The 57671-nt window shown below is 66.4% G+C and carries 41 protein-coding genes and 7 pseudogenes; 24 read left to right on the forward strand and 24 right to left on the reverse strand.

Features of this window, described 5'->3' with window-relative positions:
* The 3 genes and pseudogenes from AB0I42_RS24450 to AB0I42_RS24460 all read left to right on the forward strand — a co-directional run.
* Positions 1-1328 (forward strand): tetratricopeptide repeat protein (locus AB0I42_RS24450; RefSeq protein WP_357540397.1); only part of this gene is annotated, 1328 nt, incomplete at its 5' end.
* Positions 1325-2704: a hypothetical protein gene (locus tag AB0I42_RS24455; RefSeq protein ID WP_357540399.1), complete on the forward strand. Its 1380-nt coding sequence runs from the start codon at positions 1325-1327 to the stop codon at positions 2702-2704. The genes AB0I42_RS24450 and AB0I42_RS24455, both read left to right, overlap by 4 nt.
* 318 nt (positions 2705-3022) lie before the next feature.
* Positions 3023-3826: pseudogene (locus tag AB0I42_RS24460) on the forward strand (IS5 family transposase); the annotation flags it as partial.
* 446 nt (positions 3827-4272) lie between these two features.
* Here AB0I42_RS24460 and AB0I42_RS24465 read toward each other — a convergent pair.
* From AB0I42_RS24465 to AB0I42_RS24475, 3 genes and pseudogenes are all read right to left on the reverse strand, one after another.
* Positions 4273-4929: a hypothetical protein gene (locus tag AB0I42_RS24465; protein ID WP_357540401.1), complete on the reverse strand. Its 657-nt coding sequence runs from the start codon at positions 4927-4929 to the stop codon at positions 4273-4275.
* 58 nt (positions 4930-4987) lie between these two features.
* Positions 4988-6535: a hypothetical protein gene (locus AB0I42_RS24470; protein WP_357540403.1), complete on the reverse strand. Its 1548-nt coding sequence runs from the start codon at positions 6533-6535 to the stop codon at positions 4988-4990.
* 1626 nt (positions 6536-8161) lie between these two features.
* Positions 8162-8338: pseudogene (locus tag AB0I42_RS24475) on the reverse strand (transposase family protein); the annotation flags it as partial.
* 1 nt (position 8339) lies between these two features.
* Between AB0I42_RS24475 and AB0I42_RS24480 the strand changes: the two are divergent.
* Positions 8340-8785, forward strand: a pseudogene (locus tag AB0I42_RS24480) (transposase); the annotation flags it as partial.
* A gap of 3 nt (positions 8786-8788) precedes the next feature.
* Here AB0I42_RS24480 and AB0I42_RS24485 read toward each other — a convergent pair.
* From AB0I42_RS24485 to AB0I42_RS24495, 3 genes and pseudogenes are all read right to left on the reverse strand, one after another.
* Positions 8789-9172: pseudogene (locus AB0I42_RS24485) on the reverse strand (transposase); the annotation flags it as partial.
* Between the two features lie 988 nt (positions 9173-10160).
* Entirely contained in the window at positions 10161-11036 is an 876-nt protein-coding gene (locus AB0I42_RS24490; protein ID WP_357540405.1) for a hypothetical protein, read from the reverse strand.
* A gap of 248 nt (positions 11037-11284) precedes the next feature.
* The gene (locus AB0I42_RS24495) at positions 11285-11641 is read right to left on the reverse strand and encodes an integrase core domain-containing protein (RefSeq protein ID WP_357540407.1); all 357 of its coding nucleotides are present in this window, start codon (positions 11639-11641) and stop codon (positions 11285-11287) included.
* Between the two features lie 270 nt (positions 11642-11911).
* Here AB0I42_RS24495 and AB0I42_RS24500 point away from each other — a divergent pair, with 270 nt between their 5' ends.
* The 3 genes and pseudogenes from AB0I42_RS24500 to AB0I42_RS24510 all read left to right on the forward strand — a co-directional run.
* A complete protein-coding gene (locus AB0I42_RS24500) occupies positions 11912-12259 on the forward strand; it encodes an HAD hydrolase-like protein (protein WP_357540526.1) in 348 nt (115 codons plus the stop codon).
* Positions 12256-13036 (forward strand): annotated as a pseudogene (locus AB0I42_RS24505) (class I SAM-dependent methyltransferase). The gene AB0I42_RS24500 and the pseudogene AB0I42_RS24505 overlap by 4 nt, the downstream one beginning before the upstream one ends.
* 29 nt (positions 13037-13065) lie before the next feature.
* Positions 13066-13440 (forward strand): annotated as a pseudogene (locus tag AB0I42_RS24510) (creatininase family protein); the annotation flags it as partial.
* On the opposite strand, the gene AB0I42_RS24515 reads toward AB0I42_RS24510, so the two are convergent.
* The 3 genes and pseudogenes from AB0I42_RS24515 to AB0I42_RS24525 form a co-directional block, all read right to left on the reverse strand.
* On the reverse strand, positions 13373-13858 hold the full coding sequence (locus tag AB0I42_RS24515) for an ATP-binding protein (RefSeq protein WP_357540528.1): 486 nt from the start codon (positions 13856-13858) through the stop codon (positions 13373-13375). The pseudogene AB0I42_RS24510 and the gene AB0I42_RS24515 overlap by 68 nt on opposite strands.
* A 650-nt stretch (positions 13859-14508) precedes the next feature.
* Positions 14509-14610 (reverse strand): annotated as a pseudogene (locus tag AB0I42_RS24520) (rRNA methyltransferase); the annotation flags it as partial.
* A gap of 97 nt (positions 14611-14707) precedes the next feature.
* A complete protein-coding gene (locus AB0I42_RS24525; RefSeq protein ID WP_357540409.1) occupies positions 14708-15541 on the reverse strand; it encodes a phytanoyl-CoA dioxygenase family protein in 834 nt (277 codons plus the stop codon).
* Between the two features lie 152 nt (positions 15542-15693).
* On the opposite strand from AB0I42_RS24525, the gene AB0I42_RS24530 reads away from it, so the two are divergent.
* Positions 15694-16188 carry a GyrI-like domain-containing protein gene (locus tag AB0I42_RS24530; protein ID WP_357540411.1) on the forward strand — a complete coding sequence of 165 codons (495 nt, stop codon included), beginning with the start codon at positions 15694-15696 and terminating at the stop codon, positions 16186-16188.
* Positions 16189-16333: 145 nt separating this feature from the next.
* Here AB0I42_RS24530 and AB0I42_RS24535 read toward each other — a convergent pair whose 3' ends face one another.
* Entirely contained in the window at positions 16334-16921 is a 588-nt protein-coding gene (locus AB0I42_RS24535) for a hypothetical protein (RefSeq protein ID WP_357540530.1), read from the reverse strand.
* Between the two features lie 424 nt (positions 16922-17345).
* Here AB0I42_RS24535 and AB0I42_RS24540 point away from each other — a divergent pair, with 424 nt between their 5' ends.
* From AB0I42_RS24540 to dbpB (AB0I42_RS24585), 10 genes are all read left to right on the forward strand, one after another.
* Entirely contained in the window at positions 17346-18032 is a 687-nt protein-coding gene (locus AB0I42_RS24540; protein WP_357540413.1) for a hypothetical protein, read from the forward strand.
* A gap of 178 nt (positions 18033-18210) precedes the next feature.
* Complete coding sequence (locus AB0I42_RS24545) at positions 18211-19272, forward strand: IS110 family transposase (RefSeq protein ID WP_357540415.1); 1062 nt, start codon at positions 18211-18213, stop codon at positions 19270-19272.
* Positions 19273-19796: 524 nt separating this feature from the next.
* Positions 19797-20501, forward strand: a complete 705-nt coding sequence (gene queC / locus AB0I42_RS24550; RefSeq protein WP_357540417.1) for a 7-cyano-7-deazaguanine synthase QueC — start codon at positions 19797-19799, stop codon at positions 20499-20501.
* A gap of 6 nt (positions 20502-20507) precedes the next feature.
* Positions 20508-21146, forward strand: coding sequence for a 7-carboxy-7-deazaguanine synthase (gene queE, locus AB0I42_RS24555; protein ID WP_357540419.1), 639 nt, complete (start codon positions 20508-20510; stop codon positions 21144-21146).
* Positions 21146-21502 carry a 6-carboxytetrahydropterin synthase QueD gene (queD, locus tag AB0I42_RS24560; protein ID WP_357540422.1) on the forward strand — a complete coding sequence of 119 codons (357 nt, stop codon included), beginning with the start codon at positions 21146-21148 and terminating at the stop codon, positions 21500-21502. Before queE ends, queD begins: the two co-directional genes overlap by 1 nt.
* Positions 21502-22302 (forward strand): GTP cyclohydrolase FolE2, encoded by an 801-nt coding sequence (gene folE2, locus AB0I42_RS24565; RefSeq protein ID WP_357540424.1) that lies wholly within the window; start codon positions 21502-21504, stop codon positions 22300-22302. The genes queD and folE2 overlap by 1 nt, the downstream gene beginning before the upstream one ends.
* Positions 22302-23252 (forward strand): hypothetical protein, encoded by a 951-nt coding sequence (locus AB0I42_RS24570; protein ID WP_357540426.1) that lies wholly within the window; start codon positions 22302-22304, stop codon positions 23250-23252. The genes folE2 and AB0I42_RS24570 overlap by 1 nt, the downstream gene beginning before the upstream one ends.
* Entirely contained in the window at positions 23249-24394 is a 1146-nt protein-coding gene (gene dbpB / locus AB0I42_RS24575; RefSeq protein WP_357540428.1) for a DGQHR domain-containing protein DpdB, read from the forward strand. Before AB0I42_RS24570 ends, dbpB (AB0I42_RS24575) begins: the two co-directional genes overlap by 4 nt.
* Positions 24391-25650, forward strand: coding sequence for a tRNA-guanine transglycosylase DpdA (dpdA, locus tag AB0I42_RS24580; RefSeq protein WP_357540430.1), 1260 nt, complete (start codon positions 24391-24393; stop codon positions 25648-25650). Before dbpB (AB0I42_RS24575) ends, dpdA begins: the two co-directional genes overlap by 4 nt.
* Positions 25628-26776, forward strand: coding sequence for a DGQHR domain-containing protein DpdB (dbpB, locus tag AB0I42_RS24585; protein ID WP_357540432.1), 1149 nt, complete (start codon positions 25628-25630; stop codon positions 26774-26776). Before dpdA ends, dbpB (AB0I42_RS24585) begins: the two co-directional genes overlap by 23 nt.
* A 50-nt stretch (positions 26777-26826) precedes the next feature.
* On the opposite strand, the gene dpdD is transcribed toward dbpB (AB0I42_RS24585), so the two are convergent.
* The 8 genes from dpdD to dpdE are packed head-to-tail and all read right to left on the reverse strand — an operon-like array spanning position 26827 to position 44135.
* On the reverse strand, positions 26827-28773 hold the full coding sequence (gene dpdD / locus AB0I42_RS24590) for a protein DpdD (protein WP_357540434.1): 1947 nt from the start codon (positions 28771-28773) through the stop codon (positions 26827-26829).
* Positions 28770-29300 (reverse strand): phospholipase D-like domain-containing protein DpdK, encoded by a 531-nt coding sequence (dpdK, locus tag AB0I42_RS24595; RefSeq protein WP_357540436.1) that lies wholly within the window; start codon positions 29298-29300, stop codon positions 28770-28772. Before dpdK ends, dpdD begins: the two co-directional genes overlap by 4 nt.
* Positions 29297-33718 carry a protein DpdJ gene (gene dpdJ, locus AB0I42_RS24600; protein WP_357540438.1) on the reverse strand — a complete coding sequence of 1474 codons (4422 nt, stop codon included), beginning with the start codon at positions 33716-33718 and terminating at the stop codon, positions 29297-29299. The genes dpdK and dpdJ overlap by 4 nt, the downstream gene beginning before the upstream one ends.
* Entirely contained in the window at positions 33715-34386 is a 672-nt protein-coding gene (locus AB0I42_RS24605; RefSeq protein ID WP_357540440.1) for a hypothetical protein, read from the reverse strand. The genes dpdJ and AB0I42_RS24605 overlap by 4 nt, the downstream gene beginning before the upstream one ends.
* Positions 34379-37447, reverse strand: a complete 3069-nt coding sequence (gene dpdH / locus AB0I42_RS24610; protein ID WP_357540442.1) for a protein DpdH — start codon at positions 37445-37447, stop codon at positions 34379-34381. The genes AB0I42_RS24605 and dpdH overlap by 8 nt, the downstream gene beginning before the upstream one ends.
* Entirely contained in the window at positions 37440-38336 is an 897-nt protein-coding gene (gene dpdG / locus AB0I42_RS24615; RefSeq protein WP_357540444.1) for a protein DpdG, read from the reverse strand. Before dpdG ends, dpdH begins: the two co-directional genes overlap by 8 nt.
* Entirely contained in the window at positions 38330-40882 is a 2553-nt protein-coding gene (gene dpdF, locus AB0I42_RS24620; RefSeq protein WP_357540446.1) for a protein DpdF, read from the reverse strand. The genes dpdG and dpdF overlap by 7 nt, the downstream gene beginning before the upstream one ends.
* Entirely contained in the window at positions 40872-44135 is a 3264-nt protein-coding gene (gene dpdE, locus AB0I42_RS24625) for a protein DpdE (protein ID WP_357540448.1), read from the reverse strand. Before dpdE ends, dpdF begins: the two co-directional genes overlap by 11 nt.
* Before the next feature lie 765 nt (positions 44136-44900).
* On the opposite strand from dpdE, the gene AB0I42_RS24630 reads away from it, so the two are divergent.
* Positions 44901-46622, forward strand: coding sequence for an N-6 DNA methylase (locus tag AB0I42_RS24630; RefSeq protein WP_357540451.1), 1722 nt, complete (start codon positions 44901-44903; stop codon positions 46620-46622).
* Between the two features lie 97 nt (positions 46623-46719).
* Positions 46720-48276 (forward strand): serine/threonine-protein kinase, encoded by a 1557-nt coding sequence (locus AB0I42_RS24635; protein WP_357540453.1) that lies wholly within the window; start codon positions 46720-46722, stop codon positions 48274-48276.
* Between the two features lie 149 nt (positions 48277-48425).
* Here AB0I42_RS24635 and AB0I42_RS24640 read toward each other — a convergent pair whose 3' ends face one another.
* The 3 genes from AB0I42_RS24640 to AB0I42_RS24650 all read right to left on the reverse strand — a co-directional run bounded on the left by AB0I42_RS24640 (position 48426) and on the right by AB0I42_RS24650 (position 52322).
* Positions 48426-48986, reverse strand: a complete 561-nt coding sequence (locus tag AB0I42_RS24640) for an HAD family phosphatase (protein ID WP_357540455.1) — start codon at positions 48984-48986, stop codon at positions 48426-48428.
* 260 nt (positions 48987-49246) lie between these two features.
* The gene (abc-f, locus tag AB0I42_RS24645) at positions 49247-50950 is read right to left on the reverse strand and encodes a ribosomal protection-like ABC-F family protein (protein WP_357540456.1); all 1704 of its coding nucleotides are present in this window, start codon (positions 50948-50950) and stop codon (positions 49247-49249) included.
* Between the two features lie 463 nt (positions 50951-51413).
* Positions 51414-52322 (reverse strand): aminoglycoside phosphotransferase family protein, encoded by a 909-nt coding sequence (locus AB0I42_RS24650; RefSeq protein WP_357540532.1) that lies wholly within the window; start codon positions 52320-52322, stop codon positions 51414-51416.
* Between the two features lie 85 nt (positions 52323-52407).
* On the opposite strand from AB0I42_RS24650, the gene AB0I42_RS24655 reads away from it, so the two are divergent.
* The 3 genes from AB0I42_RS24655 to AB0I42_RS24665 all read left to right on the forward strand — a co-directional run bounded on the left by AB0I42_RS24655 (position 52408) and on the right by AB0I42_RS24665 (position 54523).
* Positions 52408-52812 carry a hypothetical protein gene (locus tag AB0I42_RS24655; protein WP_357540458.1) on the forward strand — a complete coding sequence of 135 codons (405 nt, stop codon included), beginning with the start codon at positions 52408-52410 and terminating at the stop codon, positions 52810-52812.
* Positions 52813-52976: 164 nt separating this feature from the next.
* A complete protein-coding gene (locus AB0I42_RS24660; protein WP_357540460.1) occupies positions 52977-53474 on the forward strand; it encodes a YcxB family protein in 498 nt (165 codons plus the stop codon).
* Between the two features lie 359 nt (positions 53475-53833).
* A complete protein-coding gene (locus AB0I42_RS24665; RefSeq protein ID WP_357540462.1) occupies positions 53834-54523 on the forward strand; it encodes an alpha/beta hydrolase in 690 nt (229 codons plus the stop codon).
* A 48-nt stretch (positions 54524-54571) separates the two neighbouring features.
* Here the strand turns inward: AB0I42_RS24665 and AB0I42_RS24670 are convergent, their stop codons facing one another.
* The 3 genes from AB0I42_RS24670 to AB0I42_RS24680 form a co-directional block, all read right to left on the reverse strand.
* Positions 54572-55816: a DUF6596 domain-containing protein gene (locus tag AB0I42_RS24670; protein WP_357540464.1), complete on the reverse strand. Its 1245-nt coding sequence runs from the start codon at positions 55814-55816 to the stop codon at positions 54572-54574.
* Positions 55813-56124 carry a YciI family protein gene (locus tag AB0I42_RS24675; RefSeq protein WP_357540534.1) on the reverse strand — a complete coding sequence of 104 codons (312 nt, stop codon included), beginning with the start codon at positions 56122-56124 and terminating at the stop codon, positions 55813-55815. Before AB0I42_RS24675 ends, AB0I42_RS24670 begins: the two co-directional genes overlap by 4 nt.
* A gap of 80 nt (positions 56125-56204) precedes the next feature.
* Positions 56205-56585: a YciI family protein gene (locus tag AB0I42_RS24680; protein WP_357540466.1), complete on the reverse strand. Its 381-nt coding sequence runs from the start codon at positions 56583-56585 to the stop codon at positions 56205-56207.
* A gap of 240 nt (positions 56586-56825) precedes the next feature.
* Here AB0I42_RS24680 and AB0I42_RS24685 point away from each other — a divergent pair, with 240 nt between their 5' ends.
* Positions 56826-57563 carry a phosphotransferase gene (locus AB0I42_RS24685; protein WP_357540468.1) on the forward strand — a complete coding sequence of 246 codons (738 nt, stop codon included), beginning with the start codon at positions 56826-56828 and terminating at the stop codon, positions 57561-57563.
* The last annotated feature ends 108 nt before the right edge of the window (positions 57564-57671 follow it).

Here is a 57671-nt window from a genome sequence, read left to right on the forward strand (position 1 = left end):
TCGGTATCCGGTATGCCGGTGTAGGGCGATGGCAGGACGCGGTGGCGCCGGCTGAAGAGGCTGTCCACACCTTTCGAATGTTGGCCGGTACCAACGCAGCTTTCCTACCCGACCTCGCTGAGGCCTTGAACAGCCTCGGTATCCGGTATGCCGGTGTAGGGCGATGGCAGGACGCGGTGGCGCCGGCTGAAGAGGCTGTCCACACCTTTCGAATGTTGGCCGGTACCAACGCGGCTTTTCTGCGCAACCTCGCTATGGCCTTGAACAACCTGAGCGACTGGTATGCCGAGGTAGGGCGGCCGGAAGCGGCCGAGCGCGTGTGGAATCTTACGCTTGCCGACATCTCGTTACCGGATGCTGCCTTCCTGCTGCTCGCCCGTAGCGCCTCAGCGAAGGTGGGTGACCGGCGTGTAGTCGATTGGCTGAGGACCGCGTTGCGCCTGTCAGATGGCAATCGGCAGTTGACCGCTGGCCTACGTGAGCAGGCACGTAGACACCGTGCCCCAGACCCGAAAGCCTTCGATGCCGCCTGGACCGGTCCACCATCCGACTGGCTGCTAATCGATGCTGGCCTTCTGACCGTCGCCCGTTCATGGCTCGAGACCTCGACGTACCTGGCGGAGCGCGACTACCTGGCTGCGCATTCGGAGCTGCTAGCGCCGGCGGCTGATGCTGCCGTCAGCGAGGTGCTCCTCAACCTCGACGAGGACAAGGCTCAACGGTATGTCGCACTGCGGGACGCCGCTCGGATCGAGGGCGCGGCGGCGGCCTACAAGCCGTTGTTGCTGCGAGTCCTTGCCCACGAGTTCGTCGCCGCCGACGTGCCGCGGCAGGCGGCGCTGCTTGCCAACCGCCGGGATGACCTGCTCACCGAGACTGTCCGCACCATCATCCACGAAATGTCCGAGGATGGCGGCGCTGCCAGTGCCGTCTGCGCGGATGCCTTGCTTGCCTTGGCGGCGGACGGCGATGTCGAGCCCGTGTTGCGGGCAATGGCCCGGCCTGACCTGTTCCCCGCGCTGCTGGACCACTTCGCCGCCCAAGACGACGCCGCTGCCCTCGGCCCAGCCGCCGTGCTCGCCCACATCGTGGCAGCTACGGCCGTTGACGCAGCCGACGCCGCCTTCTGGATCGCCGTGGCCATCGCGATCGGAGGCGACATCGATGAAGCATCCGTAGCCCTCGCTCAGGCCCGGGAGCTTGACCCCAACCAGGCTTCTGACTGGATCACCAAGTTGGCGCGGGTCGGTCAACGCCATCCGGCGGTGCTGCCCCTGATCCCTCCGCTTACCCGCCCTCTCGACGACACCGCTGGAGCAGCGCAATGACCACTCCAACCGACCTCGTCGTCGTGTTGCCCGGCATCCTCGGCAGCACCCTGAAACTCGACGACCGCCTAGTCTGGGCACCATCCGCAGGATCCGCACTGCGGGCGATCAAGACCTTCGGCGGGTCCATCAAACGCCTACAGTTGCCCGACGGTATCGGCGACGAGCATCCCGACGACGACGTGCAACCGGTCGGGCTGATGCCCGACCTGCACGTGCTGCCCGGTGTCTGGACCCCGGTCAAGGGCTACGACAAGCTCCTGGCCCGGCTACGCTCACTGGGCTACCACGAGTCAGCCGGCACCGACGCTCCGCCTGGCAACCTGTTGCCGGTCGCGTACGACTGGCGACTGTCGAACCGGTACAACAGCCGTCGACTGGCCGGGATCGTCGGACCGGCCCTGGAACGCTGGCGGGCACAGGGCGGCCGGTACGCCGACGCCCGGGTCACGTTCGTGTGCCACTCGATGGGTGGCCTGGTAGCCCGCTGGTACATCGAACACTGCGACGGCCACGAGATCACCAACAAGCTGATCACCCTCGGCACCCCGTACCGAGGCGCGGCAAAGGCTCTCGACCAGCTTGTCAACGGCGCCCACAAAGGCGTCGGGCCACTGGGCGTGGACCTGACCGACCTGATCCGTAGCCTGCCGTCGATGTACCAGCTCCTACCCGAGTACGCCTGCATCGAGCGCGACGGTGACTTGGTCGAGACCGTCGAAACGGGCCTTCCCGAGCTCGACGACCGCCGAGTCGCGGACGGCGCGCACCTGCACCGGCAACTCGCCGACGCCGAACTGGCCCGACCGGACAGCCTGGCCCGGACGCACGCGATCGTCGGCATCCGGCAGCCGACCTCGACCACCGCCCGGCTCAACGGCGGCAAGATCGAACTGGTCGATGACTATCGTGGCGACGACCTGTTCGGCGACGCGACGGTACCACTGGTCGCCGCTTGCCGCGCTGATGTGCCGATGGACAGCCCACTCCTGCGCCGGATCCCCGACCGGCACGGCAGCCTGCAGCGCAATCGGGCCGCCCTCGACGAGGTCGAGGGCATCCTCACCGCTCGTCCGATCGTGGTTCGCGCGCCCACCGCTGTCGACCTTCGGGTCGACCTCCGGGATCTGATCATCGCGGGCGAGGATCTTGAGGTGCGGGTGGCCACGGCCGACGGAAGCCGGCACGCGGTGCGGATCACGGTCACCGACGAGTCCGGTCGGATGGTCGACGCCCGTATGCCGAGACCGGCCACCGCCGGGACCGTCACGACGATCCCTGGCCTGGCTCCGGGCGCGTACACCGTTGATGTGGCCGGAGTCGGGCCGGGATCGCCGGTCTCACCTGTCGGTGGTGACGTCCTGGTCTGGGGATGACTGCTGGCGGTTCGGCAGCATCTGCGTGACTGTGGCGCCAAGCATGTGCTTGAGCGATCGCCCCGTAGTGGCCGGATGACCAAGACCAGCCCAGAATCCGCAAAACTAAGTGCCCGTTGAAGAACCAGGTCAGCGTGACTGGACCCAGCTGAGGGCACAGGAATCCGAGTCGATCTCGGTGTGTCGCGCGGACACGAGGTAGGGCCTCCGGTACGGCTGTGGTTGTCGAAGCCATGCCATCCCGAAGGCCCTACAGTGAGTTTCTACCTGGTCTGCGGCCAGGCCGTCGCCGCGCCCCCCGCTTGCGTCTCGGAGCACTTGCCCACGGCCCGTCCCCGCCGCTACCCGTCCGACACCACCGACACCGAGTGGCAGCTGATCGCCTCCTACCTGCCCACCGGCGGCACCAGCAATCGCGGTGGTCGTCCGGTCACCTACCCGCGTCGCGACATCGTCGACGCCATCCGCTACCTCGACCACAACAGCTGCGTATGGCGCGCACTACCGGTCGACTTCCCGCCCTGGCCGACCGTCTACCACTACTTCCGCACCTGGACCCGCGACGGCACCCTCAACCGCCTACACAACGGCCTACGCGACCAGATCCGCACCGCCGAAGGCCGCAACACCACCCCGACCGCGGCGATCATCGACTCGCAGTCCGTCCGCGCCGCCGACACCGTCGCCAAGGCCAGCCGCGGCTACGACGCCGGCAAAAGGGTGAACGGCCGCAAGCGCCACATCGTCGTGGACACCACCGGCCTGCTCCTGGTCATCCTGGTCACCACCGGCGCCGTGCAGGACCGCCACGCCGCCCACCTCCTACTGTCGGCCCTACACGGCTGTTTCACCCGCGTGACCGCGATCTGGGCCGACGCGGGCTACGCCGGCCAACTCGTCGACTGGGCCGCCGCAACGCTCGGCCTGACGGTCCAGATCGTGCGCAAGCTCGCCGACCAGGTCGGCTTCCAGGTCCTACACCGCAGATGGGTCGTCGAGAGAACACTGTCCTGGATCACCCGCTGCCGCCGCACCGTCCGCGACTACGAACGCCACCCCGAACACCACGCCGCGATGGTCCAATGGGCCATGGTCATCGTGATGACCCGACGCCTGGCCAGATACCACCAACACCGGCCGACTCCAACCCGCTTCCCACACACGCTGACCAGGTTCTTCAACGGGCACTCAAGTCGCAGGAAGCTCCTGGCTGGTCTCGTCGCCCGCGGATCGGAATCCTTGACTCCCAGCAGCGGCAGCAACAGGTGGACCCTCAATTACGGCCATACGCCGCAGGGGGCGATAAAGCACTCACGGTCTTGGACGCCAACACCTGCGGCAACCCCACCCGCCGCCCAGTCGGCCCCGCCGACCCACGCTTCATCCGCCCCGTGCGGACAACTCACCTCCGTCGGGGCACCTTCATCCCACCGGCCTACCGCGCTCAACGAGATCGCATATCCAATAGACCAAGCTGGCCTTCCAAGATCTGTGACCGATCAGGTCCACGTGGTCCTTTCAGCTCGTAAGTGATACTTCCTAAAGGCGGCATCACTCTGGAGATTGAATCATTCACGTTCCGCTAGGTAGTGTTTTATAGCATCACGTTTCTCTGGATGTCCTGCCCGACTAACCAGCTCGCAAAGAACCCAAATAAGGTGCTCGACGTTCTGCCGGTCCAGCTTCCCTACAATTTCGGAAAGCAGTTTAGCGACCTGGACCCAGCCCAGCGTAGGATCGTATGCACCTAAGCGCTGGATCAGCTCGTCAAACGGGGCGTCAAGCAGGGTTTGCACGTCCTGGCTGGGGTTCTGCATGTAGCGATACGCTAACGCCGTACCCGGATCACGCAGCACTGTTTCTCGAAACCGGCGCAGGCGCTCAAACTCCCGCGCTTGAGCGAGATCGGCGAGCCGCTGTTCGCGTTCAAGCTGATCATAGTCCTCGGCAAGCAACACAACGTCCCGTGATACGGATAGCGAGGCATGAGCCACCAGAATCTGCACGTTGTGGAACTTATCGCCGCTAAGCCGACCGAGCGCGGCGTTTACTCGATGCTCGGCCGGTACGAGATCATTGACACCGAGCGGTGCTTCGGTAAGCGCGCGGTGCGCGACGCGCAATACTAGGTCGCAGGCTGCCGACTGCGGGTGAAGTTGGTCCGCCACTGCGACCAACGGAATCCAAGACACTCGGAACGTGGCCATAAAGTCCAGCCCTGCCACCCTGCTGGGCAGGCTGGCAGGGAACTGGTTATGCGTCGGGGCAGGGGCAGGCGGGTATCTACGCCACGGGAGACGCATCCACGCTCCTTGGCGGAACGCCCGGCATAGGTGGGGAAGTGCTTCCGAGTGGATCGCGACTGCGGATCAACTTTATCAGCTCATCGCCAAAGCTTCGGCGCATCTCACTGTCACCGATGGGCGATTGATCCACCCATTGGTATACGCTGAAAATCGCAGTCAGGCTCGGCTGAGCGTTGTAATGTTCTCCGCTGTCTTGCGTGGCAGCGCCTATCAGCATCCTGGTGAACGATTCCGTGAATGTGGAATCGCTGAACGTCGCATCCAGCCAGAGAGAAAGGACGTTGCGCGCCTTCACACGCTGGTTTGGATCCTCCAGTACCGCACGCCAGCCATTCACCAGTAGGACATTACGATCCGCCCCGGCAAGAGCGTCCATGAGTACGGGAACGCCTCGCGTACTATCGAGCAATCCGGCCAGCGTCAGGAAGGTGTGTTGGACAGCGTTACGCTGCGCAGGGCTCTCCGACCCCAACCACCTCTCCAGGGTCTTCTGCACCTCAGTACGGGCTACATCATCGAACCAGAGCGTTCGCATCGCGTTGCCGACCGCTTCTATAACCACCGGGCTGTCGCTCTTCGCGAGGTACCCAAGCCTGGTTATGGAGAGGCTCAGATACACCCGAGAGAGCGGGCCGGCGCACACATCGGCGACTACTGAGCGGAGTTCGGCACTGTAGCCGCCGCTTGGCTTGGACCATTCCAGTAGCTTTTGCCGAGCTGTCCTTCCGAATGATGGGTCTAGAGCTGCTGCAGTAATTAGGTTGACGACGGTGTCTCGGTACCGTCGGTCCGCCCCCCAGGACTCGGCTATCTTTTGAATGATGGTAAACTTGCCGTTTCGTAGCGTCCAGCGTAATGCGTAAGCCGCGATCCGTTGGGTAACCCGGTCTGCCGTCTCATCCTCGCCAAGTGTCATCGGCAGCGCGCACATCCAGTGCAGGAATTCCTCCTGCACCGGCTGCCGGTCGACCCAGAAATAGTCTAGGACGGCGTCGCCATATCCCGGCCGAGTGAATTCAACGCGAAGATCTCTTGTTGTTCGGGCCCCAATGATATCGACTAGCTCAATGATCCCTGGCCCGTTCAGGCCGACATTCTTGAGCGAAGTCTTCCGGCCGACCAATGCGCTGTGCAGTGACTCGAGCTGCCCGTGAATCTCAACTACAGATCTACCTTCGAGCACAGCCGACGCGACTAAGAAGCACAGCATTCGCGCGTCGCGGTTGTGCTTGTGCCAGGTAAGCAAATGGTCGCGCCAGTCAGAGAAGGCCGCCACTACCATCTGCGCCCGAAGGTCGTGGTCAGCCGTGCGGCCCGTCTGAACCGGAGTACGTTCGCCCTCGGAAAGGAGGTCTAGATCCAGACACTCGAGTGGCAGGGCTGCTACGGACTTAATCTTATCTGCCCACTGGACCGCCTCAGCGGTCGTCGCCGTACGCAGGTGAGCATTGATCCGGCCGTGCTCGACCCAACGGTTGGAGTCTGCGAAACCCGCAGCATCAAGCCGGCAACGCGTAATCTCCACCGGGTCGGTTCGCTGCCAAGGCACTGTGAAGGCCTCGGCCCCACTCCCAGCTCGCTCCCACACCGCGTGAGGGGCTATAAGCACAAGATACGAGTCTGTCTCCATCAAGCGGGAACGCACATCGTTTCCGGCAAGCTCTCGAGCAAAGCTCGATGAAAGATCGCGCCCCTCTCGCAAGTCTAGTAGCCAACCGACGTGTTCTCGGCTACCAAGTACTGCCAGGTCGATCGCGGTACCTGGCCGATGGCGCAACTCTCTCAGGACAGGCACCTCTGTCGCATGGAGGAGGTTGACCGCTGCGTCATGTCGGCCGGTGTCAGGTTCAGCAACTAGAACAGCGATCCGAGTCTGTTTGTCTACCAGCTTGGCGCGCGCCTCATCGAACCGCGGCCCCCGAGCGTAGGTGGCTACACATCGGTCGACATAGTCGTCGGACAGTTCGTGGTGCGCCAGCAGGTCTGCGACCACAACAGTCAGACTGGCAGCCACCAACCCCCGATTTAGACCGACACTCTGTTGCACAGCCGGCACTTGGTGATCGCCCACTGCAGCTGGTGCACCCTCCGAAGACGAAAAGCGATTCGCCCCAGGTACCGAATCCTGCGCCCCCAACGCCACCTCTGCATCGGCCACCGTAGACGCCGGCTCTTCCCGGGCATACTGGCCTTGAGGACCACGTCCCTCACCAATCGGCGGACTGCTGAATGGGGTGGCAGCGAGAACCTGCTGAGTCAGGTGGGGCAGCCGTTCATCTTCACTCACGTCGAGGCCTCTCACGGTTGGGTGGCCAGAGGTGTATCAGCATGATATTCGTTATCCGATAACTGACATCTGGAGTGCGGCTGTTACTTCAACGGCGGTCGGTGCGCACCCCAACTATCCAACCACCCGCCTCGACAGTCTTCGCCTCCTGCACGACGTGCGTAGATCCCTCCTGAACGCCATCCACGCCGAGCACCGTGCCAGCTACAGTGTCGATCCGTTGCTCGACTCGCGTCCCCGCCTCTGGCCGAGCCGTCTCGCCCTCAAACGTGAGTGCCCTACCGTAGACCTCTTCCAGCAAGCCGCGCAGTCGACCGACCCGACGCATCAACGCCTCATCCTCCACGCTCACCCGCGCCGGGTTACGAGCGTAGGCACCCAGGGCACCCGCCAGACTCTCCAGTTCATCTTGGTGCCTGAGGAACACTGGGACGTCCACAACTAGTGTGCCCACTTCACCCTGGACCACAACTGGAGTTTCCGGCGTTTCCGCTTGACGGTCACCGTCATTCCAGTGATCGATTAGGTGTGATAGTCGCTCGAACAGAAACGCAAAGGCCTGTGGCAGGGCAGCGGTTGCGATAGACGAGATACTCCAAGGATCCATATCGATACCCCACTTCAACGGAAGGGAAGACAAACAAACTCATAGTCTCCCGCCGGCGGACGCTTACAAGCCGAACCAATCTTAGAGATTTCTTCGGCGAAGACTAAAATCAGTGTCCTATACAGGACACATCACACAACCAAGGTCCATCCCTGCGCCCGGCCCCCTCGGGACCGGCTCACCTCGGTGCCTGAGCTACTTGACTACGTGACCTGGAACAACAGCTACAGCGCCGACACGGGTCCACTGAGCGATTCTCATCGTGGGTAGCGGGCGTCCTCGGCGACTTGAAGTACGAGGATGACCTGCACGATCGCGGTGGCGCGGCGGGGGCAGCAGCGGAGCTTGGTGAGGGTCTTCCAGCTCTTGAGGGTCGCGACCGCGCGTTCGCCGAGGGCTCGGATCTTGGCGTGGTGGCGGTTCACGGTCTTCTGCCGGAAACTGCTGTCGATCGCGGGCAAGAACGTACCCCGCACGGGCGAACGCCTGGTCGAACAGATCATGACCGCCCTGGACGAGCAGACCATCACCGTTCCCGGCACCGCCGCGGCCGAGACGATCCTGCCCAGACTCGCCGGCAGCCTGCGCGACGTGCGTCAGCAACGCGACCAGGTCGCCACCGAGGTCGACAGGATCCTCGATGCCACCCTCTCGCCCGGGGTCCTGACCTCGATGCCCGGCATCGGCGTCAGGAACACGGCCCGCATCCTGCTCGAAGTCGGCGACGGCACCTCCCTCGCCACCCCCGGCCACCTCGCCGCATACGCCGGCCTCGCCCCGGTCACCCGCGCTCCGACAGCAACATCTGCGGCGAACACCCCGCCCGCGGCGGCAACAAACAACTCAAACGCTCCTTCTTCCTCGCCGCGTTCGCCGCCCTGGCCTTTGCCACGGCCGCGGGTGTGGCACAGGATCCGTTCCGGTGAGGTCTGCGCCTCGGGCCTCAGCCAGCCTGTGATGTCCACGGCCAACACCAGCCGCCCGTCCGCGGCACGCGGCAACGACACCCCGGCAAGCGCGGTCCGCAGCCGCTCGACGTCGATACGGCCATCTACCACCGCGGCATAGGCCGAGCCATGACCACGACGGTGCTCAGCGACCAGCGACCGTTCCGCGAGCGACCGCACCGGCCCGTCCGCACACAGCACGGCATCGGCCAGCTCGAACACCGCATCCGCACGCGACGTCAGACAAGCGTAGAACTCTTGCCGGAACCGTCGCAGCTCCCCGAACGCCGCCCCACGAACCGGATCATGCACACTGACCACCAGACAGCTCTTGGTTGTTGATCTCTTCCCTAGACAAGAAGAATGATCAACCAAGAGCTGTCGTTACGATCGACCGGGGCCATCGGTCAGCCCGCCGACCTTAAAGATCAAGTTAGACGGCTCCATGACGGCCCTGAACGCTCCGGCCCACCAACTCAGCCCTCGACTGCCTGCCACTTATCGGACTACTATCCCTATGCGCACCTTTGGGTCCTTTGGCGACGAAGACGTATATACAGCGCGCTCGTGCTAGACGTACTGAAGTTCATTGGCATCCTGGCACTTTTGGCTGATCGGCGGCGTGATGCTCGCCATCGACTTCAACCGCAATAGCAATGCAGAAAAGGGACACTGAAGCAACGGAATAAGCGACGCCACGGCCGTATTGCGGCCGAGCGCATAACGAGATGCCAGAACGGAAACGCGCGGTATCGACGTCGCGCATCTGCAGCTTGTTGGGCTGCCCCAATGTTGGGTATCGTAATTAGGAAACCGTTGCTCTATCCCCTGAGCTACGGGGGCGCGATGATCCAGACTAGCTAGCAGCGGCTGTCAGCGTACCGCAGGGAGCCGCAGGCGCGATCGACGCCGGCACCGCCACCAGCGGATCGCACAACGACCACACGCACGCGGCCCGGACGGGCGATCTTCAGCGACGGACAAGGTCGGTCAGCGTCGGCCACGACCGGTCACCGTCGCCGGAGCACACACCGGGCACACACAGGAAACCCTTCGATATCACCTCGTCGTACCGCTGATCTCGGCGACCTGGAGTGCACCAGGATCGAGGACCAGACGCTGCGTGTAACCAGATCCGAGTTCAAGGCGAGCCACTTCCATACATCCCATCAGCACACACATGCCCGGCGAGCCCGCCATGGGGCCAGCTAATCGTCTCCGAACGGAGCAGAGTTCCGGCACCCCTGGCCATGCCAACAAGATCCTCGAGGTAGGCCGGTGCTGCAAGCTAGACGACCTGCGCCAGCGGTCACCGTCCAGATTGCGAGAAGCTGGCCGGATCGCGAGGGGACAGGACATTGGGTGGGTAGACATGCCACATGTCGGGGCGCCCCGGCGGCAACACCGGGGCGACGACCTCGAAGACCCGCTCGGCAGCAGCCTGATCGTAGGCTTCCAACTCCTCCGTGACACGACACCAGAAACCACCAGATTCAAGACGCTCGACCTCGACGAACGCACCACTGGCCCGCAGCGCCTCCACACCACCGAGTCGGACACCGATCTCCTCGGGCAGGATCGTCAGCCAGGCGTACCCCCGCAATGCCTGCCGCCCCCTCGGCAACGTGTCTTCCGGACGCGAGTGCGTCGCCTCCTCGTAGACACAACTTATGAAGCTGTTGCCCCAGGAAATCTCACCGTGCACCGGATTGGCTTCCTCAGCCACCTCCCGTAGGAACTCCAACAACGCCACCCGTCTGGGCCCCGGACCGGCAAACTTCCCCGACTCCCGCAGATCCAGACAGATCCAGGTGCCATCGCCCTCAACACGAACGGCTCCGAAGGCCAGACCCGGCCCGTCTGGTCCCCCGGCGTTATCGTTGGCCTCTAGATCCAACGACGCCAGGACGGGAACGCGGCCCAGGGTCAGTAAAAAGTCTTCCCACGCCTCCCGCGAGTAGGTAACGGAAGGGTCGTACCTGTCGTACTCGACATCGTCGCTCAACCGGGTAAGCAGCCGGATGCTCATCAAACCGGGAGTACGCGTCTTCAGCCGGTTCCCGACCGCCAACTCACCCGGCCCGGCCCTCATCGCCGCCTCGTGAAACGGTCCACCCAACCGCTCGAAACCATCCTCGAACCACCGCCGCAAAGCACCTGCCGCCCGTGCATAACTTTCATTCACGGACACACACAATTGGGCCCGCAACACCCCCTGCCAACCCCATGTCGCCGCCACCCTCTCCGGGGTAGGTACGAAAGCATCACCCACACTCGACTCCCGCAGCTTTCGAACTGGTTACTTGATTCCGGTGTCACCGTGCCATCGCGCAACGATCGTACGACGTACCAGTCGATCAACCGACGCCTACCGGGTGACTGGGTCCCCGTGAAGTGGTCCACCTGATCTGGTCCCCGGGAAGTGGACCGGCGTTATGAGAGTTGAGGGCTGGGTTGGATGTCCGCCCAGAGCCTCTCATACTGGGCGGGGCTGGTGTTGCCAAGGTAGCTGTGGCGCCGTTCGGTGTTGCAGAAGTCGTCGATGTAATCCGCCATGGCCATGGTCAATTCCAGAGTCGTCGACCACTTCCTGATATCCAGAAGCTCGGTCTGCATGCGCCCCCAGAACGACTCCATGACCGCATTATCGAAGCAGTCACCGACCGTGCCGAACGATTCCAGAAGACCCCACCGCCACAGATTCTCGCCGAAGGACCACGACGTGAACTGGGACCCGTGATCCGCGTGCAGGATGGTCGCGCCACGGCCGTCCCGCTCACGAACCGCCATATCCACGGCGTTGTTGACGGACCCACAGTGGCCACCATCCTAGCGACGGCTTCGCCGCTCGGGCCCGCCGATGCGCCGCATCATTCGCCAGCAGTTGTACATCCGACCCTCGATCGACGCCGCAGTCATTGCCGGGGTCTGCGATGCGCTGCAGCTTCCCGTGAGCGCCTTCCCGGCCCCCGTCGAGTCCCCACCGCCACGGCTCCTGCCAGGGCAGTTGCGGCGCTGCAGACTATGAGCCGGCACGCCACAATCGTCACGTTGTCGAACGTGAGTTGCCTGGAGGCCGATACTCGCCGTTTGCGCACCCTGTTGCACCCGTGGGTAGTCGACCAGTTCCCCTCCTGCCGGATTGGCTACGCCAAACCCGATCCCGCCGCTTTCCATTGCGTGGCCACCGCGCATCAGACCAGCACGGCGCATATGGTGCACATCGGCGACGATTGGGGCTGTGACGTCATCGGTGCCCGAACCGCCGGGGTTACGGCTATCTGGGTGTCGAACGGACGACCAGTGCCCGAGCCCGAACGGCTCAACGACGGCGGCGTGCTCGTGGCCGCTGATCTCACCGCCGCCAGCCAGCACTTCGCCGAACTCGCAACATGGAGACAGTCATGAGTTTGTTCCACGGAACTGCTGGCTTCTACCGGCAGTACCGGCCCGGCATCCCGGCGATCGTGGCCGACGTCCTGGACGCCGCAGCCCCTACCGGTACGCCGCGGCGACTGCTCGACGTCGGCACCGGCACCGGCCTCGTGGTGGAGTCCCTGCTTGGCCGGTTCGGTGACATCATTGCCATCGACAACGATCCCGACATGCTCGCCGCTGCCGAAGACGCGCTCCGCCCACAGTTACCCGCCGACGCTCAACTACGCCTGCAGGAGGTCACGGCGGAGGAGTTCACCTCACCGGCGGGATGGCGGGCCGAACTGGTAACGATCTGCCGGGCTTTCCACTGGCTCGACCAGGCTGCAATCCTGACCCGACTGGACGCACAGGTCAGCCCGGATGGCGCTGTCGCGATCTTCGGCGACAACAGTTTCTGGACCGCTACCAGCGACTGGAAGGCCGCAATCCGCACGGTCATCCAGAACTTCCTCGGCAAGCAGCGCAGCGCCGGGGAACGCACGTTCCAGCACCACAACCGCCCCTACAGCGAGATCATGCGTGAGTCCCCGTTCAGCCGGGTCGAGGAGCACACCGTGCCCGTCAATCGGACCTGGACCGCCGACAGCATCCTTGGGTACCTGGTTCGCCGCGCCACAACTGTTCGGCGACCGGCTCGACGAGTTCGACAGCGTTGTCCGCGCCGCCCTGGCCCGATACAGCGACACCGACACCTTTGCCGAGGACAACGAGTTCCTCATCCGCATCGGCCGCCAAGAACGGGCATGAACCGTTGGTACGGATCGCTCTCGGCGCCGGAGATCGCCACTCGGATAACCGAGAGATCGATCCTGTGCCTGCCGATCGGCTCACTTGAACAGCACGGCCCGCACCTGCCCCTGCACACCGACACCATCATCGCCGTAGAGTTCACCAACCGTCTTATCGACCGCTATGGCGACCAACACGACCTCTGGGCGTTGCCAGCGCTGCCATATGACCTGTCCATAGAAGATGCGTGGGCGCCAGGCACGGTCTCACTGCGGGTCAGCACACTTACCACCCTGCTCGATGCCATTGTCGGCGAATTCGCGCGGACCCCCCCAGCCCGTCGGCTGCTTATCGTCAACGGGCATGGCGGCAACCGCGGCGTCCTCGAAATAGTTGGCCACGAACTGCAGGCCGCGCATCAGGCGCGGGTCTGCACCATTCACCCCGGTCGAGCAGGGACTCGGCGACGACAGGGTTGGGAAACAGCGGATACCAGTCGACGGGGCTGCGGTTGGAGGTCAGGATCAGTCTCTTGCCGGAGCGTTCGGTGATTAGCTCGTAGAGGTCGTCGGCTTGCTGGATGGTGAGCTCTCGCATCCCGAAGTCGTCCAGGACCAGGACCGCGGGGCGGGCGAACTCGGCGAGGCGGCGTTGCCAGGTGCGGTCGGCGTGGCCGCCGGCGAGGTCGGCGAGCAGGCGGCTGGTCTTGGTGAAGCGGACGTCGCCGCCGTGACGGATGGTCAGGTGCCCGAGGGCTTGGGCGATGTGGGTTTTCCCGACGCCGACGGGCCCGTAGAGGATTACGGACTCGCCGGCTTGCAGCCAGCGCAGGGCGGCCAGGTCGACGCTAGTGCCTCGTCATGCAGCCCTTGAACGGATAATCGGGGTGGCGGATCTTGGATCCGGTGGCGAATCCGGATTTCGGTCTGGCGCGGTGGTTGCGCCAGCGGATGTAGTCGCCGATGGCGGCGTCCTGCTCGGTGTGGGTGCGGGTGGTCGGTGCCGTTGAGGGCGAAGTACCGCACGGCGGCGAACTCGGCTTCGATCCAGTTCAGCCAGGGCGCGTAGGTCGGTAGGATCACCAGCTCGACGCGGTTGGTCGCGCACCAGGCGCGGACGTCGGGGGTGCTTGTGCGGGGAGAAGCTGTCCACGATCAGGTGGAGGTGTTGGTCGGGCCAGCGGCGGCGCAGGGTCTTGAGGAAGCCGAGGAACTCGCGCCATCGTTTGCGGTCGCGGATGCGGTAGTGCGGGCGTCCGGTGGTCAGGTCCAGTGCGGCGATCATGTGCCGGACCCCCTTGGTCACGGGTGTAGGTGGCTCGCAGTCGTACCGGCTGACCTTCCGGACGCCAGGCGCGGCCGGGGCGGGGTTGCAGGTTCAGCGGCCCGAACTCGTCGACGCAGATCACCCGGTCGTCGGCGGGTGGGTGGTCGTACAGGTCGAGGATCCGGCGCATCTTGGTGGTGAAGTCGGGGTCGGTGCTGGCCTTCCAGGAACTCGCCACGTCGCTGCCGCTTGGTCCGATTGCCGAGAAAAGCTTTCCACTGCTGGAACCGGGCATTGCGGCCACTCACTCGCAGAACCACTGCCAACCCCGCCTCCGACGCACGTAGCCCGCCCTGCCCTGCCTGCCGCATTTCACCGGCCTCTGGCTCCCCGAGGTTTCCGACAAGACCTTGGGCCAAGCGCTCAGAAACGGACGGAGCAAGTCGCCCCGGCGCCGCGGTCGGTGCGGTCCCCGTCCGGACCGAGGGCATCCTGTCCGAGACCCCGACGGATCGCGATCTCTACGGGTGAGTATGCGCTGTCGGCCCGCTCCAGTTCGTACGGTGCGGCTGGCATCAGCGGCGGTTGGGCCATGAAGCGAGGCCGCGTTCCGTGGTGCGGTTGCGCCGCGTGCACCAGGAATGGGTGGCACAGGAAGACGTCGCCCGGAGATCCGGTGGCGAGGGCGAGCGGCCGGTGCTCGGACGCCGCCACCAGGTCGGGCGCAAGGGACAGTCCGCTCGCTCCATCTTCCCCGTACTTCTCCAGCACCTTCGGCACGTCGAGGTGGGAGCCGACCCGGATCCGGGTCGGGGCGTCCTTCTCACCGACCTCACTGAACAGGAACAGCATCAGCAGTGCCCGGCCGCGGGAGCGCACATTGGTGAAGTACCAGCTCTCGCCCTCCGGCAGATAGCTGCCCTCGATGTGCCAGCCCGCGTCGTCCGGCTCCTCTTCGTGCGGGAAGCGCAGCGGGAACGTGCCCAGCGAGTAGCGCGGCTCCCAGCGTCCCGCGCCGACGAGCAGGTCGTACGCGCGATGGAGGAACGGGGAGTTTGGAGCAGCGGCGAACGGCCCATGCGCCATGCCGGGCACCCAGTGCACGGGCTGCGTCCACGTCGCTGGATCGTCCGGGTCGCAGCCCGTCTCCCGCCACAGCAGCCGCGCGCAGTCCGCTGCCACGCGCGGCGCGACGGCGCCCTCCAGCTTTACGAAGCCGTCGCGAAGAAAGCGGGATACCAAGGTCGTGTCATCCATGCCCCCCATCGTGCGGCGGTGCCGGCCTCGATCACCCGACATTCTCCGCGTCGCTTTTGTCGGGTGCCACCGGTGCGCTGCGACCAAGGTTGACGTCGGACGGAGGCTTGATGATCTCGGCACTCCGTCTGACCGTCGAAGGGAGCTAGCACGTGGACACCGGCATCGTCGTCCATCCCGAGTTCCGGCTCGTGGGGTACGCGGCCCACGTCCGGCTGGTCCATCAAGGCATCAACCCGCACATCCAGCGGCACATCACCGCGCTGCCGACGGAGGAGCACCTGCGCTTGAAGGCTCTCGGCAACACTGAGCCGAGCGGCCTGCTCGCGGTCAGCGACGACCTTGACCCCGACTACGCCGAGGGCAGCGAGCTGACTTACCTTCACGGGGTCGCCGTGTCCCCGGGTACGCCGGTCCCCGGCGACCTCGACATCATCGAAGTTCCGGCCGGCAGATGGGTGGTCATCCGGACCAGGGGCCCGCATCCGCAGACCCTGCAAAAGGCCTGGGCCACGGCCGCAGCCGCGTGGTTCCCGTCCAACCAGTGGCGTCTACGGCCAGGTCCGGAGATCGTCGCGGTGCATGAGCCTACGAACGACTTCAGCACCGCGACCTGTGAACTCTGGCTGCCCGTCGAACCGGCGTAACGATCTGGCGAGCATCCAGACAGCATCAGGGGTCCGTCCCGGCGGCCAACAGGATGGCCCGGCCGCGGCAACCGAGCGCGAATATCCGGATCTGCCACTGATGGTGCTCACCCGATCCCACCCACGTGCCGATGTGGTAGCGGCGTTACAACCACTGCTCATCGATGTTGCCGGAGTACAGGTAGGCGGTGCGGTAGGCCGGCCGCGCGAACAGTTCCGACTCGCCTGAGTACACGGCAGCGAGCAGGCCCGGCCGGTACCACCAGCCGTTCGTGATGCCACCAACCTCTGCGACCGGCTGCATGGCAGTCAGGTCGAGCTGGCCGACGGCCGGACCGGTCAGCCTGGTGACCGTGTCCGCGACGTCCATCGCCGCGTAGGCCAGAGCCAGGGCCTCAACCCAGCCGTCGATGCTGCGATGCAACGGGACCCACTGCCCATCGTCGCCACCGGCGATACCGAACGTGCCGTCCGGACCGATCAGGAACGCATACGGCACAGCGGTGCGTTGCGGCCCGGCCTCGAAAAACCACCCCTGCGGAGCACACGTGTCATCCCACTCCGGCGTGTCCACGCTGAGCATCCGCGGGCCTGCGGCATCGTCGGGCATGCCCGGCGCGGACGGCAGGACAAGGCCACCCCACCGGGCCTGATACCCCTCGGCGCGGTCGATGACCTCGTCAGGGATCTGCGCCTCCTGCCACGCGCCTCGAAATTGACTCACCGGCGGCACGTCGAGCCAAACTCCGTAAACGCTGACGAACGAGCGCGCCCGTCTACTCAAACCCGTCGGCGGCCGACGCAACCCCAACACATGCGCATGGTATCGACCTATTGGATGCGCGCTCATGCCGCTCCGGGTGGCTGGTGTTCATCGCCGGTGGTGACGCACGGTGATGCATGGCTATCTCTCCTGCTTCGGCTTCCAGTGACGTACCTGCCGATCAACTCGTTATGCGCACCGCAGTGTCGGCCTTCCTGGGCCGCTACCGTGGGCAGACTCGCGTCTATACCGAGTCGGACTTGCGAGTTTCCTGCGCTGGTGCACAGACCAAGACCTGGGCCGCTGGCTGCGGCGCGGGTGGACACTGAGGGGTACGTACGCTGGCCGCAATGTCCGCCGGTACCAGCCCTCGACGGTTTCGCGGCGCCTGTCAATGGTGGTCGGCTTCTATCGGGTCTGCGTCATCGACGCCGTCCTGGAGCACTCGCCAGCCGACTACGTCCGTCGGCCCACGGTGCCGGTCGAGTCACCGACCCTCGGGCTGGGCCACCTGCAGTTCGAAGCCCCGATCACCCCCGCCCGGAAGTCCCCGAACCCGAACCACTTCGCCCTGGTCGCACTCTTGGGTCTGCTCGGACTGCGGATCTTCGAAGCCTGCGAGTCCAGCATCGCCGACCTGGGCGAGGAACACGGTCACCGGGTTCTGCGCGTGCGCGGCAAGGGCGGCATGGTCGTCCTCGTCCCGCTGCCACCCGCGGTCGCCAGGGCCATCGACCGCGCCGTCGATGAGCGCACCAGCGGGCCGATCCTGAGCTACCCGGTCGCCATCGCCCCACCTTGTCGCGATCCCAGAGCCGGGCACGGACGCGATCATCGGCGTGAAGACGTCAGTGGCCTTGGGCCAACTAAACGGGCCCAGTCACAATCTCTGACCCCAAGGGCGATCATCACTCTCGGCGATATCTACGCGCGAACTTCAACCTTCTTCCGGCGGCACTCGTACCAGTCGGCGAAGCCCGGGACTGTCTCGGGAACGGCACCTCTCTGTGTCAAGGCGTTGGCGTCAGAGAGGTCTCCAACTTGTTGGATTGGTGGCGGAGATCAGGGTCTGCAGCCATGATCTCCGAGTGGTGGTCGGGGTCGCTCGGGAAACACCTGCCGCCTTCGGGCTGGCCCTCGAACGGCCTGCGCCCTGGCCACCACCGCCGGCGAGAGTGGCTCGAGAGAGGTCTGTCTAGCCCGAAGTTGGTCTGCCCTGCTCGCCGGACTCCCCATCCCCGGCCCCGCAAGGAGAACCCATGCCCGCCGCCCTGCCCACAGCACCCGCGGTCGTCATCGCGATCGATCCCCACAAGGCGTCCTGGACCGCCGTCGCGGTCGACAACCGACTCCAACTCCTCGCCACGATCCGCACCGAGGCCAACCGCGACGACTACCGGCAGCTACGTCGCTTCGCCGGCCGCTGGTCACACACCGTCTGGGCGATCGAAGGCGCTACCGGCCTCGGCGCCACGCTGACCACCAGACTGACCGCCGACCACATCGACGTGGTCGATGTGCCCGCGAAGCTGGCCCGTCGCGTCCGGCTACTCTCGACCGGACACGGCCGCAAAACCGACCAGGCCGACGCCCTGTCGGTCGGAATCGCCGCGCACACCGCCGCCCGCCTCAACACCGCCGTCATCGACGAAGCGGTCGCCACCCTGCGATGCCTCACCGAACACCGCAATGACCTGGTCCACACCCGAACCCAGACCATCAACCGCCTGCACGCCCTGCTCGCCCAACTCATTCCCGGCGGCCTGCCCCGCGGACCGACCGCCGAGACCGCGACCGCCGCGCTGCGCAGCATCCGCCCTCGGACCGTACTGGCCCGTACCCTACGCCAGGTTGCCGTGGACCTGCTCAGCGAGGTGCGCCGCCTCGATCGGCGCATCACCGAGGCAACGGCGACCCTGACCGCCGCCGTCGCCGCCTCAGGCACCACCCTGACCGATCCGCACGGCATCGGAGACGTCCTCGCCGCGAAGATCCTCGCCCACTCCGGCGCTGTCAGCAGGTTCCGGTCGCAGTCCGCGTTCGCCTCGTACTGCGGTGTCGCGCCGATAGAGGTGTCATCCGGTGACATCCAACGGCATCACCTGTCGCGTGCCGGCGACCGGCAACTGAACTACGCGCTGCATGTCATGGCCATGGCCCAGATCAAACAAGCGACGCAGGGCCGGGACTACTACCAGCGCAAACGAGCCGCGGGCAAGACCCACAAAGAGGCCATGCGCTGCCTGAAACGCCGCCTCGCGGACGTCGTCTACCGGACCATGATCAAAGACACGGAGACCTCTCTGACGCCAACGCCTTGACACAGAGAGGTGCCGTTAGAGCCACAGACCCCGAAGCCCTGGCGCGGCAGGCGCCCGTCGGGCCAACTGCTTACCGGCGCCGCGCCGCAGCGGCGTGCCGCCGCATTGGGCGTTTCCGCTACTCCGGGTGGAGGGCGGCGGGAGATCTGCTGGGCGCGGCGTGCGGCGCGTACGGGCAGGCAGGGGTAGTGCTGTCCGGTGCAGCAGGCTGCTGGGTCGTTCGAGGTAGAGGCGGCCGGCGAGGCTCTCCCGAGCCCTTACCGGACTGAAACTGCGGCATGCCGGATGCACGGACTGCCGTAGTTTGGGTCTTGTCTCGCGTAGCCAGGACGGCGCGCTCCCGGCAGTGGCAATGCGCTATGCAGCGGCATCCAGGTATCGTACGAATGTTCCAGCGTGTCCTACCACCGCCCGTCCCGTCAAGGTCGCAAGTTCGGTAGGGTGGCGTGGCTGTGACCGAGAAACTGCGGCTCGGCTGTTGAGCTGGGCGCCGTAGTTTCTGCAACGGAAGGCGGATGAGGTGGATGTCTGATACGAAGCGAAAGGCTGTGGTGCTGCTCAGCGGCGGACTCGACTCCGCTACGGTTCTCGCGATGGCCTTGCGTGAGGGGTACAAGGCGTATGCGCTGAGTTTCCGGTACGGCCAGCGTCACACGGTCGAGTTGGACGCAGCGAGCGCGGTGGCGAAGCATCTCGGTGTCCGTGAACACGTTATCGCCGAGATCGACCTGCGGGCCTTCGGCGGTTCCGCGCTCACCGACGACGGTATCGCAGTGCCGCACTACGGGGGCACCGAGGAACTGAGCCAGGACATCCCGGTCACGTACGTGCCCGCACGGAACACGATCTTCCTGTCCTTCGCGCTGGCGTGGGCCGAGACCCTCGGCGCCTCCGACGTGTTCATTGGGGTCAACGCGCTCGATTACAGCGGCTACCCGGACTGCCGTCCGGAGTTCATCGCCGCCTACGAGACGATGGCGAACCTCGCCACGAAGGCCGGCGTGGAAGGCCGGCAGCGGCTGCGTATCCACACGCCGCTCATCGAACTGACGAAGGCCGAAACGATCCGCCGCGGCATGGAGTTGGGCGTCGACTACTCCCTGACGCACAGCTGCTACGACCCGGTCGGCGGTCGCGCCTGTGGAACCTGCGACTCCTGCCTGCTGCGGGGACGTGGTTTCGCCGAACTCGGCCTCACCGACCCGGCTCTGGCCCCTGCCTCGGAGTGAGCTGCGGTGTACCGCGTCAAAGAGATCTTCTACACCCTTCAAGGTGAGGGCACGCATGCTGGACGGCCTGCCGTTTTCTGCCGGTTCACCAGTTGCAATCTGTGGACTGGCCGGGAGAAGGACCGGCACCGTGCAATCTGTAAGTTCTGTGACACCGATTTCGTCGGCACGGACGGGCCCGGCGGCGGACGGTTCCGTACTGCGGCGGACCTGGCTGCCGCAGTCACCCGTGCCTGGGCAGGCGAGCCGCACCCGCGGAGCAAGCCCTACGTCGTCTGCACCGGCGGTGAGCCACTGCTGCAACTCGACGGCGCCGCCGTGCGGGCCCTGCACGACGCCGGCTTCGAGGTGGCGGTCGAGACCAACGGCACCCAGCCGGCACCGGCCGGCCTCGATTGGATCTGTGTCAGCCCGAAGGCGGGCGCAGCGGTCGTGCTGACCCGTGGACACGACCTGAAACTAGTCTTTCCGCAGCCGGGCGCAGAGCCCGAACTGTTCGAGAACCTGGAGTTCGAGCACTTCATGCTTCAGCCGATGGACGGACCGGACCGGGCGCTGAACACCGAGGCAGCCGTCCGCTACTGCATGAAGCATCCACAATGGCGTTTGAGTCTGCAAACGCACAAATACGTAGGAATCGCCTGATGGAAATATTCCGGGAGTTCACCTTCGAAGCTGCCCACCGGCTTCCGAACGTCCCTGAGGGGCACAAATGTGCCCGTTTGCACGGCCATTCCTACCGAGTTCAGGTCCATGTCACGGGTGAGGTCGACCCGCAAGCCGGCTGGCTCATGGACTTCGGCGATCTCAAGGAGGCATTCCAGCCACTACACGCGCAACTCGATCACCACTACCTCAACGAGGTGGCCGGTCTGGAGAATCCAACCAGCGAGGTGCTCGCGCGCTGGATCTGGGACCGACTCATCGATCTGTTGCCGCTGTCCGCCGTGATGGTCCGGGAGACGTGTACTTCTGGCTGCATATATCGAGGGGAGCAGTGATGTTGCCGGACGTGCAGGGACTGCCGGACGAGCGGGGCGTCGCCCTGGACGAGGTCGGGATAGACGGACTGCGCTATCCGTTGTTGATCGCGGACGGGCAGGGCATCAAGCGGGAGACGGTCGCCACCGTCGACATGTCGGTCAGCCTCGAGGCGGGTGTCAAGGGCGCCCATCTGAGCCGGTTCGTGGAGGTCCTGCATGCTTGGCGGGACCAATTGGACGCGACGACCGCGCTCAGCCTCGCCGAGGACGTGCGTACCCGACTCGGCACCAGCAACGCCCGGGTGCGGCTGTCGTTCGCCTACTTCCTTGAACGTCGGGCTCCGATCACTGGGGCACGGTCGTTCTCGGAGTACGAGTGCACGCTGACGGCTGCGGCGAGCGGCGGCGCCAACTCGGTCCTGTTGCAGGTGCGGGTCCCGGTGACCAGCGTCTGTCCCTGCAGCAAGGCGATCAGCGATCGTGGCGCGCACAACCAACGTGGCTACGTCACTATCGAGGCTCGCCCCGCGGTTGACGCACAACTCTGGTTCGACGACCTCATCGATGTCGCCGAGGCCTCGGCGTCCTCCCCGGTGTATGCCCTGCTCAAACGACCGGATGAACGCCATGTCACGATGGCGGGCTACGACAATCCGGTCTTCGTCGAGGACATGGCGCGTCACGTGGTCGTCGCCATGCGTAGCGACAAGCGTATCGCTCGATTCCGCGTCCACGTCGTCAACGACGAGAGCATTCACAATCACGCCGCCTTCGCTCGGCTGGACTGGACGGTGGCCACCGGTGACAAGGACGCGTGATGTCTGATGTAGCGCCAGCGCTCCCGCCGGTCCACATCGTCGTCACCTGCGCCAACCGGAAAAACGCGGTGGTGCCGGACGAGCTTCGGCTCGGCGGGCTGAAGGACCGTCCGCTGGAGCAGCGGTTCTCGATATGGGCAGAGCGACTCGGCGCCACGGCCGCTCCGGTCCTTCCCGCGATCAATCTCTATGCCGGCGAGCACTGGAAGGCCGCCCTGGACCTTCGGCAGACGCTTACAAGCGCCGCGAACCTCTGGGTCTGCTCCGCCGGGTACGGACTGGTCGCTGTGGACACGTCGCTTGCTCCCTACGCGGCGACTTTCGCGCCGGGGGAGAGCGACTCCGCGGGGTCGTCGCCGGCGGCGATGCGCGAGTGGTGGCGGCAACTCACCCGCTGGAGTTGGCCGACCGCGGCGGCGCCGCGCTCCTTCACCGATCTGGCGCGGCAGAACCCGCAAGCCGTCGTCATCGCGGTGCTGTCGGAATCCTATATGCGGGCCTGTTCTGACGACCTCCGCGAGGCGGTCACCTGGATGGCCAGTCGGGAGCAACTGGCGATCCTAGGACCGCCCAAACGGTGCGCGGAAGTCGACGAGTTCGTCGTCCCAGTGAGCGGCGCGTTGCGCCCGGTAGTCGGCGGCAGCATGCAGGCACTCAACGTTCGCGCTGCCGCCTATCTGCTGCGGGCGACGGGTGACAACCTGTCCTACAGCGCGCTCCGCCAACTCGCTCAGGACGCCACCGAGGCGGCTCCGCCTGACCCGGGGCGTCGACCCGCCGGGCGGAAACTGGGCGATGACGAGGTGCGGGAGTACATCCGCCGGTCGCTCGCCGACGGGCCCGGGTCCGCTACGAGTCTCCTGCGGCGGCTGCGCAACGAGGGCCAGTCCTGTGAACAGGCGCGATTCCACGCCTTGTTCGCCGCGATCAAGGCGGAGGTTCGGGGATGACCTCGACCTCCGTCGCCACGAAACAGGTGGTGCGGCGGGCCCTGCGTATCGACCAGACCGGCACCTACCCGCTGTTCGTCTTCGCGTTACGCGCCGACGAGGTGCTTCAGGTCGCGGACATCTCGCGGGTCAGCAGGGACGAGGCCGGCAATCTCATCGGCTATCAGCGGCCCGAGGTGCGCCGGCACGTGGAGGAGATCGTCGAGTACCTCAACACGGAGGGATCGCTGTTTCCTAACCCGATTATCCTGGCGCTGTCGTCGCGGATCCGATTCGAGTCCAGTCGGGGGCCGGGCGCCGGTGACGGCCTCGCCACCTCCGGCAAACTGACTATTCCGCTTCCGGTAAAGGGGAAGCCCAAGCCGGCGTGGATCGTAGACGGCCAGCAGCGGGCGCTTGCCCTGGCGCGGACACACCGCAGTGACTTTCCGGTGCCGGTGACCGCGTTCGTCGCCGACAGCGTCGGCCTGCAGCGCGATCAGTTCCTGCGCGTCAACAACACGCGTCCGCTCCCGCGGGGCTTGGTCACCGAACTGCTCCCGGAAGTGGACAGCCCGCTCCCGCCCCGGTTGGCGATCCGCAAGGCACCCGCGGCCCTGTGCGATGTGCTCAACACGAACCCGGCCTCACCCATGTACGGGCTGATCAAAAGAGCCTCGACGACGCGGGGCCAGGCGCCAAATGCGGTCATCACCGACACCGTCGTCGTCAACATGCTCAATGAGAGCCTCACATCACCGTCCGGGTGCCTGTTCCCCTACCGGGACGTCAGCCGGAACGAGACCGACTTCGATGGGATCCTGCAGGCTCTCTTTATCTATTGGGCGGCGGTCCGGGACACCTTTCCCGACGCCTGGGGTAAATCCACCAACAGAAGCAGGCTGATGCACGGCGCCGGCATCCGCGCGATGGGTCGACTGATGGACCGGATTCTCGGCGTGGTAGACCCGCGGAGCCCGCAAGCTCCGGAGACCATCCGGCAGCACCTCGCGCTCATCGCGCCGTATTGCCATTGGACCGCAGGCACCTGGGAAGACCTCGGCCTGCGCTGGAACGAGATAGAGAATATGCATCGGCACATTCAAGAGTTGTCCAGCTATTTGATCCGGGTCCACCGCAACACCCGGGTGGAGTTGGCGTGAGATTCTTCTTTCCTGACAGCCAGGATCAGGTCGATCCCAACTTCGACTTCGACACCGAGGAGCACAACCCGTTCCGAGTGCGCCAGCGCGACGATCTGTACGCACACGAGGTGCTGACCGGAGCACCGTTCGACGGCCTGCTCGTCTCGAAAGCCATTGTCGACGGCCAGGCCGGCAGCAGCGCCGGCAAGTACACCGTGGCCCAGCGGCATCGGCTCTACCGTGAGGGCGCCCGCCAGTTCTTCCGACTGGACCACGGTCACACGCCCCTAAAAATCATGGGAGACTGCGGGGCGTTCTCCTACGTTTCCGAGGTACGGCCGCCGTACACGGTTGATGAGGTGATCGACTTCTACGCCGGATGCGGATTCGATTACGGCATTTCCGTCGACCACGTCATCTTCCAGTACGACCCCGCCGCGAGCACGGAAAAGGCCCGCGACGAAGGGTGGGCGGAGCGTCAGCGGATCACGCTTGAACTCGCGGAGAGGTTCCTCGACCGATGCGAGACGAGGCGAGCGAGATTCATTCCCTACGGCGTGGCGCAAGGGTGGAGCCCCGCGTCGTATGCCGAGGCGGTGAGCAAACTGCAGGACCTAGGCTATCGGCACATCGCACTCGGCGGAATGGTGCCGCTCAAGTCGCGTGACATCCTGGCCTGTCTCGCGGTGATCAAGCAGGTACTCCGGGACGACATGGAGGTACACCTGCTGGGTATCAGCCGTTGTGATGACGTTCCGAAGTTCGCCGAAGGCGGAGTCACCAGCTTCGACAGCACGTCGCCGTTCCGTCAGGCGTTCAAGGATGACCGCGACAACTACTACACACCGTCGCGAACGTACGTAGCTCTGCGGGTGCCGCAGGTGGACGGCAACGCCAAACTAAAGGCGCGGATCAGGTCCGGCGAGATCAGCCAGGGCACGGCGATGTCCCTCGAACGGGAAGCACTCGAACAACTGCGGCAGTACGACCAGGACAGAACGGACGTGGATTCCGTCGTGCGGGCGCTCGCGAGGTACAGCGAGGTCTGGGACGGCAAGTCCGATCGCAATGGTCAGTATCGTGAGACACTCACCGACCGGCCGTGGCGGAACTGTTCCTGTGACCTCTGCCGGCGGCACGGCATCGAGATTGCGATCTTCAGGGGATCAGAGCGCAACAAACGACGTGGCTTCCACAACCTGTACGTTTTCGAGCAGCAGCTTCGCGCCCGCCAAGAAGGAAGGACCCTGCGTGACCGAGACCTCCGAGTGTGAGACCGGTGCAGCTACCGAACTCCGGCTGCCCGCGCTGAAGATCGATCAGGGACGCGGGCGGAGCCTCTTCACCTTCGCCGTCGATGGCAAGCTGGTGCCGCGGATCGCGACGGTCTCCCGGATCCGCCGTGACCAGGACACCGAGTTGCACGGCTATCAGCGACCGGAGGTGCTGAAACACGTGGCGGCGATCCGCCGCTATATCGAGACCGACGAGAGCCCGCTGCTGCCCAACGCGATCGTTATCGCATTCGACAAACGAGTTCACTTCGAGCAGGCGTCCGCTGCGACGGACGGGCTGGGCTACGTGCAGGCCGGCACTTTGGTGATCCCGCTGATCGACGGTCCGGATCACGGGCTACCCGGCTTCATCGTGGACGGCCAGCAGCGCTGCGCCGCCATCCGCGATGCCAACGTCGACCAGTTCCCGATCAGCATCAACGCCTTCATCACGAGCGAGACAGCCGACCAGCGATCTCAGTTCATCCTGGTCAACTCGACGAAGGCGCTACCCAAGGGCCTGATCCACGAGTTGCTCCCGGGCGCGTCCGGTGCCCTGCCCACCCCACTGCGAGTCCGACAACTGCCGGCCACGCTGCTGGAACGGCTCAACTTCGACGCGACTCGCTCCCCGCTCTATCAGATGGTTCAGACCCCCACCAATCCTAGCGGGTACATCAAGGACAACTCGATGCTCCGGATGCTGGAGAACAGCCTTTCCGACGGGGCACTGTACCGATACCGCAACGACGACGGGCTGCCCCGTATCGGGGAGATGCTCACGCTGCTCTACAATTTCTGGTCTGCAGTAAGCGAGGTCTTCCCCGACGCTTGGAATAAGCCCTCCCGCAAGTCGCGGCTCATGCATGGGGCCGGCATCATCAGCATGGGCTACCTTATGGACGCGATCAGCCACGTCCGCGACAACGCCAGCGAGATCGTCAGTACCGAAGAGTTCGCCGTCGACCTCAAAAGCGTGGCCGAGGACTGCCACTGGACCGAGGGCGAGTGGGAGTTCAGCGATGGTGTCGTCCGCAGGTGGAACGACATTCAGAACACGCCGAAGGATATCCAGCGAGTGGCGGACCTGCTCCAGAACCGCTACCGGCTCAGCCAGTTGCGCTGACCGCCGACAATCCGGGCGTACGCGTAATACGTACGCCCGGATTTGTCTTTTCAAAGCGCTGCGCTCGCCGCCCGCAGCAAGGACGCCGAGCCGGCCCCGTCCGCCTCCGTGATGATCGTTTCCTGGCGCGCCGCAGCGCGGATGAATCCAGTGGCGGCATGGGTGGCACAGCGAGTGGCCATGACCACGATGTCTGCCCGACGAACCCACTGCTTCAGCTGCGGACCGCCCACATGATCGCTGCGGCATCGTACGGTCAGCGCGGGCGCCATCGCCTCCAGCGCTTCGCGCGCCCGGCGTAGAGCGCCCTCGTCCAAGGAGTAGAGCAGAATCTCCCGTGCCGTGTCCGGCACGGTGTACGACACGCCGGGCTGCCCTTCGACGTTCCACAGCAGGCCGAGCCCGAGTTCGCCATCGATAATCCGGGCGAGGGCGAGCTGATCGGCCTCCAACCGGGTCCGCTGGTTGGACAAGGGAGAAAGCAAGGTGCTCACGATCTGCTCGCGGGCCTCCGGATCAGGTTCCGGGCCCCGCACGATGGAGTCGCACACGTCGAGCACGACAGAAGCGTTATTGACGCTGACCCAGCGATCCGACTCAGCTCCGAGATCGGCCAACAACTGCCGGTAATCACTCGCGGTCAACCCGTCTCGCAACGCAATCTCGAGAAGGGCGACGATGCCGGCCAGGTCGCTGGATCGGAATCGACCGTAAGTAAAAGCGTTACCGAGGAAGGCCCGAGCGGTCCGCCCGGCCGGCTCGCCGAATCCGTTAGCGTCGACAAACGCGCCGACGATTTCCCAGGCACGCTCGGCACCGGCGTCGTCAAGGCTGTTCAGCCGATCGGCAAGGGCCTGGTCGGCGGCCGCGGCAGGTTCCCAGGAACGCCACGTCTCCTCAGCCAGCAACGGCCGGACGTCGTCGCCGGCGGCGATCGCCTCGGCCAGTTCGGTCCAACTGGCCGGGGCCAGGCGTGTTTCGGCCTCCCGGCCTTCTTCTTCCTCCTTCGCCATCTCGGCCTCGACGGTGTACGACCGGAGAATCGGATCGACCGACTCGACGATGCCGAGCGGCGCATCAACCAGACGCTGCCAGGCGTCCTCATCGGCGCGAAGCCGGTGCCAGAGGTCGGCGTTCCTGCTGGCTGCCGAGGTGAGCGCCAGTACCGTCAAGGCGTCGACGCCGAGGTCGCTCAGCGGCCCGTCGCCCAGTACCGGCGCCAGCGAGGCATCACGCCTCAGCACCTCTCGCGCGGCATCCAGATCGCCTGCCATGAGAGGGGCGGCGACCAGGGTCGAGTGCAGGGCGTCCAGGACGGCCTCGCGGACCGGTGCCGGCGGCCGGGTGGTCACGATATCGCGCAGGTTGGGCAGGCGCAGCAGTTCGCTGTGCCGTCCCATGCGAGCCAGTCGTTTGACCGTCAGGTAGGCGATGTTCATGCCGCCCAGGCCGGCACTCTCGAGACGGCTTAACAACTCGGCGGAGCTGCGGTGGTCGCCCGAGGCCATGGCCAGGTCGAACTCGGCGAGCAGCCGGCCCACCGGCAGAGTCTCGCTCCACTGCGTGGCCGGTTGATCGGCGACGACCCGGTGCATCCGCTTCAGAGCGATCCAAAGTTCCTTGGAGGTGGCCTGGGAGTATTCCAGGACGAAGGCTCGTCGATGCCCGGCGAACGTGGCCACTGCGTCGTCGATCGGATCGCCGGCACGCAGCGGCTCCGGGCGGTCGGCGAATACGGCATGGCTGGGCACCACGAAGGCGTTCAACCATTCGCGTACGGTGGTGGCCTTCCGGGCATCCCGGGGGATCACGTAGACGTTCTTGCGGTCCTTGCCGGGCTCGTTGCGCGGCAGGATGTACGGTACGTCGGATCCCTGCACGGCGAACGCCGCCAGGAATTCGGCCAGGAACCTGGCCGTGTTCGAACCGGGGTCGCGCCCGGGCCAACTCGCGTTGCCCGGGCCGAAAAAGGTGTCGAGAAAGGTCTCGTGATTCACCGCGTCGCCTCGCTCCGCGTACCGAACCGGCGCTCGAAATCCAGCCGCGCCGCGGCGGCCATCGCCGGATCGACGCGATAGCTGATGGCCTCGTCGTTTACCGCCATGCCCCGGTAGGTAAAGTTCATCGAACCGGTGATCAGCCAGTCGTCGCCGCACAGCGTCTTCTCGTGCACGTCCTCGACCTTGATAACGTTGACCGAGCCGCTGACCGCGTGCCGGACAAGCCGGGTGAGAAAGACGTTGTTGAACTGGTCGGGCCGGATGGCTACGGAAACGCGGCCACCGGCGCGCGTGATGCCGGCCAACACCTCGGCAAGTGTGTATATCCGACTGGACGGGTCGGGGAAGACCGCGTCGTACGCCGCGCTCCGGTTGTCGATCGCGTCCACGTCACCTATCCACGGCGATACCAGCCACAGTTGCGGACTGGGCGTCATAAGCTCGGCCAGCAAAGCCGTGGCCAGAATCCCGTCGATCCGCACCCCGGTACGCGCACTGGTGCGTACCACTCGTTCGTCGGTCACTGGGCGAACTCCCGAATCTCCACGACGCAGCGGATCTGTCCGGCCTCCCGGTCCACGGAGCGGATGTGGCCGTACACCCGCAGCCCGCCATGATCCACCGCCGTGGTCGGCACTCGGCGCATGGCCGCGGTCAGGTCAGCCGTTCGGTCGACGGGCGCGGTCAGTTGTACCGCACCGTCGGACGTGATCACCGCGACGTACCTCTGCCGCCAACCCGCGGCCGTCACATCTATCCGGGTCAGCCGCTGGTCATGAGCCGCCTGCACCAGCAGGCGGTCCAGCAGCGCGCCCGGCGCGAACGGATGATAGTGCACCAACTGCTGGGAGCGGGCCTCGGCGCCGCGCGGCCAGAGCAGGCTGTAGACCTGATCCGCACCGTACCGGCGGGTGTCCAGGCCGGGCACGGCGACATGCCCCTTGCCGACCAGGTAGGCGAACACCGCAGCGTCGACTTCGAAGCCCAACTGCATCTGCGTCTCGTCCCAGGTCCGTGTCAACTCGAGCACCAGCCGATCGGTGTTCTGATCCGTTCCCTTACGGAGCAGACGTGCGGAGAGCGCGGAGACGGCCTGTTGCCGGGGGTACCCGTCGATCGTCGCCCAGGCTCGGCGGAGCTCGCGCAACGCCTCCTCGGCCGCGCCGGCCGACGGCGGGTTGCGCAGGACCGCTATCTGCCGAGCCGCCGTCGAGTACGGGTCATCGACAATGTGTTGCAGCAGTTGTGTGAGGGTGTCGTGGAGGTATTCGTAGTCGCTGGGGGAAAGGGCGTTGTCGACCAACGACCAGAATCGGCGTGGATCCTCCTGGTAGTAGGGCACCAATTGGGTGATGACGCCCAGCCCGCCGAGTGCCGTCTCGCTCAGCCAGATCGTGGTGACCCCGTCTGGCGTGTCCGGCGCGATCACGTCAACCGTGAGATCGCCGTCCTGCGCGTCGGGGCAGGCACGTTGGGCGGCAGCCAGGACCGCTGCGGCGATGGTTTCCCGGTACGCGCGACGCGCCAGGTCGGCGGTCCGCACGCCGATGTCTTCGCACCAAAGCAGTTGGCTGTGTCGGTCGACCGACTCCCGGACAGCTTTCAGAGTGGCCAGATGCCGCAGGTCGGCGGTGAGACGGTCCGGGGCGGCGCCGCTGCCCTCGCTGCGGTAGATGGCGTTGAGCACTTGCTCGACCTGATCGGACCACCGACCGTCGGACAGCGATCGATGTGCCGCCTCGGAATCGTCGGGGCCGTCGCCGCATCGCGCGAGGGCATAGGCGGTGGTGTACACGAGGGCCAGCCATCCTCGCGCGAACACGTTGACGTTCTCATCGAGCTCCGGATCGGCCGCGAGCGCGGCCTTGAAAGCCTGGAAGCGCCACTGCGGCGAGCGCATGTAGGTGACGATCCGTTCGTCGGACGGGTCTAGCGCCGAGATCGTGAACCGGATCGCGTCGACGTTCAGCCGGAATCCGAGCGCGGCCGGCGCGTCCTGGTGCCGGTATTCCACCTTGCGGGTGGTCCGGTCCGTACCGATCTGAGTTGTGCAGTTCGCGCCGGTGGTCATGCGGCGCACCTCGACGGGATTACCGGCCGCGCTGGTCGCGAATCCGACCGACCGAATGCGCTCCTCCCACAGCGACGGCTTCGGGATCGCGCCGCCGTAAAGATGGTCCGGAACGAACTCGGACTCCCAGACTGGAATTGCCTGTGACTGATCCTTGACGTCACGTGGCGGCTCGGTGAGCTTGATGACGTGCGGACGGAGCACCCGGAGCGCGGGCCCGCCGGGTGGTTGCCAGAGTCCTTCGTCGTCGTACTGCTCAACGAAGGAGGTGATGTCCAGGGCGCCACCGTCTCGGGGTCCGGGCAACGGCAGCCAGGTTCGGTCGTAGGCGTTCCGGTAACCGTACCGGCGACTCACCCGGCCCGGCACGGCTTCGCGGAGAGCGCGTTCGATTGGCATGCGTTCGTCGTCCGCCTTGAACGGCAACCGAAACGTCACCTCCGGCAGGTTCAGCGGATCGAAGAGCGTTCGGGTCACGAATTCTGGCAGCATCGAGCCCGGCCGCGCGCCGGCCTCCTCCGTCCGCCAGTCCGTCTCCAGGCGGCGTAGGATTGTCGGCACCACCGCCAGCAGCAATGAGCGAGGCGCCTCCCACATCAGCGCGATGACCTCATCGGCCGGGATGCCCAGCGATCGCCGCAGCCAGGTCGCAAGGTCGTCCTGTGTCTTTGTGTCCTCCAGCAGGACCTTCAGTTCCTTGACGACAGCGTCGGCATCCCGATGCCGGGACTTGCCGGAGGCAGGTGCCCGAACCACTTGCCGGCTATCGCACTGGGCGCGCCGTCCGATCCAGTCCAGCATCGACTGGGCGGCCTGAATCTTCAGTACGAAACGATTACCCACCGGCAGCCGCCGGGGTGGCAATTCCGGTGCGAACAATTGGTCGTACGCCTGGTAGGTCAGCCGATCCCGGCCGAAGTCCGACAGCGTCACCACGGTCCACGGCCGGGTCAGGCGACGCCGACCAGCCCGCCCACGTCGCTGCAAGAACGACGCCGCGTCGCGCGGCGCCTTGTGCTGCAGAACCAATCCGACCCGGTCGTCGTCCACGCCGACCTCGAGGGAGGCGGTCGCCACCACCAAGTCCGAATCCTGATCCACCCCACTGTCCTGTGAGGAGGTACGGGTAACGCGCAGACCGTAGCGGACAGCTAGCGGATCCAGTTCCCGCTTGGTGGCGTGGACCAGGTCCCACCGCTGACCGTTCACAAATTGCTCGTCGGTGCCACTGTCCCTCGAACGCAGCCCGGCGAGCACCGGCGACCGGTTGTTCCGTCCCGGGCCGTGGCCTTCCGCGTGCGAGAGATCGTTGAACAGACGGTTCGTCACGTCCAAGTCATCGGTAAATACGAATCCCCGCGAGCCGTAGAGCCACTCGTCCCCGCGAGGATCGAGGACACGAGCGTGCAGCATCGCAGCCTGGATGGTGGTCGACAGCGGGCTCACCCGCGACACCGGGTCCACCCGGACCGCCATCGCGTACTCGCGGCCCTCCTCGTCCATGTCCTCGGGGCGGGGGGTCAAGTAGTCGACATCGTGCCGGTCGACACCGGTGAGTTCACTGAAGAAGTCCGCCGCGTCGCGCAGGGTCGCGCTCAAGCCGACCATCGTCGCCTGCTTCCCGCCGAGCCCGCTGCGCCACCGCCGCAACAGCAGGGCCACCTGAGCGCCGTGCATGCCGCTGTAGGTGTGCGCCTCGTCAAGCAGCACCAGCCGGGGCACCCGGCGGCCGTTCCAGCCGAGCAGGGCGCCCTGCCGGGGATCCGTGCTGCTCAGGTTGAGCATCTCGGTGCTGGTAAAAAGTAGGTCGGGCGGATCCCGGTACAGGCCTTCCCGGGTCAGTACCAGATGCTCGATCACTGGCTGATCACAACTCGGGTCGATGCACTGCAGGTGCTCCCGTGGCGTCACCGCCGATCGGTCCACCTCCGCCCACACCAAGTCACCGCGGCAATTCGGACACTTGAGGTAGGGACAGATGGCATCCGCGCCGTGGCGAGCCCACGCTCCGTCCACGCGGTGGCCGGTCAGCCGCCTGTCCGCGGCGTTGTAAACGGTGTCGCCGTATAGGACGCCGATTCGCAGACCGCGGTTGCCGTACGCGGTAAGCGCCCCATTGATCGCGGTGGTGTTGGCGACCGCCTCCCGGAGTTGGTCGCGCAGGAGTTCGTTGCGTGGGTACAGCGCGAGAGTGTGTACCCCGGTGCCGCCGGTGTAGGCATGGTCGGACATGGCCAGCAGCGCCGGCAGGTAGAACGACAGAGTCTTCCCGCTGCCCGTCCCGGCGCCGACGATGACGGCACGGCCGCCGCCGGCGAGGAGGTTTTCGCGGATCGCGATACTGGCATCTACCTGGAAACGGGCCAGGTCACGCTTGCCCAGCAGGGCCTCGATGACTGCGCGCTGCCGGGTGTCGAGGCCCGTTCCGTTCGCTGATGGCAGTGCCGCGACCACCTCAGCGGCGGGAACGTTCCGGGCTGGGTAGCGACGTCGGTCGACGTGCAGACGGTAGTCGGCGACCAGGCGCGGCGCCCCATCCCACCAGCGTCCGGTCCGTTTGCTGCCGTCTCGGGGCGGAAAGATCTGGCGCAGGGCCGCGGTGAGGCGGACCGTCTCGGCCAGCCGCGTCCGGTAGGTGGGCGGTGACGTCCGGGGAGACACCGTGATCACCAAACCCCGGTCGTCCAACTCCTGCAGCACGTCGTCGACCGACACCTCCGGTGCACCCAGGGCGTAGACGCGATTCTCGATCACCGCCCGCAGTTCGTCACGGGAGATCACACCGCTGGTCACGCCCCATGTCAGGAGGGGCAGTTCGAGATCCTCGATGTCATCGAGAATTTCGGACAGGAAGCGCTGTGGAACAGTCATGTCACCCTCCGCCGGACTTGAACCGTGCGGGCGAGTCCGCGTTCGCTGAGCAGGCGGAGGTCGTCCACCGTCAGTTTGTCGAGCGTCGTACCCACGGTGAGCCGCTGCAATAGATCGAGCAGTTTCGGGTCCGGGTCCGGCGCCGCGTCGAGTTGCTCACGCAGCGAACCGTGGACCGCCAGGAATTGGGTGATGGCTGCGGCGCGGGGCTCACCGGCGCGCAGCTTTTCGAGATCTTTCATGCCTGCGCCGGCAGTCGTGGCCTCCGCTCCCTCGAGCATCACCAGCCGATCTCGGCGCAACTCGGCGAGTCGCTCGGTGCACCAGGCGTGCCACGTCTCCGCCAGGCGGGCGCCGATGTCCTCCCCCACCCGTGTCACCTTGGCGATGGCGCCGTTCAGCGCCGAGTCGGAAGGCACGCCGCCTGCCGCGCGCTGCCGGAAGATTGACAGACCGTTCTCGGTCTTCTGCAGATCGATCGACGCGCCGTGGGCGTTCAGGCGCCGGGCGGCCTCAAGCACGATGCGCAGCCGGCCGAGTCGCTCGTGAAGCTGATCGATTTTGGTCGTGGTTGCGAAGGTGCTGACCTCCTCCGCCTGGCTTATCTGAATCTGGCGGGCCGCGGCAGCGAGTTGCAGGGCCTTTTCCATGACGGACTGATCACTCATCGAATTCCCCTCGCGCCAACTCCTGGCCCACGATCTGCTCCCACTCGATACAGACGGCCTTGACCTGTTCAGCCATGTCGTTGCCAGCGCCGCTCGTGCGCAACTCGGCCGCCTTCAAACTGTTGGTGAGCCAGGCGTCGCATTCCGCCAGGAAATCGGTCAGCGGTTTCAAAGTGGCGCCCCGACTCCGGGTGGCCGTGGCGATGGCGAGTTTCCGCCATTTGCTGTCGTCCGCGTTGTCCAGTTGCTGAAGGTCGCGCCGCAACTGGTCGAGGGCCTGGGAACTGAACTCCGCTGCCGTACTCAGCCGCTGGGGGAAGGTGTGCCGGAAGTCTTCCCCGCCTGGGAGAAGGCCGACGTTGCTGGCGAGCTTGAACGCCTGGTCGATGGCGGTCAGGGTGTCGTTGAGGCTCACCCCGGGTGGCATCAGCACGGACACCTGCCTATTGATCTCGCGGAGCGCGGCGTTCTGGTTCTCGATCAGGCTATCGATCTTCGTGAGCGGGACGTTGGCCGGATAGATCCACTTGGCCGCGGACGGAACCGACCGCCAAGCCCAGTCGGACGCCTGTCGGATCAGCGGAAGGACGCGACCGGTGTCGAGGATCCGGGTGGCGCCGGTCGCGCCCTGGCGGGCACCTAGCAACTGCCGGAGTTCCGAGACCAGGGTCGGACGAGCGATTCGGTGATTGTCGAAAGCGACCTTCCATGCATCGATCCGCAGAGCGGCATCGACCAACTGCCATGTAGCCCCGTCGTCGAAGGCGGCGGCCATCAGTTCCGTTTCGGTCATGGCCGGATGCGCTTGCCCAGCAATCGCAGCCCCGATCAGAGAGGTTCGGAGAGCTTCGGCCAGAAGTTCGCTGTCGCCGTCCCGGACCCGCAGGACCTCCTTGACCAGATCCCGCTGGTGCCGTTCGGCGATCTGGGCGAGGCGCCGCAGAGCCTTTTCGTTGCCCGGATCCTCCACCTTCGCATGGAGAGTGAGCAGTCGAGAGAAGAAGACAGCGTTATCGGCGTTGCGAACGAATCGGATCGAGGCGGCCCCGTTCTGCGCCTCGGCTGCCGCGTCCTGGATCGAGACCACCCTAGAACTGTTCGGCCACGCCGCTTTCTTGACGTCGGCGGCCGGTTCACCCATCAGAGGTGTGCTCCAGTCGCACCGGTTGATCACCGCTGTGCTGATGAGGCGGCGGATCTCCGAGGCGGTACCCTGAACCAGCGGCTGGTGACCGGCTTCCCATTGCTCAATTGCTGCCAGGTGCATGCGCAATGACTTGGGCCAGGCGGCCTTCGGATCTACCGGGCCGGGCTCAGGCATCGTCGGCTTGTCGGTCGTCTTGGCCGGTGGCGTGACGGCCGGTCGTTCACTGTGCGGCCGCACGGCGAGTGCGGGGATGGCGAAAGCGTCGTGGATGCCGGATTCGAGATTGACGATCTCTTCCGGCGCGTCGCCCCAGAACTCCAGAAGCAGAGCCCGCCGCGCGGAGTCGGCCGGGTCCGCCTCGTCGATACCGACCTTGACCGTCGCCCGCAGCGGCTTCTCGGTACGGACGGAAGGAAACTGCTCCCGGAACCGTGGACCCGGGAACGCGCCGGAGGCCATCTCCTCCGCGTCCTCGAGCACCGGCCGGATCACCCGGCCGATGATGCGTCGGGGGTTGAACGTGTCGCCCTCGTCCCGGCCAGGAGTGCTCCGGATGGCGCGGCGCAGGGCCGTCCAATTGAAGGGGAAGAGGCCGTGTCCACTCGCGGAGACACCGAACGCCTCGTGGCAAGACTCGCGGAACTGACAGTCAAGGCAGGCATTCGGTACCGGCGCGTTGTCAGTGACTCCTGCGGCCTCGAGCCGCTCGACGCCAATGCGTGCGGCATTCAGGTAGCGACCGACGAAATTCTCAGTCCGCTGCCGCCCCTCGGGGTCATCGTCGAAGTCGGTGTCCAAGTCATAGACGTACGGGGTGGTGGCCTCCATCCGGGTGACAACCGTCTTGGCCAGGTCGCGGTAGTAGCCGGAGGTGATCGCCATCAGCGTCCGTACGGGCGCGTACACCTGCTTGCCCTCGCGCACCCCGGCCTCGATCAGTACGTCGAGTAGATCACGCTGTAGGCCCTGGATGACCGCGAAGTCCTCGATCAGCAGGACAATCTCCTTGTCCTGCCGGCGGTACTCCTCCCGGATGGTCAGCATGGCGTCCTGCAGTCGGCCACCGAGCTTGAACACCTGCTGTACCGCGGTGGAGAGATTCTCGGTGATCAGTTCGGCCGCGGCCGCCTGGAGTTGCGGCCGGCTCATGATCATCGTGAGCAGCGCCCGTACCCGCTGGGCGGCCTCGTTCACGTCGCTGATGTGCGGCAGATCCTCCGGGGTGAACCGGGTCGGCCGGTCAGACTCGCCGTCGCCTCGGTCGTTGAGCAGGCTCGCCGCCAGGCGTGGGATCAACGACTGGGGATTGTCCGTGAGGTGGTGTCCGACGGCGACGTCTCGCAGCACCTCAGCCAGTTTACCCGGGCCGACCAGTGCCCGGCGGTGCGAATCGGTGCCCGGCTCCGCGACGGCGACCGCCTCGGCCAGCGTGAACAGCAGTTGCCGCTGGAGCGCCTTCTCGTCCATGCCGCTGGCGAGGTCGTCCACTTGGTTGCGGAGTTGAGTGAGCTTCTCGCTCTGGATGTCATCGCGCTCGAGCAGGATGCGCACTAGGGCGCGAAGACTCGTGCTCGCCTTGGGAATGTGGATGATCACCCGGTGGTCGGCCGGCAATCGCCGGGTGCGCTCGTAGACCCAGCGCACGAGGTGCGACTTCCCGGTGCCGGACTCTCCGATCACCGGCATGAGCAGCGCGCCGTTGCCCGGCTGCCGATTCAGGAAATCGTTGAGCACCTCCTCCTCGGTGACGGTGGCCCCGGCGACGTCGGCGAGGAGTTGCGGATCACGCCGGCGGATGGCCAGTGGCGCGTGGGTCGCCAGGAACACCGCGGTGGACGGGCTGACCGCCTCCGTGCTCAGCGTCGAGATCGCCGTGGAGACCGTCCAACACACCCGGTCCTTCAGATCAGACATGGATCACGTCTCCGATCTCGACATCAGTGAACAGTCCGACACCGCCGGCGGCGGCCGGATCGAGGTACTGGATGCCGTTGCTGGCGTCCGAGGCGGTGGTCAGTCTCAGCCATCCGTCCTCCTGGCCGCGCTGCAGCGCAAAGGCCATGCTGTCGGCGACCCCGCGTGGCCCGGTGGGCAGTCCCAGCGCCTCGCTGAACGCGCCGCCGGGAAAGACGGGAAGCGCATCGAGAAGACCGGAGACAAACGTTTGCCCGTCTAGCCGGGTACCCGGTTTCCACAGAGTCCGCACCACACCGCGGACCGCTCGGGTGGGATCCGGCACCAACCCGGGTGTGCCCTCCTCACCGAGCAGTTGCCAGTTCGCGAAACCGAGAGCGGGGGCCCAGTAGGTGAAGAGGTTCCAGCGTGTCTCGTTCTGGAGCGGGTTACCCAAGCCGTCGTCCAGGACCTTGTGCTGCTCACCGCCAAACGTCTTTTTCGTGACGGCCTCCGACTGGCTACCGCGGGTGAGGAACCAGCAAAGCGCGCGGAGAAGGTCCTTGCCGTCGGTCAGGGAGGGGTCGGTGGCCACCGCCTCGGGGGTGACTCGGGTCAGTACCCTCCACCGGACCAGGTCGTAGAAGGCGGCAATGTCGTCGCCGTTGATCTTTTCGAGCAGGGCGAGCTTGCCTTCGTCGTTACTCACCAGCCCCAGGCCTGTCGCCAGCCGGAGAGCCTTGTCGAAGACCTGCGCCGTGTCGGTGCCTTCCTTGAACAAGGTGGGCGGGCTGAGCAGGGCCTTCGCATCCGCCAGGGATTGCTTCCGGCCGGGCTGAGTGGCCAGGTGCCGTACCAGCGCCCAGAGCGGTCGCGGCAGTGACGATTCGACATTGATGAGCGCTACCATGCGGGGTCCTTCGAGAGGATGTCGAGCGGGATTGCCTTGTTCACGTATCTGAGCGGGGTACGGGGGCGCTCCGGGTCGGGCAGGTCCACCGGGTGGACAAGATAGGTCGGCGCTGTCCCGCTGAGGCGCACCCCCACCGCCTCTGGCAGCGAGGTGGCCGTGGGGTCGAGGACCCACAGAATCGGCCCCTGGTACGAACTGGCCAGACTCTCGTCGCTATCCATGACGATCGGGTAGGGCGCTGACCGGCGCTGTACTCTCGCCAGCAGGCCGAGCGTCAGTCCGGCCCCGCCAACCACCGCGCAACCCTGGCGGACGAGTTTCTCGATCAGGTCCGGCAGCAGGTCGGCAAGGTGTTCGCGCCGCGTCCAGTAGATGCTCAGCAGCGGGCTGCCACCCCGGTACCGGGCCAGCGGATCGGGTCGACCGGGCCAATCCACGCTTGCCGGCCACGGGCTGAGGCCGCGCCGGCGCATCCCGGTCGCCTTGTCGGCGTCGCGGTGCCTCCGGCAGTGCGGACAACTGCGGCAGGAGAGCGCCGTGGTCAGGATGCCCTCCTGCCAGTTCAGCCGGTAGTACTCTGCGAGAACCTCGGACACGCATCGTTCGCCGCGCAACAGCGAGACCAGTTGGTGCAGCGCCGCTCGCTGTTGGTCGTGCACCACCTGGCGCTGCGCACCGAGGCGCTCTTTGAAATACGCCGGGTCGTTGAGCTGACCGTCCCGCTCAGTAACCACCCGCAGGATGGCCTGGTGGCCGATGGTTGAATCGCTCTCCTCCTGATCGCGCCACCGGGCCGGCGCTTCCTGGCGGATAAGGCGGGCCTGCTCCATCAGGTTGAGCAGCCGGATGTTCCACTGGATGTTGCGGGCCGACTCCTCACGCAGATGCCGGGGCAACTCGGTCAGATCGATTTCGAGCATGTTATCTCCGACTGCCCGGGACTTCTGACGCATGGTGTGCCAGCGCACCCAGCCCAGGTCGTCGCCGATGAGAGTGACCCGATTGACTCTCTCGGCCAGGCTCCGGTCGGTCGGCGCGGTGGCCAGGAACGCCACGCACGGCCGTCCGTCCCGTCCACCCCGACCAACCTCCTGGTAGTAGCGGTCGATCGTCTCGGGCAGGCAGGCGTGCACCACGGAACGGACATTCGGCATGTCCACGCCCAGGCCGAACGCCGAGGTGCCGACCACAATGTCGTACCGGGTCACGGCGTCGCCGCCCGTGGTGTCATCGCCGCGCCATCCGTTGATCACCATGCGGCGTTCACTCTCGCTGGAGTCGCCGGTGAGTTGGGTGACCCGGCCGAAACCGGCCCCGCGCAGCCGGCTGGCCCAATCGGCGGCGTCCTGCCGCGTGGTGGTGTAGAGGATCAGCGGCCGGGGCAGCGCGCCAATCGCCCCCATGACCGCGTCGTCGCGCATCGCCCGGTCATCAAAGTCCTCGACGAAATAGATCGGCTCGGCCCGGGTCTGCGCGGCCCAGACCAACTCCACCGGGCTGGGGCCACCGAACGAATCGGCCAGCGTACGGACTTGAGAAGCGGTGAAGGTGGCGCTCATCGCCACGGTCACCACCTCCCGTCCCGCCGGGGCCGCCTTCAACCAGGTCCGGCGCTTGGCGGCAATGGCCTGAAACTCTGGCCGGAAGTCGTTACCCCACTGCTCGACGATGTGCGCCTCGTCGATGATTAAATGCGTCAGATGACCGGCTGCCGCAGCCACGTCAAGAGCGTGGCTCAGTCCGGTGGTAAGGGCCTCCGGCGCCGCGATCACCATGCGCTGTTGCCCGCTGCGGATGTCGCGGCGGATCGTCTCCTTGTCGGCGTCGCTGAGGCTGCCGGTGTAGGCGAACAGCCGTTTTGCCGCCTCTCGGTCACCCTGCTTGGCCAACTGGCGCCGCAGCCGCCGCTCCATGTCCAGCGCGAGCACGACGGTCGGCACCACCATGACCGTCACCCCGCCGTGGCGAGTCGCCGGGAGCGTGCTGGCCCAGGCCACCTCGGTCTTGCCCTGGCCGGTCGGCAGGCAGAGGATCACCGTGCCGCCGCCCGGCGCGGTGGCCAGCGTTCGGGCGGCCTCCCGCTGCCCGTACGACGAGTAGTGCCCGAAACCGAGCGCCTCGGTCCAGAACGGGTCGGCAGGGAGGTCCCGTTGCCGGTCCGACATCTCGGCGTAGACCTGGTTCAGGTCCTCCTCGGCCGCCGGCGTCGCGGAGTCCTTGCCCTCGGGCACCCATGGTTCGGCGCTGATGCGCAGACCGGCGGCGGTCGGGAGGACCGTGCAACGAGCCGACTTCCACTGCGTCTCGTCCGGAAGGCCGGGATCCCGGGGTACGAGCAGCGAGTCCCGTACTCCAGTGCGGGCCTGGTGCTCGATGAGAACCTGCCGGGTCAAGGCCGCCACGTCACGCCAGCGGGCAGCACCGGTACTCAGGCCGGCCAGCGCATCGCGCAACCGCCGGGACGTGCCCACCGCCTCGATCGCCCCGCCCTCCGGCCAGGCCTGCCAGATCGACTGCGCGGTACGCCAGTCATCATGGTGCACGTCTGATCCCCCATTGGTTGCCGCTGACGATGCATGTCGCGGCGACTATCCGAATCGTCGGGTGGCGAAGACCGTCGATCAGGAGGTCGGCCATATCAACATCGGTCAGGTAACTCTCAGTGTCGGACAGGAGCCGGCCGGCGGTCTGCCGTGCCAGCGCCTGTGCTCGCTGGACTGCCAGCCGGCGATGACTCTCCTCGTACGCGGCTGTGCTCTTCTCCCGTAGGCTCTCGCTGCCAGCGACAAGTTCGCGGGCGGTCGCCTCAGCCGTCCGTGCCGCTCGCGCAAAGTGGGCGAGGCCGCCGAATCCGTTGAGGACCGGGGCGATACGGTCGGCGTTGAGGTTGATGTCGCGGGGACCATACGGGGCGTTCAGCCAGGCGAGCAACTGCTTGTCGGAGACCCGTTCACCGGCGGTATCCACCCAAACCCGCTCAATATAGGGCGGGAGCAACAGGTCAGCATGGCGACGAATCGCATGCCGGGCATCCTCACTCGACTTGCTGTGTCCCAGGGCTGCCGTCAGGTCGGCCTCGACCACCACCTCGAACCCGAAATGCACCGTTTCCTGGGGCTGGCCGGGGCGCCACAGAGCGGACGCTTGCCCCCGGTCATCGATAGCCATGACCGAGCCGAGCAGTTCGACCAGGGGATTACCGATCCGGAAGAGCCGAATGCCGCTCCCCTGCATGCCGGCGCTCTGCAGGCTGATGTTGCGGTTGAAGGCTCCGGTCATGCTGCCGTCTGGCAACCGCCTGCGGGCCTGCGCCAGGATCAGCGGCGAGATCAGCGGCGGGGCGCTGCTGTTGAAGCCGAACTTGGCTACGCTGCCGGAAGGGGGATCCACGGTCAGGCGGATGCCGCCGCTGGTGTGGTCAGTGATCGCGCGTAGCGCCCGCTCGTGACGTTGCCATCCCTGTTCCATGCGGGCGATCGCCCGGGCGACCCGGAGGCCGTTGCGATCCTCGTGGATGGACTCCAGCGCGTCCATCGCCTCAATCTCGGTCCGCTCCCTGCGCAGGGCGGCGGCGACCTCGCTGGTCCGGTTGGTGATCGCGGTAGGACCGTCGAGCAGGGCGGCCTCCCAGATCTCCTCCTGAAGCTCGTCCAGCCGGTCCTGCAACGCCGACAGGGATCCGTCGAAGGCGCCAACCGCGTCGACCAGCAGTTCGCGCCAGGCGGCGCTGAACGACTCGTCCGGGCTCCCGCCCGACTCACAGTGCTGAGCGGCGGGCTCCTTACCCGCGCCGGACCAGCCGGCAAAGCGGTCGACCCGGCCCAGCCGCTGCTCCAGCCGGTTCGGTGACCAGGGCAGCCGCAGGTGTACGACGACGTCCGCCTCCTGCAGGTTCACCCCGTCCTCGCCGCTGTCGTCGATGATTAACAGGCTGGGTCCGCCCGAACGCCAGCTCGTCAGATCAGCCGCGATGTGCTGGCTGTCGCGGCCTCGGGTGTGGCGCAGGATCGACCACTTGGTGCGCAGCAACAGCAACGTGGCGAGCTCGTCCGCCAGCCGCCCGGGCCCGCAGAACAGGATCGGGCGCTGGGCACCCTTCAGCGCCTGGCCCAGCCTGCCGAGGAACGGCGCCGGAGCAATCGTCGTGGCAATCAGTTCGGTCAGCGTCTGACGCTCCGTCGGCAGCACTGGCACGTTGCTGAGCAGCGCCCGCTCCGATGCCGACAGCCCGGCCCGGTCCGCGGCTGCGGCGGTGCCGTCCAGCCGCCACCGTAGGGCGTCGATCAGATCATTGGAGAGCTCGTCGACCCGGCTGGCAAGAACCGCGAGCACCTGGCCGTAGCTGGCCTGTCCTTCGCCGTCGTGGTCGAGAAGCCATCGGGCGACTCGCTGCTGCCATTCGAGCAGGGCACCCTGCAACAACGCTGCACGCTGACTGCCGAACGCCAGGGTGAACGGCCGACTGCGGCTGCTGACTTCGAAGGGTATCAAGTCGTCGTCACGCGTCGACAACACGTCGGCGCGGCGGTGCCGGATCATTCGACGGTGCATCCGATACGTCTCGCTGATATGCGCGCGCAACACTTCCAACGCCTCGACCAATCGCGGCCGGTCCGCCTCTTCGTGCAGATCACCGAATTCCGTAAGGAACTTGCGCACCTCGTCCGCGAGCCGATTGAACGTCACGTCCTGAGGGATCTGCGTGGCGATTTCGCCAAGCACGTCTGGCAGCAGCATCTCGAACTCGGCGTTGAGACCGTGGACGGCATTGGCGAGCAGTCGCCGATCCTCGAAACGAGCCCGGAACTGCTCCAGATCGGACCACTTGTAGAGGGTAGGATCGAGCAAGTGTAGAAGGCCGAGGTGCTGTTCCGGGCGAGCCGCGGCGGGTGTCGCGGAAAGAAGGATCAGCCGGGGCACCGAGTGCGCCAGAGAAGCCAACTCCAGGTAGGGCGTCTCCGTCGGATTGCCCGCCCGCGTGAGATTGTGCACCTCATCGACGATGACCAGGTCGAAGCCGTGGTACTCACGCCAGCGTGCGGGAGTCTCATGCTGCCCGATCCGAATCTCGGCGTTCGGGAAGTCGTCGATGAAGAACTTGGTACGGAGTTCAGCGCTCCACTGGCGGCGTAGGACGTCCGGTGCGAGCACGGCAATCCGGTCCGACGGATGATCGATAAGGTGCTGGCGAAGGACCAGTCCAGCTTCGATGGTCTTCCCAAGGCCTACTTCATCCGCCAGCAGGTACCGCTGCACCGGGTCGGTAAGCACGGTCAGAGCGGCGTCCACCTGGTGGGGGTAAATCTCGATGGCGGATGAAACCAGAGCCGAGAAGTTGGCCGATGCGGCACGTTGTCCCATCAGGCTGTACAGCATCGGAATCCGCGCGTCCCGGAAGTATCCCGACTCGTTCGCGCCGGCCGCGAGTACCTCTACTGGTGACTGAATCGGCCTATTCCACCGTACGTACAGTTCCTCGACGGGAATCTGAAGATCGAATTCCCGATTGGGCAGGCGAACCGCATAGCGCTGCGGGCCGCCACCCACAACGCGCCCGGCCTGCCAGGCACCGCTGCCGTCCTCCCCTGGCCAGTACACCCGCGTTTGCAGCGGCAGGGTGACGATCTGACACTGCTCCGCAGGGAGCGACCATTTCCGAGCGACCGGCTGCGCGGCTGACTCAAAAGACTCGACAAGCAGGCGTCCCCCGTCGTAAGCACGAATCTTTGCAACGCCGGGAATGGTAGGGTGTTGTACGAATTGTCCCGTAGGGTAGCTAGCGAGGAGCGATGGCACAGGGTCAGCGTAGCGAAGACCTCGAGAGTTGCTGATCAGCAAAACGCCTCCCGCCGGCTATCTGAACGTCATCATTAGGTGCGCGCATTCTAGGAGATCTACCCGAAGGTGCAGGCGTGTCGCACGCCCTCCTGCGGTCTAGCGCAAACCGCTGGTTCCGCGGCGCCGGTTGGATCAGATGGATTGTTTAGGTTGCCATTCCCGAGCGGAGTGGATCTCAACTCGGTTGCCGGACGCACTGTTCACCGACTTCGCGGGCGCCATATTTGCGGCCACTCAGGGGATGTCCACCTCAATCACAGCAAGGGAGCCCATCGGTATCGGCGAGTACGTATGCACCTCCGGAGTCGGTTGACTGGAACGGGATGCCCGAGATACGTCCGACGCATCCTCCTGACACTGAAAGGCACTTCTGGCAACGGCCGTGCCACTGCAGCCGGAGCAGCTACCTACATGTTCGGGCGGACACAGCGGGCCGAACGTCCTGCGGGTGTGGCATGAGGATCTCCCATGACGGGTCGGAGGTTGCCAGCGTGGCGACGTTCCCTTGACGCTGTTCATGTAAGCAAAACAAGGAAACACTGTCAACAGACAGTATGACCACCGGCCATGTACACTCCCGACGTGCTTCAGAGAGCAAGAGTCACCGCAGCTGACATAGCCCGCCTTGCGGGAGTTGGCCGAGCTGCGGTCACTAACTGGCGGAAGCGGTATGACACTTTTCCCGCCCCGGCCGGCGGCACTGCCACATCTCCGCTCTTCGACTTGGACCAGGTTGAAGCGTGGCTCGCCGAGCAGGGGAAACTGCCTGCGGTCGCGGATGAGGATCGGCTCTGGCGCAACTTGCTCGCCACGGTCGGCGACGCTGCCGAAGCCTTGGCCGTTGCGGGAGAACACCTCCATGGCATACGTCCGTCGCTCGACCCGCGCCTAGAGCCTGAGCTAGCCAGACTGGCCGACAAGCACGGCGCGCGGACAGCTTTTGAGGAACTCTGGAAGCGCTTCGCCGATCTGCCTGGACAGCGATCTGTCACGACCCCGGACGCTCTGGCCGACCTCATGGTCGCCCTCGCTCGTCCCCATGGCGGAACGGTTCTGGATCCCGCTTGCGGCACCGGGCGCCTGCTGCGCGCGGCGGCCAGAGCCGGCGCAACCAACGTGTACGGCCAGGACAATGATCCGGCCGCCGGCCGCCTCGCGTCACTCTGGCTGGCGATCAACGATGTACCAGGCCAGGTCGCCATCGATGACTCTCTGCGCCGAGATGCCTTTCCGGACCTCACCGTCGAAGCCCTGGTGTCGAACCTGCCGTTCGGTCTCACCAACTGGGGGCACGAAGAACTGACCTATGACGCTCGCTGGCTCTATGGAGTTCCCCCTCGCACTGAACCCGAACTCGCCTGGGCGCAACACGCGATCGGCCATCTCAAACCCGGCGGCCGCGCCGTACTTCTCATGCCACCGTCGGCTGCGAGCCGACGGGCAGGCCGCCGCATCCGCTCCGAACTGCTGCGCAGGGGATCAATCCACGCGATCATCGCGTTGCCGCCCGGGACCGCCGCCCCACAAGCAATCAGCCTCCACCTCTGGATCCTGCAGCGCGCGACTCAGGTGAGCTCGAACGTCTTGTTCGTCGACGCGACCACGGAACATCTCGACTCCGCACCTCAGCGCATCGCCGAGGCTGTCGATCGCGGTGCAGCCAGTACCATCGCTTACACGGTCCCTACCGTCGATTTACTCGACGAAGAAGTGGATCTTACTCCCGGCCGACACGGTCCGGCGGGCGCATCGGGGATGACTCCGGCCGTCGCACTCCGCGAAAGCCATGAACGTCTAGTCGACATGATCGAATCTTTTCCCCGCCTGCTGCCCGCGTTGCTTCCGGCAGATGCCGCCGCTAGCCCGTTGCCCATCGTTGGAATCGCCGAACTGATACGTACCGGACGTCTCAGCCTGCTCGGTCCGGTCCGTGTCAGTTCAGCCGACACCGATCAGGTGGTTGAACTTCCGGTGCTGACGAGCGACGACGTGGTGGCGGGCCGATCTGCGTCAGGACGCTTGGAGCCCTCCCTCAGCCCGCAGATTCCCGTGAAACCGGGCGACGTGGTGGTCTCCACCACTAGCGCTGGACTGGTGGCGCGGGTCATCACCGACGATGCGGCGCTGCTCGGCCCCAATCTGTCCCTGCTCCGGTGCGTGCCAGGTGAACTTAACCCCTGGTTCCTCGCCGGTTACCTACGCACCTCGGCCAACTGGCGGCAGGCCGCCAGTTCCTCTGGATCTCAGCGGTACGACGTGCGTAAGGCCCAGATCCCGCGGATTCCCCTCGACGAGCAACGTCGACATGGCGCGGTATTCGAGAAACTCCAGCGGTTCGACGACGCCGTTCGATCGGCATCCGTGCTCAGCGGAGAGTTGCCTCGTCACGCCGCTGATGGCCTGGCCGCCGGATTACTCTCGCCCGGCGAGAACGAGACAGGCTGATGGAGTTGATCATTATGCATACGCGAGGATAGCGATCGGGGCATCGACTGGTGACCGCTGGCGAATAACTCGACCGACGGGCAGGACGGGGGAAGACATGCCGACGCGAAAACTCGGCGGCGGGCGGTATGAACTGCAGAGCCCGATCGCGCGCGGTGGAATGGGAGAAGTCTGGCTCGGCCACGACGCGGAATTGGATCGCCAGATGGCGGTCAAGTTCGTTCGAGCCCCGCATGGAGATCTAGAAGAGGAATACATCCGTCGGTTCTTTCGCGAAGTGAAGATTGCTGCGCGGCTGGAGCATCCCGGTGTGCCCGCTGTCTACGACACAGGTATCGATCAGGACGGCCGTCCCTACATGGTAATACAGCGCGTGCACGGCATCAGCGTCGCTGATCTCATCGCAGAGCAAGGGCCACTGCCCGTCGGCTGGGCCGCCACCATCGCCGCGCAGTCATGCGCGGTCCTTGTCGCCGCACATGCGGCATCCCTCGTGCATCGCGACCTCAAACCCAGCAATCTCATGTTGGAGTCGAACGGTTGCGTCAAGGTCCTCGACTTTGGTCTGGCCCTGGCGCCTACCCTCGCCGATTTCGCCCGTATCACCCTGACCGGCCAGCCGATCGGCACACCCGCCTACATGGCGCCCGAGCAGGTTCGAGCCGGCCTCAGCGAACCCGCCACCGACCTGTACGCGCTCGGCTGCACTCTGTACGAGATGCTCACCGGTGGCCACGTATTCACCGGCCCGACCACTTACTCGGTGATGACGCAGCACGTCGGCGAGGCTCCGCCCCGGCTGCGGTCGGCGCGCCCGGATGTCCCGGCCCCGTTGGAGCGGCTCGTCCTCGACCTGCTGGAGAAGCGGCCAGAGGATCGTCCCGCCAACGCCGCCGAGGTCTACCAGCACCTCCTGCCCTTCGCTGAAGACCTCGGTTCTCTTCCGGGGGCTCTTGAACCGCCCGGCGTGCCGAGCCCGGTCCGGATGTATGCCGAGTTGGTCAGCCGGATATCGCGTTCGGCTCAGAACCAGGCGCCGACCGCCCCGACACACGGGCACCGCGAGTCGGGAATCGCCGACGCCGCAGTCACCCGGCGAGATCTGGCGGAGGTGCGCGGCGAAGCCCAGAACCTGATCCGTGACTCGCGGTTCAGCCAGGCCGCCGAGGTCCTCAACGCCGCCGAATGGGCTGTCCGGCAAGCTTTCGGCGACACTGACAACGAGGTGCTGTCTATCCGCTATGACCTGGCCAACGCTCTGTTCGACGGCGGTGACTACCGTCGCGCCGCGCCGGTCTACCAAGCGCTCGCCGCCGACATGCTGGCCGGTGGCATCGGCCCATCCGACCGGGTCTTCGACTGTCGTGTGAAGGAGGCAATCTGTCAGGCCATGACCGGCAATGCAAGCCAGGCTCTAAAGCAGCTCGAGATGTTACTTTCCTACCGGCGCGGCGCCTTTGGCGGCGATGATCCGCGTACGCTCGAACTTCGCAAGCAGATTGCCCTCCTTCAACTGCGGTCCAGCCAATATCTGGCGGCCCGGCAGACTCTGGCCAGTCTCCTTACCGACGTTCGCCGGCTACCGACCAGCACCCGGCCAAGCCCGGCCGAGGTGGAAGACATACTGGCATCAATCAGCACGGAGCCGAAGTAGATCTGGGAGCGCCCCGGGTTTGCTTGACCCGCAAAGTCGGTGGCATCCGTACGGGACCGGTTCGGCCCATCCCGGCGAGCAGGTAAAGCGACTGGTCGTGGCCGTGACCAGCCTGCCGCCTACGGCAGCCGCGCCTCCGACGTATCCGCTCAGCGGAGGCGGCCCCCGTGCCCGGCGAGTGCGGCCATGACCGCGTCCAGGGACAGGTCCGCGGCGCTGGTTAGTAGCAGGTCCGCAGCCGCAAAGCGGGCGTGGTCCGCATGTGGGTTCGGCACCGCCACGCAGCGCAGCCCGGCCGCGTGCGCCGCCGCCACGCCGTGCGCGGTGTCCTCGAACCGCGCCCGCAGCCCGGCCTGGTCGAGCATCGCACCCACGTGGGTGACCGGGGAACTGCTCGCCGCCGCGAGCCGCAGCCCCAACTCCGCGGCCCGGTCCAGCCAGCCGACGATGCCCGGCGCCGGCTCCAGCGCCGCGTTCAGTTTCGCCCGGTACGCCATCCGTAGTGCGTGACTGGCCTCGCGGTCGTAGACCGTTGCCGCAAACGCGGCGTACCGCGGCTCGTTCGCGTCGCCGCCGTGGTCGGCGAAGAAGCCGGCCAGGTCGAGTTCCAGGCCGTGCCGCCGCCACTCCCAGCGCCAACTCTCCAGCAGCGTGGTCTCCGTGTCCCTCGGCAGGCCGTCGAAGTCGAAGATGAGCGCCTTGACCGTCATCGCGGCATATCGCAATCCGATTTCCGGGGCCGTGCGGCTGGCGTGGGCACCCGCCGCGGTGAGGTTCGGTCAAGGCAGATGACCGGGCCGGAGCAGCACGTGGATACAAGGTCGCGTGCGCGGATCTGCCACCAACCAATCGTTGGTAGTCGATGAAAGCGACCGCCTATTCGACGCCCGATCGCATCCTCGCCAACGACGCACACGCTACGGCCGGCTTGTCACCGTGCACCGGCCGATCCGTCCGGCGGCGCCTGTATTCAGGCGAGATCAGGCAGATCCACGAAGCCGCCCGGTGCCACATGGACCTGCCGCACCATGGCGGAACCGCCTGCCCGCTCGCGCCACCGGCGGTCGTGGGTGACGGTGAGGACGGCGCCGGGGTAGTCGCGCAAGGCTTCCTCCATCTGCTCGAGAAGTTCGGGAGCCAGGTGGTTGGTGGGCTCGTCGAGCAGGAGGACGTCGCTGGGACGGGTGACGGCGAGCGCGACTTCAAGGCGTCGGCGCTGCCCGACCGACAGTTGTGCCACCTGCCGTTGCAGGTCGTCGGGGTGGAACAGCCCGAGCCGCAGCAGTTCGTCGGCGGCGTCGTCCCGGTATGCGCCGGTGGCGGTGGCAAAGGCGTCGAGGAGCGCCGCTCGAGAGCCGTGTGTGATGTCCTGCCGCAGCCAGGCGATGCGAACGCCGGGTCGCTGCCAGAGGTTTCCCCGCTGTGGTACGAGCTCGCCCGCCAGCACGTGCAGCAGCGTCGTCTTCCCGGCGCCGTTGGGTCCCGAGATCAGCAGCCGGTCCCCGGCCGACACCTCGAGCGCGTCCAGCCGCAGCCTCGGCCCGTCGACGTCCAGGCGGACACCCTCCGCACGGATCAGAACGGCCTTCTCGTCGGCGACGCCGGCGGCCGGCTCGGTGAAGGTTGGTGTGAACCGGAGAGGGTCGGCGGGTCGCGGTGCGGGGTCCGTGCGCAGCCGGGCGATCCGCTCCTTCGCCATCCGGATACGCCCCATCGCGCCGTGGTCCCGGCCGCGTGCCCGGAACGCTCCGTGGCCGAAGGACCCACGTTCCAGTTTTCGCGGTATGGCGTCGAGCCGGAAGGCGTTGGCGGTGACGAGGGCCTCCTGACGTGCGAGGTCTTGTCGCCATGCCTCGTACTCCTCCAGCAGCCGCCGCCGTTCGTTCGCGCGTGCGGTGAGGTATCCGGCGTAGCCGTCGCCGTATCGGCGCAGCGCGCCGCCCTCGACGTGCACGATGTCGGTCGCGAGACGGTCCAGGAGTACGCGGTCGTGGGTTACGACCACCAGCGCGCCGCGGTGCACGGCCAGGCGTTCCTCCAGCCAGGCGATGCCGGCGTCGTCGAGATCGTTGGTCGGTTCGTCGAGCAGCAGCAGCTCCGCCTCGGACGCCAGTGCCGCGGCGAGCGCCAGTCGCGCCCGCTCGCCGCCGGAGAGCGTGTGTACGGGCCGGGAATGGTCGAGGCCACCCAGCCCCAGCCGATCAAGGCCGGCATCGACTCTTCGGTCGAGTTGATACCCGTCGCGGGCCTCGAATCGGTCCATGGCGGAACTGAGCTGCGCGAGCAGCACGGCTCGCTCGTCGGGGCCCGCCTGCGCCAGCCGCTCAGCGGTGCGCTGAATCTCGGCCTCGAGTTCACGGATGTCGGCGAGCAGGTCGTCGAGCGCGTCCGTGACGGTCGCGCCGGGCCGGAACCGGGGTTGCTGTTCGGCGAACGCGATGCCGCCGGGCAGTTCGACCGCCCGCTCACCGGCGGTCAACTGCACGGTGCCCGCGAGTACGCGCAGCAGCGTCGACTTACCGGCGCCGTTGTCGCCGATGACGGCGATTCGTTCGGCCGGGCCGACCACGAGATCGATCTCGGCCAGGACGACCCGCTCGGCGAACCGGACGGTCCCGCCGCGAATCGCACACACCCGGTGCTGCCGGGACGGGGAAGGGGAAGTGTGGGTCACGAGAGCTCCTCCCCGCGACGCGCAGGCGAAAATGGCTGCCGTCGCGGAAGACGCGCTTGATCGAGCGCGCGGATGTACGGGAACCTCGCGCGGCCAGCGATGTGGCTGGGCAGCGCGCATAGGACCCGCCGCGGAGGAGGCTCGACGCGGCGTCCCGTACTAAAGCTTCAGCGTACCCACGATCATTACGGTAGCAGAGCCGGCCCTGCCACGAACGGATTAGCGGTGGCGGCCGGGGCGTCCACGGCCAGGCCCGTCTTGCCCCGATGTCAGGCTATGTGCGGACCGGTGGCTGCCGGTCTTTACCCAACCTGGACTACCATCCAGCCGGGTCGTGTGCCCCTCGTGATGCCCCCGGAGTCAGGCGTCGTGATCTGCCGTCGACCGCCGTCACGGGAGCCAGCCACTGTCTGCCCACGGGTGGCGGCGCAGTGCGCCGAATGGTTGCCGACGACGATGCCGCTCAACGTGCAGCGGCGTCAGCGACGATCGCCTGAAGTCGGGCTCGGCATTCGGTGACGAACGCGGGATACGTCTGCCAGTAGTAGGAGACTCCGCTCACGCCGACCGCGACGGCCCAGGCCCTGGCGCGAGCCCAGGTCCGATCGTCAAGGTTCAAGGCGTTCCAGTAGGCCTGCCGTGCCTGGTGCGGCAGGTCCCAGACGGTGGAGTGCTCGGCGTCGGGATAACCGACCGACAGTCCCCCGAAATCGATGACCGCGTGAAGGGCGCCCTCCTGTACGAGGAGGTTGGTGGGCTTGAGGTCGCCGTGGAGCCATACGTGTGGCACGGAGGGCTCGGGCAGGGCGAGCGCGTCGTCCCACAGCCGTTTCAGGGCGTCGACATCGAGTTCTCCACCGATCATGGTCCGGCAGTCTTCGAAACACATGCTGATCCACTGGTCGCAGGCCTGCAGGCGGCCGCCGCGGTACCAGCTGAGATCGCCTGTGTGAGTGGCTCCCATCAGGTCGATGGTGTGGAGTTCCCGTACGAACGCCGCCAGGTCGGTTCCGAAGGCGGCCCAGTCCTGGACGGTGTCCGGCTGGGCCTCGTTCCCGTCGAGCCAGCGGTAGACCGACCAGGACAGCGGGAATGCCGTGGTGGGCGTGCCGGCATGGACCGGCTCCGGGATCGGACACGCGAGCAGCGGCGCCAGACGGGGAAGCCATTCCTGCTCCTTCCGTACGGACCGCGCCTTGTCAGCCGTTCGCGGAAGTCGCACGAGCAGATCGTCACCCAGCCGGTACATCACGTTGTCCGTGCCCGCACCCGCCGTCGCCAACGACAGGCCGGCCCACTCCGGGCACTGCGCCTCCAGCAGCGACCTGACAACCGCCTCGTCGATCGGAACCTCGTTGTCGTGCAGCGTCACGTCGGGGATCTTTCCGATGAATGTCGGGGCAAGCCAGTGATTTCGCGTGCTCGACATGTCGGTACCGGTAGCGCAGCATGTGCCCATGGGTTTCGATCTTGTCGTGCTCGCAGTTGGCCAGGGCGCGACCGATGCCGAGATACGGGTTACGGCGGACCGCTGTCGCAGCCTGCATCACCCCGAGGGCGACTTGGACGAGCGCATCGTCGGGTTCTACGAGACCCTCCGCGTCCGGTACCCGGACTTCTCGCCCCACGATCAGGACTCTCCATGGATGACGACTCCCCTTGACATCGGCATCGATCACGTCAGCATGTGCCTGAGCTTCGGCGAACGCAGCGACCCGGCATTGCGGCTGGTCGACGAACTCGCCCAACGGCACGAACTCACCGTCTACGACCCCCAGGAGGGGAAGGTGACGCGTCCGGCAGACGTACGAAAGCCCCGGGATCCAGTGATCCTGACATTGATCGATGAATTGCGGCCGTAGGCATCACGCACCCGGCGACAGGCTCGGATGCATCGCGATCAGCGGCGGAGCCCCACAGGCCCGCGGCCGGTGAGCGCCGCTGACAAGGGGCGGGCCCGACGATCCGGCCAGCGGGACGCGGGCCAGGCGCTGCCCGGCGTGGGTCGGGGCACTATCGTTCTGGCGTGCACATCCGTTTCGACGTCCCGGCGGATCCCGCCTACCCAGGCCGCGTGGCCGCTGCCCTCAGCAGTGTTCGGCTGCGCAAGTACGGATATATCGGCGCAGTGCTGGCGGCGGTCGGTGCGATCGGTCTCGCCGTCTCGCGGGGGTCCGCGTGGGGCGACCAGGTCTCGCTGCTGTGCATGCCGATGGTCATGGGTGGCCTGCTGTCGATGCTGTACGCGCCGTGGGTACGGTGGCGCGCCCAGCGCCGCTCCAGTGGCTACGCCGTCGAGGGCGCCTACGACATCACCGACGACAACATCATGATGCGCAGCGGCTCGGAGTCCGGCGGCATCGCCTGGGACGGGGTCGCCCAGGTAACGGACACCCCTGAGTTCTGGATCGTGTACGTCGGCCGGATGCCGGCGACTGTGATCCCACGCCGCTTGATGTCCGCCGAGGATGACGAGACGTTGCGAGCCTTCATGGCCAAACGTGGGCTGCTCCAGTCTCAATGAACTCATTTGCCCCACGCCGAGCGTGTGGGCTCGCGCTGCCGAGCCCAGCGACCAGGAAGGCCGCGGCTCGGCTCCTCGACCAACGTGGCGACCACCCCGCCGACCGCTCTGGTGCCGGCGTACGCCATCGTCAGCCAGCGGCGCAGGCCAGCCTGTCAAGGTACGGGTCGGCCTTCAGTAGATCGATAGCAGCCACTCAGGGGATCATCCGGCATCGCAGCCCTGACGGCAGCCGCAAAGCGTGCAGGTCCACCTGTTGAAAGCCGGCTTCGGTATCCGCATCTGCCCGGATGGCGTGCGGCGTCTGCCCACGGCGGAATGTCTTGAATTCGGAGGCGACGGTTGGCGAGGCTCAGGGTGTGCCTGAGCTGATGGACATCGCAGTCGGGGAACTGCACTTCTCCCTGCGAGTATGGCAAGCCGCCGACATGGACAAGACGCCCACCGTACTGCTCCATGCCACCGGAAAGACCGCCTGCGACTGGGACGTGATCGCCTCGGGCCTTTGTGCTCAGCGGACGGTGTACGCCGTCGACCTGCGCGGCCATGGTGCCAGCGGCTGGCCCGGCACATACAGCCTAAAGTTGTTCACGCAGGACGTCATCGGCATCCTGGACCGGCTACACATCGGCGCGGTGGACCTGGTCGGCCATTCCCTCGGTGGTCTGGTGGCTTGCGAGGTCGCCGCCGAACGGCAGGGACACGTCCGCAAACTCGTGCTTGAGGACATCGGTTACCCGCACCCTCGACCGCCGGGGCTTCCCGACCGTCCCGCAGGGGATCTGCCCTTCGACTGGCACATGGTGGAGCAGATCCGACCCGAGATCGACGATCCAGATCCGGGGTGGGCCGACATCGTCGCCCGGATCACGGCACCCACCCTGCTCATCGGGGGAGGAACAGCGAGCCCGTTCCCCCAGGAGCACCTCGCCGAACTCGCCGATCGCTTGGCCGACGCCCGGCTGACGACGATCGCGGCCGGCCATCTGGTTCACCAGACTGCTCCGGACGAGTACCTCAGGGCCCTGATCGCATTCCTCACGGAGTGATCGGCGCCCATCCGCTGTTGCCGGCAGCGGGCTGGCTCCACGTGTCGGTCAGCCGACGAGCTGGTCGCGGCGGCGGGTGAGGTAGGCCCGCTCCGCAGGGTTGCCGGCGAGACCGATGGCCCGGTCGTACGCCGCCCGCGACTCGCCGCCGCGTCCGAGTCGCCGCAGCAGGTCGGCGCGCGCGGCGTGGAAGGCGTGGTAGCCGTCGAGGACTTCGGCGAGCCGGTCGATCTCGGCGAGCCCCACGCCGGGGCCGTCGACCTCGGCGACCGCGACCGCCCGGTTGAGCCGCACGATCGGCGAGGGGTCGAGCAGCACCATGCGGCCGTAGAGGGCGACGATGGCGGACCAGTCGGTGTCTCGGGCGGTCGGGGCGTTCGTGTGGACCGCGTTGATGGCGGCCTGCAGCTGGTAGCGCCCGGGTGGGTCACCGCCGGCCGCCACCGCCTCGATCCGCTCGCGGACCAGGGCGTTGCCTTCGGCGATGAGGGTGCGGTTCCATGCGCCGCGGTCCTGCTCGTCGAGGGTCACCAGCTCGCCGGTGCGGGACACGCGCGCCAGCCGCCGGGCGTCGGTGAGGAGCATCAGGGCGAGCAGGCCGGCCACCTCGCCGTTGTCCGGAAGAAGAGCTCGGAGCAGGCGGCCGAGGCGGATCGCCTCGTCGGTGAGGTCGACGCGCGTCGGGTCGTCCCCCTCGCTGGCGAGGTAGCCCTCGTTGAAGACGAGGTAGACGACGGCGAGCACCCCGGCGAGCCGGTCGCGGATGTCGTCGGCCGAGGGCACCCGGTACGGGATGTGTGCCGCCTTGATCTTTGCCTTGGCTCGGGTGATCCGTCGCGCCATCGCGGTCTCCTGCACCAGAAAGGCGCGGGCGATCTCGGAGACGGTGAGGCCGCCGAGCAGGCGCAGGGTGAGCGCCACCCGGGCCTCCATCGCGAGCGCGGGGTGGCAGCAGGTAAAGAGCAGCCTGAGCCGGTCGTCTTCGACCGGGCCGGTCGGCTCGGGAGGGGTGTCGTCGTACACGATCCGGGCCGCCTGGTGCTTGGCGTCGCGCTGCGACTCGCGACGGAGCTGATCGATCGCCTTGCGGGTCGCGGTGGTGGCGAGCCAACCGCCGGGATTGGGCGGTACGCCCTCGTGCGGCCACCGCTCCGCGGCCGCTACGAATGCCTCGGCGGTCGCTTCCTCGGCGACGTCGAGGTCGCCGAAACGGCGCGCGAGGCTGGCGACCAGCCGCGCCCACTCCTCGTGGTGGACGCGGATGATCGCCTGCTCGACGGTGGGACCGGTCACGGCTCCAGCAGCGTTCGGACGGATTCCCCGGTTCGGAAGGGACGCACCTCGACCGTGCCGCGGCACGCTTTCGACCCTTCGGCGGCAAGCGCCAGGGCCACGTCGAGGTCGGCCGCCTCGATGACCCAGAAGCCGCCGAGGTGCTCCTTCGTCTCCAGGTAGGGCCCGTCGGTGAAGGTCGGCTTCGCGCCCTGGCCGTCGACGGTGGTGGCCGTCTCCGCGGGCTCCAGGCCGTCGGCGAAGACGAGGTGACCGTCTCTCTTGAGCCGCTCGTTGAAGGCGCCGGTGTCGGCGAACGCCTGCAGCATGGCCTCCTTCGAGGGGTAGGTGCCGAACTCGGTGTGCTCGGCCGGTCCGTAGACGGACAGCAGGTATCTGGGCACCGTGCTCACCTCTTCCCGGAGTCGCTACGCCGGGTCTGCCCGGGACCTCGGAACCGGTGCACCTCCTGCGGCCAGTCGAGCACGGTCGCGAGCCTGCCGGCCCAGTATCGTGCCGCCGCGTCGTCGGGCACGTCCACGACGACGAAGCCGCCGAGGTGCTCCTTGGTCTCGACGTACGGGCCGTCGGTGAAGACGGGCTTGCCGTCGACCGGCTCGACACTGCAGACCGCGGTGGACCGGTCGAGCCCGCCGTTGGTGAAGATCAGGACACCGTCGACCTGCATCTCCTCGATCACGGCCCGGACGGCCGTGGCCTTCTCGCGCAACTCTTCCGCCGTGTGCTCGGGCACCCACTCATCGTTGAAGGTGATCATGTACTCCGTCATGGTCGTCTCCTCTCGGTCCCCGGACGAGGGCCTTTCCCGACTCCTCGCGTGCGGCCCGGCCGACCGCCGCACCAATTCCACGAGCGGCTGCCCCTTGATACGACACCTTCCCGGAAATTTCTTCTCAAGACAGTCCCTGCGTAGTGACCGAGGACAGGATCAACCTTCGCCCTTCGACCGGTACGCGGTCGCACGCGATAACCCGGTGACGTCGCTGGTCGTTTCCGCGAAACTGCCGATGTGGAAGAGGTCGAGGTCGTCGTCGCTCATCACGGGTGCGCGACCCTGCGTGTCGGTGACGTGTTCCTGAAGATCGACGCCGATCAGACGCGCACCGACGTCGAGGTCGAGGCGATGGCTCTGGCGCCGATCCCGACTCCGCAGATCCTGTGGCGGAAGCCGCCCGTGCTCGCGCTCGCCGCCCTCCCGGGGAGGGCACTCGGCCGCCTCGGCGAGCCGTCGGCCGCGTCGTCGGAGGCGTGGGCCGCGGCGGGTGCCGCCGTACGGATGCTGCACGACGCGCCGCTGCCGCCGTGGCCCGGTCGGAGCCTCGACGAGCTCACATCGCGCCTCGACGGCGAATGTGAGTGGCTCGTCAGGAACGGTGTCCTACCCGCCGACCTGGTCACCCGCAACCGTGAGGTTGCCGAGGCCGCGCTCCGGCCGTACAAGCCGGTGTTCATGCACGGCGACCTGCAGGTCGCCCACGTGTTCGTCGACGGTGACGAGATCACCGGCGTGATCGACTGGTCCGAGGCGGCGCAGGGCGATGCTCTGCACGACCTCGCCATCTTGACGCTCGGGCACGAGGAGCACCTTGGCGACGTGGTGGCCGGGTACGGCACCGACGTCGACCTCGACGTGATCCGCGCATGGTGGTCGTTGCGGAGCCTGCTGGCGGTCCGCTGGCTGGTCGAGCACGGCTTCGACCCGTCCTCGCCCGGCTGCGAGGTCGACGTGCTGAGGTCCCGAATGTGAGGACGCACCAGCCCGGCGCCCACGAGCGCGTTCTGCCGCATCGAGCGGGTCACCTCCTCCAGCGCCTCGTCATCCGGCCGGGCGTGTACTGGCGGGCGCCGATGTGCT

The sequence above is a fragment of the Polymorphospora sp. NPDC050346 genome (assembly GCF_040655695.1).
Taxonomy (GTDB): domain Bacteria; phylum Actinomycetota; class Actinomycetes; order Mycobacteriales; family Micromonosporaceae; genus Polymorphospora; species Polymorphospora lycopeni.

Bases quoted from the DNA above. Each gene is read 5' to 3' on its own strand.
- AB0I42_RS24525 (WP_357540409.1), bottom strand. From the start codon at position 15,541: ATGGATGACACGACCTTGGTATCCCGCTTTCTTCGCGACGGCTTCGTA.
- AB0I42_RS24540 (WP_357540413.1), top strand. From the start codon at position 17,346: ATGGTGGTCGGCTTCTATCGGGTCTGCGTCATCGACGCCGTCCTGGAG.
- AB0I42_RS24495 (WP_357540407.1), bottom strand. From the start codon at position 11,641: ATGGCGGTTCGTGAGCGGGACGGCCGTGGCGCGACCATCCTGCACGCG.
- dpdJ (WP_357540438.1), bottom strand. From the start codon at position 33,718: ATGACTGTTCCACAGCGCTTCCTGTCCGAAATTCTCGATGACATCGAG.
- dpdH (WP_357540442.1), bottom strand. From the start codon at position 37,447: ATGTCTGATCTGAAGGACCGGGTGTGTTGGACGGTCTCCACGGCGATC.
- AB0I42_RS24675 (WP_357540534.1), bottom strand. From the start codon at position 56,124: ATGCTGCAGGCGTTCGCCGACACCGGCGCCTTCAACGAGCGGCTCAAG.
- AB0I42_RS24605 (WP_357540440.1), bottom strand. From the start codon at position 34,386: ATGAGTGATCAGTCCGTCATGGAAAAGGCCCTGCAACTCGCTGCCGCG.
- AB0I42_RS24680 (WP_357540466.1), bottom strand. From the start codon at position 56,585: ATGACGGAGTACATGATCACCTTCAACGATGAGTGGGTGCCCGAGCAC.
- AB0I42_RS24655 (WP_357540458.1), top strand. From the start codon at position 52,408: ATGGGTTTCGATCTTGTCGTGCTCGCAGTTGGCCAGGGCGCGACCGAT.
- AB0I42_RS24640 (WP_357540455.1), bottom strand. From the start codon at position 48,986: ATGACGGTCAAGGCGCTCATCTTCGACTTCGACGGCCTGCCGAGGGAC.
- AB0I42_RS24455 (WP_357540399.1), top strand. From the start codon at position 1,325: ATGACCACTCCAACCGACCTCGTCGTCGTGTTGCCCGGCATCCTCGGC.
- queD (WP_357540422.1), top strand. From the start codon at position 21,146: ATGGAAATATTCCGGGAGTTCACCTTCGAAGCTGCCCACCGGCTTCCG.
- dbpB (WP_357540428.1), top strand. From the start codon at position 23,249: ATGACCTCGACCTCCGTCGCCACGAAACAGGTGGTGCGGCGGGCCCTG.
- queC (WP_357540417.1), top strand. From the start codon at position 19,797: ATGTCTGATACGAAGCGAAAGGCTGTGGTGCTGCTCAGCGGCGGACTC.
- AB0I42_RS24635 (WP_357540453.1), top strand. From the start codon at position 46,720: ATGCCGACGCGAAAACTCGGCGGCGGGCGGTATGAACTGCAGAGCCCG.
- folE2 (WP_357540424.1), top strand. From the start codon at position 21,502: ATGTTGCCGGACGTGCAGGGACTGCCGGACGAGCGGGGCGTCGCCCTG.
- AB0I42_RS24545 (WP_357540415.1), top strand. From the start codon at position 18,211: ATGCCCGCCGCCCTGCCCACAGCACCCGCGGTCGTCATCGCGATCGAT.
- dpdG (WP_357540444.1), bottom strand. From the start codon at position 38,336: ATGGTAGCGCTCATCAATGTCGAATCGTCACTGCCGCGACCGCTCTGG.
- AB0I42_RS24570 (WP_357540426.1), top strand. From the start codon at position 22,302: ATGTCTGATGTAGCGCCAGCGCTCCCGCCGGTCCACATCGTCGTCACC.